This window comes from Vibrio sp. Isolate30 (genome assembly GCF_022397975.1).
Taxonomy (GTDB): Bacteria; Pseudomonadota; Gammaproteobacteria; order Enterobacterales; family Vibrionaceae; genus Vibrio; species Vibrio fortis.
Map to the genome: position 1 here is coordinate 115,343 of NZ_JAKEUS010000001.1, position 57,671 is coordinate 173,013.

General features: G+C 46.2%; 47 protein-coding genes (2 of these 47 running past the window's edge). 26 read left to right on the forward strand and 21 right to left on the reverse strand.

Annotated elements, in window-relative coordinates; translation table 11 throughout:
• The 8 genes from L1D60_RS00560 to L1D60_RS00595 all read left to right on the forward strand — a co-directional run.
• Positions 1–501: the 3' portion of an HD domain-containing protein gene (locus L1D60_RS00560; protein WP_239840418.1), read on the forward strand. The gene continues 126 nt to the left of window position 1, outside the view; 501 of the gene's 627 nt are visible here — the last part of the coding sequence; the start codon falls outside the window, past its left edge; the stop codon is at positions 499–501.
• A 62-nt stretch (positions 502–563) separates the two neighbouring features.
• Positions 564–1,250, forward strand: a complete 687-nt coding sequence (locus L1D60_RS00565) for a DNA-3-methyladenine glycosylase I (RefSeq protein ID WP_239839246.1) — start codon at positions 564–566, stop codon at positions 1,248–1,250.
• Between the two features lie 232 nt (positions 1,251–1,482).
• The gene (locus L1D60_RS00570) at positions 1,483–2,217 is read left to right on the forward strand and encodes a GntR family transcriptional regulator (RefSeq protein WP_239839247.1); all 735 of its coding nucleotides are present in this window, start codon (positions 1,483–1,485) and stop codon (positions 2,215–2,217) included.
• Positions 2,218–2,639: 422 nt separating this feature from the next.
• Entirely contained in the window at positions 2,640–4,085 is a 1,446-nt protein-coding gene (gene xdhA, locus L1D60_RS00575) for a xanthine dehydrogenase small subunit (protein ID WP_275665573.1), read from the forward strand.
• A complete protein-coding gene (gene xdhB, locus L1D60_RS00580; protein WP_239839248.1) occupies positions 4,078–6,468 on the forward strand; it encodes a xanthine dehydrogenase molybdopterin binding subunit in 2,391 nt (796 codons plus the stop codon). The genes xdhA and xdhB overlap by 8 nt, the downstream gene beginning before the upstream one ends.
• A 120-nt stretch (positions 6,469–6,588) precedes the next feature.
• A complete protein-coding gene (xdhC, locus tag L1D60_RS00585; RefSeq protein WP_239839249.1) occupies positions 6,589–7,467 on the forward strand; it encodes a xanthine dehydrogenase accessory protein XdhC in 879 nt (292 codons plus the stop codon).
• A 59-nt stretch (positions 7,468–7,526) separates the two neighbouring features.
• Positions 7,527–8,861: a guanine deaminase gene (gene guaD, locus L1D60_RS00590; RefSeq protein WP_239839250.1), complete on the forward strand. Its 1,335-nt coding sequence runs from the start codon at positions 7,527–7,529 to the stop codon at positions 8,859–8,861.
• A gap of 273 nt (positions 8,862–9,134) precedes the next feature.
• Positions 9,135–10,013, forward strand: coding sequence for an AEC family transporter (locus L1D60_RS00595; RefSeq protein ID WP_239839251.1), 879 nt, complete (start codon positions 9,135–9,137; stop codon positions 10,011–10,013).
• Between the two features lie 71 nt (positions 10,014–10,084).
• On the opposite strand, the gene L1D60_RS00600 is transcribed toward L1D60_RS00595, so the two are convergent.
• From L1D60_RS00600 to puuE, 6 genes are all read right to left on the reverse strand, one after another.
• Positions 10,085–10,741 carry a hypothetical protein gene (locus L1D60_RS00600; protein ID WP_239839252.1) on the reverse strand — a complete coding sequence of 219 codons (657 nt, stop codon included), beginning with the start codon at positions 10,739–10,741 and terminating at the stop codon, positions 10,085–10,087.
• 236 nt (positions 10,742–10,977) lie between these two features.
• Positions 10,978–12,309: a urate hydroxylase PuuD gene (locus L1D60_RS00605; protein WP_239839253.1), complete on the reverse strand. Its 1,332-nt coding sequence runs from the start codon at positions 12,307–12,309 to the stop codon at positions 10,978–10,980.
• Positions 12,310–12,323: 14 nt separating this feature from the next.
• The gene (locus L1D60_RS00610) at positions 12,324–12,884 is read right to left on the reverse strand and encodes an ureidoglycolate lyase (RefSeq protein WP_239839254.1); all 561 of its coding nucleotides are present in this window, start codon (positions 12,882–12,884) and stop codon (positions 12,324–12,326) included.
• 14 nt (positions 12,885–12,898) lie between these two features.
• Positions 12,899–13,885 (reverse strand): allantoicase, encoded by a 987-nt coding sequence (gene alc / locus L1D60_RS00615; RefSeq protein ID WP_239839255.1) that lies wholly within the window; start codon positions 13,883–13,885, stop codon positions 12,899–12,901.
• Between the two features lie 123 nt (positions 13,886–14,008).
• Positions 14,009–14,524 carry a 2-oxo-4-hydroxy-4-carboxy-5-ureidoimidazoline decarboxylase gene (gene uraD / locus L1D60_RS00620; RefSeq protein WP_032553523.1) on the reverse strand — a complete coding sequence of 172 codons (516 nt, stop codon included), beginning with the start codon at positions 14,522–14,524 and terminating at the stop codon, positions 14,009–14,011.
• 74 nt (positions 14,525–14,598) lie between these two features.
• A complete protein-coding gene (gene puuE / locus L1D60_RS00625; protein WP_239839256.1) occupies positions 14,599–15,513 on the reverse strand; it encodes an allantoinase PuuE in 915 nt (304 codons plus the stop codon).
• A gap of 398 nt (positions 15,514–15,911) precedes the next feature.
• Here puuE and uraH point away from each other — a divergent pair, with 398 nt between their 5' ends.
• The 6 genes from uraH (at position 15,912) to L1D60_RS00655 (ending at position 25,518) form a co-directional block, all read left to right on the forward strand.
• Complete coding sequence (uraH, locus tag L1D60_RS00630) at positions 15,912–16,265, forward strand: hydroxyisourate hydrolase (protein WP_239839257.1); 354 nt, start codon at positions 15,912–15,914, stop codon at positions 16,263–16,265.
• Between the two features lie 197 nt (positions 16,266–16,462).
• A complete protein-coding gene (locus L1D60_RS00635; protein WP_032553527.1) occupies positions 16,463–17,806 on the forward strand; it encodes an NCS2 family permease in 1,344 nt (447 codons plus the stop codon).
• Positions 17,807–18,034: 228 nt separating this feature from the next.
• The gene (locus L1D60_RS00640) at positions 18,035–19,471 is read left to right on the forward strand and encodes a solute carrier family 23 protein (protein WP_239839258.1); all 1,437 of its coding nucleotides are present in this window, start codon (positions 18,035–18,037) and stop codon (positions 19,469–19,471) included.
• Between the two features lie 192 nt (positions 19,472–19,663).
• Positions 19,664–21,028 (forward strand): 8-oxoguanine deaminase, encoded by a 1,365-nt coding sequence (locus L1D60_RS00645; protein ID WP_239839259.1) that lies wholly within the window; start codon positions 19,664–19,666, stop codon positions 21,026–21,028.
• Between the two features lie 725 nt (positions 21,029–21,753).
• Positions 21,754–22,992 carry an alpha-xenorhabdolysin family binary toxin subunit A gene (locus L1D60_RS00650; protein WP_239839260.1) on the forward strand — a complete coding sequence of 413 codons (1,239 nt, stop codon included), beginning with the start codon at positions 21,754–21,756 and terminating at the stop codon, positions 22,990–22,992.
• Positions 22,993–23,121: 129 nt separating this feature from the next.
• Positions 23,122–25,518, forward strand: coding sequence for a hypothetical protein (locus L1D60_RS00655; protein ID WP_239839261.1), 2,397 nt, complete (start codon positions 23,122–23,124; stop codon positions 25,516–25,518).
• Positions 25,519–25,626: 108 nt separating this feature from the next.
• On the opposite strand, the gene L1D60_RS00660 is transcribed toward L1D60_RS00655, so the two are convergent.
• From L1D60_RS00660 to gcl, 6 genes are all read right to left on the reverse strand, one after another.
• Entirely contained in the window at positions 25,627–27,063 is a 1,437-nt protein-coding gene (locus tag L1D60_RS00660; RefSeq protein WP_239839262.1) for an amidohydrolase, read from the reverse strand.
• Positions 27,064–27,346: 283 nt separating this feature from the next.
• Positions 27,347–27,955 carry a TetR/AcrR family transcriptional regulator gene (locus L1D60_RS00665; RefSeq protein WP_239839263.1) on the reverse strand — a complete coding sequence of 203 codons (609 nt, stop codon included), beginning with the start codon at positions 27,953–27,955 and terminating at the stop codon, positions 27,347–27,349.
• A 134-nt stretch (positions 27,956–28,089) separates the two neighbouring features.
• Entirely contained in the window at positions 28,090–29,400 is a 1,311-nt protein-coding gene (locus tag L1D60_RS00670; RefSeq protein ID WP_239839264.1) for a glycerate kinase, read from the reverse strand.
• Between the two features lie 274 nt (positions 29,401–29,674).
• Positions 29,675–30,571 (reverse strand): 2-hydroxy-3-oxopropionate reductase, encoded by an 897-nt coding sequence (locus L1D60_RS00675; RefSeq protein ID WP_239839265.1) that lies wholly within the window; start codon positions 30,569–30,571, stop codon positions 29,675–29,677.
• 37 nt (positions 30,572–30,608) lie between these two features.
• Entirely contained in the window at positions 30,609–31,385 is a 777-nt protein-coding gene (gene hyi, locus L1D60_RS00680; RefSeq protein WP_239839266.1) for a hydroxypyruvate isomerase, read from the reverse strand.
• An 89-nt stretch (positions 31,386–31,474) separates the two neighbouring features.
• Positions 31,475–33,247, reverse strand: coding sequence for a glyoxylate carboligase (gcl, locus tag L1D60_RS00685; RefSeq protein ID WP_239839267.1), 1,773 nt, complete (start codon positions 33,245–33,247; stop codon positions 31,475–31,477).
• 314 nt (positions 33,248–33,561) lie between these two features.
• Here gcl and aceB point away from each other — a divergent pair, with 314 nt between their 5' ends.
• Positions 33,562–35,184 (forward strand): malate synthase A, encoded by a 1,623-nt coding sequence (aceB, locus tag L1D60_RS00690; protein WP_239839268.1) that lies wholly within the window; start codon positions 33,562–33,564, stop codon positions 35,182–35,184.
• A 92-nt stretch (positions 35,185–35,276) separates the two neighbouring features.
• Entirely contained in the window at positions 35,277–35,717 is a 441-nt protein-coding gene (locus L1D60_RS00695; RefSeq protein WP_032553543.1) for a heme-binding protein, read from the forward strand.
• A 138-nt stretch (positions 35,718–35,855) separates the two neighbouring features.
• Here the strand turns inward: L1D60_RS00695 and L1D60_RS00700 are convergent, their stop codons facing one another.
• Positions 35,856–36,338 carry a MarR family transcriptional regulator gene (locus L1D60_RS00700; protein WP_239839269.1) on the reverse strand — a complete coding sequence of 161 codons (483 nt, stop codon included), beginning with the start codon at positions 36,336–36,338 and terminating at the stop codon, positions 35,856–35,858.
• 125 nt (positions 36,339–36,463) lie between these two features.
• Between L1D60_RS00700 and L1D60_RS00705 the strand changes: the two genes are divergently transcribed.
• The 5 genes from L1D60_RS00705 (at position 36,464) to L1D60_RS00725 (ending at position 41,920) form a co-directional block, all read left to right on the forward strand.
• Positions 36,464–37,372 carry a DMT family transporter gene (locus L1D60_RS00705; protein WP_239839270.1) on the forward strand — a complete coding sequence of 303 codons (909 nt, stop codon included), beginning with the start codon at positions 36,464–36,466 and terminating at the stop codon, positions 37,370–37,372.
• A 134-nt stretch (positions 37,373–37,506) separates the two neighbouring features.
• The gene (locus tag L1D60_RS00710) at positions 37,507–38,442 is read left to right on the forward strand and encodes a LysR family transcriptional regulator (RefSeq protein WP_239839271.1); all 936 of its coding nucleotides are present in this window, start codon (positions 37,507–37,509) and stop codon (positions 38,440–38,442) included.
• Between the two features lie 179 nt (positions 38,443–38,621).
• Entirely contained in the window at positions 38,622–39,959 is a 1,338-nt protein-coding gene (locus tag L1D60_RS00715; RefSeq protein WP_239839272.1) for a hypothetical protein, read from the forward strand.
• Between the two features lie 75 nt (positions 39,960–40,034).
• Entirely contained in the window at positions 40,035–40,694 is a 660-nt protein-coding gene (locus tag L1D60_RS00720) for a hypothetical protein (RefSeq protein WP_239839273.1), read from the forward strand.
• Between the two features lie 314 nt (positions 40,695–41,008).
• Positions 41,009–41,920: a DMT family transporter gene (locus L1D60_RS00725; RefSeq protein ID WP_239839274.1), complete on the forward strand. Its 912-nt coding sequence runs from the start codon at positions 41,009–41,011 to the stop codon at positions 41,918–41,920.
• Positions 41,921–42,027: 107 nt separating this feature from the next.
• Here the strand turns inward: L1D60_RS00725 and L1D60_RS00730 are convergent, their stop codons facing one another.
• From L1D60_RS00730 to L1D60_RS00740, 3 genes are read right to left on the reverse strand one after another with little or no spacing between them, the layout of a single operon-like run.
• On the reverse strand, positions 42,028–43,209 hold the full coding sequence (locus tag L1D60_RS00730; RefSeq protein WP_239839275.1) for an MFS transporter: 1,182 nt from the start codon (positions 43,207–43,209) through the stop codon (positions 42,028–42,030).
• Positions 43,199–44,266: an aminoglycoside phosphotransferase family protein gene (locus tag L1D60_RS00735; RefSeq protein ID WP_239839276.1), complete on the reverse strand. Its 1,068-nt coding sequence runs from the start codon at positions 44,264–44,266 to the stop codon at positions 43,199–43,201. Before L1D60_RS00735 ends, L1D60_RS00730 begins: the two co-directional genes overlap by 11 nt.
• 10 nt (positions 44,267–44,276) lie before the next feature.
• On the reverse strand, positions 44,277–44,561 hold the full coding sequence (locus tag L1D60_RS00740; RefSeq protein WP_239839277.1) for a GNAT family N-acetyltransferase: 285 nt from the start codon (positions 44,559–44,561) through the stop codon (positions 44,277–44,279).
• Between the two features lie 233 nt (positions 44,562–44,794).
• Here L1D60_RS00740 and L1D60_RS00745 point away from each other — a divergent pair, with 233 nt between their 5' ends.
• Positions 44,795–45,541, forward strand: a complete 747-nt coding sequence (locus L1D60_RS00745) for a flagellar brake protein (protein WP_239839278.1) — start codon at positions 44,795–44,797, stop codon at positions 45,539–45,541.
• A 104-nt stretch (positions 45,542–45,645) separates the two neighbouring features.
• Here L1D60_RS00745 and L1D60_RS00750 read toward each other — a convergent pair whose 3' ends face one another.
• Positions 45,646–48,006, reverse strand: a complete 2,361-nt coding sequence (locus L1D60_RS00750) for an ATP-binding protein (RefSeq protein WP_239839279.1) — start codon at positions 48,004–48,006, stop codon at positions 45,646–45,648.
• 258 nt (positions 48,007–48,264) lie between these two features.
• Here L1D60_RS00750 and L1D60_RS00755 point away from each other — a divergent pair, with 258 nt between their 5' ends.
• Both L1D60_RS00755 and L1D60_RS00760 read left to right on the forward strand, forming a co-directional pair.
• The gene (locus L1D60_RS00755) at positions 48,265–48,759 is read left to right on the forward strand and encodes a hypothetical protein (RefSeq protein ID WP_239839280.1); all 495 of its coding nucleotides are present in this window, start codon (positions 48,265–48,267) and stop codon (positions 48,757–48,759) included.
• 13 nt (positions 48,760–48,772) lie between these two features.
• Entirely contained in the window at positions 48,773–50,401 is a 1,629-nt protein-coding gene (locus tag L1D60_RS00760) for an ABC transporter ATP-binding protein (protein ID WP_239839281.1), read from the forward strand.
• 163 nt (positions 50,402–50,564) lie between these two features.
• Here L1D60_RS00760 and L1D60_RS00765 read toward each other — a convergent pair whose 3' ends face one another.
• A complete protein-coding gene (locus L1D60_RS00765; RefSeq protein WP_239839282.1) occupies positions 50,565–52,613 on the reverse strand; it encodes a prolyl oligopeptidase family serine peptidase in 2,049 nt (682 codons plus the stop codon).
• A gap of 183 nt (positions 52,614–52,796) precedes the next feature.
• The gene (locus tag L1D60_RS00770; protein WP_239839283.1) at positions 52,797–53,705 is read right to left on the reverse strand and encodes a LysR family transcriptional regulator; all 909 of its coding nucleotides are present in this window, start codon (positions 53,703–53,705) and stop codon (positions 52,797–52,799) included.
• A 183-nt stretch (positions 53,706–53,888) separates the two neighbouring features.
• Here L1D60_RS00770 and L1D60_RS00775 point away from each other — a divergent pair, with 183 nt between their 5' ends.
• Complete coding sequence (locus L1D60_RS00775; protein ID WP_239839284.1) at positions 53,889–55,583, forward strand: L-lactate permease; 1,695 nt, start codon at positions 53,889–53,891, stop codon at positions 55,581–55,583.
• Positions 55,584–55,820: 237 nt separating this feature from the next.
• Positions 55,821–56,963, forward strand: a complete 1,143-nt coding sequence (gene lldD, locus L1D60_RS00780) for an FMN-dependent L-lactate dehydrogenase LldD (RefSeq protein WP_239839285.1) — start codon at positions 55,821–55,823, stop codon at positions 56,961–56,963.
• Positions 56,964–57,053: 90 nt separating this feature from the next.
• Here the strand turns inward: lldD and L1D60_RS00785 are convergent, their stop codons facing one another.
• Positions 57,054–57,302: a hypothetical protein gene (locus L1D60_RS00785; protein ID WP_239839286.1), complete on the reverse strand. Its 249-nt coding sequence runs from the start codon at positions 57,300–57,302 to the stop codon at positions 57,054–57,056.
• 22 nt (positions 57,303–57,324) lie between these two features.
• On the reverse strand, positions 57,325–57,671 hold the 3' portion of the coding sequence (locus L1D60_RS00790; protein WP_239839287.1) for a helix-turn-helix domain-containing protein. 523 nt of this gene lie beyond the right edge of the window; only the last 347 of its 870 coding nucleotides appear in the window; the start codon falls outside the window, past its right edge; the stop codon is at positions 57,325–57,327.

A 57,671-nucleotide genomic window follows, 5' to 3' on the forward strand; every position in this document is an offset into this window, starting at 1 on the left:
CAAGCAGAGCTTGAAGTCGTGTTACCTGCAGCCTATCTGCATGACTGTTTCACCTTCCCGAAAAATCATCCAGATCGAGCGACAAGTTCAAAAGTCGCCGCCGATAAAGCGATCGCATTTCTCAAAGCAATCGACTACCCAACTCATCATTTAGATGCGATTCACCATGCGATTGTTACTCATAGTTATAGTGCGAATATCACCCCAGAAACCGTTGAAGCACAGATCGTTCAAGACGCCGATCGTCTAGATTCTCTTGGCGCGATTGGGATTGCTCGCTGCCTTTTTGTCGGTCAAAGCTTTGATGCTGAACTCTATAACCACGAAGATCCGTTCGCCAAAGACCGAGACTTGGATGATAAAAACTTCAGCGTTGACCACTTCTACGTAAAGCTGTTCAAGCTCGCCAAGACTATGAACACCGAATCCGCTAAACAAGAGGCTCAGCGTCGCACAGACTATATGCGAGCCTTCCTCGATCAATTGGCGAGTGAGGTATAACCCTTTTCATCTGTCGATTCGTCCCCATATCATTAAAAACTCGACGTAATTTGGAACCCGTCATGACCCAAGAAAAGTTTGAAACCATTTACCAAAGAGCGGCTCATCGTAAAGGTGGCGAAGCTGAACTTGAGAAAATCGTTCGAAAGCCACTAAGCCGCGATGAACTGATGCAGATCGGAGATGACCGCTGGCTGGCTGCCATCACTGAAAAGGTATTTCAGTGCGGCATTTCTTGGAACGTGGTGAGAAAGAAATGGCCTCAGTTTGAAGAAGTATTCTTTGAGTTTGATGTAGAAAAGATGCTGATGTTACCTAATGAAATGTGGGAGCAAAAAGCGCAAGACCCACGCATTATTCGCCACCTAACCAAAGTCATGACCATTCCCGCCAACGCGATGATGATCCGTAACGCACAGCGTGAATACGGCAGCTTCGCTCAAATGGTTGCAGATTGGCCATCAGAGCGCATTACCGAGTTATGGGATCACCTTAAGAAACACGGTAAACGACTCGGTGGAAACACAGGTGCCTACACTCTACGCCAAATGGGTAAAGATACCTTCATTCTATCGACAGACGTTGAAGCGCACCTTCGGACCACCGGTGTTATCGACAGCGGACGCAACACCAAGCGAGCTCAACAAGCTGCTACGAATGCGTTTAACGAATGGCAGCAACAATCAGGACGAAGCTTGAGTGAAATAAGTCAAATTGTTGCCTACAGTGGCGGCGATAACCGAGTTTAACGCAGCAAGATTATTTGCTTCTACCAATCCATATTGGCAAGCTTTCATACTCTATGACACAGTTTTTCAAACAAGATGAAAACTGTGTCTCAATTGTTATCAGATATGCGCAAACTCTCTAACCTATTGAGTTCTGGCGGTAGCATTGTATAGATAAGTGTATACAATATAGAGTAATACCAGTGCAATATGCTCACACTCCCTACTCGACTAAACAAGGGTTCTTATCTCTATGACAGCTCTCAAAAACTCTGTCTCAAAAGGTGTAAAAACCAAAGTAACGGGTCAAACCCAAGATGACGTTGTTTACTGCCATATCTTCGATGCAATACTAGAACAAAGGCTGCCACCAGCCACCAAATTAAGCGAAGAAGCCTTAGCAGAAATCTTTAGCGTAAGCCGCACCATCATCCGCCGTGCCTTACTGCGCTTATCTTTGGAACAAGTTGTGGTTATTCGTCCAAACCGAGGCGCAGTGATTGCAGCCCCAACGGTGGATGAAGCAAAACAGATTTTCAAAGCACGTGAGGTTATGGAATTGGCCATCACTGAACTTGCGGTTAAGAACGCTACCAAAGCTCAAATCGACGAGTGTAGAAAACTGGTCGCAAAAGAGAATTGCGCCTTCGAACAAGGTGATTACGGTTCGGGTCTGCGCCTCTCTGGTGAATTCCACATCAAACTTGCTGAAATGGCAGAGAATGCGCCACTACTGGCTTTTCAACGTAGCTTAGTCTCGCAAACCTCGCTATTGATCGCTCAATACGAAACAGGCAATCACTCAAACTGCTCTCAAGATGAGCATGAGCGATTACTTGATGCCATTGAATCAGGTGATGAAGAGCAAGCAGTTGACTTAATGCGTGAGCACCTGAGTCATATCCGCTCTAAGCTCAACCTAGATAGCAGCACCGCCTCTAGCGATCTGCATGTGGTTTTCTCAGACCTACTCAAGAGTAAGTCCTAGTTCAGGCGCTTTCTGAACAACTGATGTCCTCTCTAAAAGCGAGTTTCACACTCGCTTTTTTTATATCCAACGCTCAAAAAACACACCTATATCGTGCTCATTTTCTGAAGTTTTTGTCTTCCTTTCTGGTATTTTTCCACAACGACTCGCCCGCTCAATGCTCACCAAAACCACCCTATTATCCAAACATTATTTGTATACATGGAGATAGCTTCATTCACCAACATAAACATTAGCTACCAATAACTACTTTATTAAAAACAACGAATTAAAACCAAATTCTCATTGTATACAATTTCAAGAAAAACCCTTTTGTTGCATTTTTGTAAATAAATAGTTGACCACAGGGTCAGGATGGATAATTATTGACCAAGAAGTCAAAAAAATTACACATGGAATATGTCGATATACAAGGAGGTCTCTTGATTACTTTTTTGCTCAATCAGGAAATAAGACACGAAGACAATCTGTCGCCGAATATGACCGTACTTAATTACCTACGTACTCACGTCAACAAGACAGGGACTAAAGAGGGTTGCGGCTCTGGTGATTGCGGTGCGTGTACTGTGGTGTTAGGTGAAGTGGTAGACGGGCAATTGCAGTATCGCTCGGTCAACTCATGCTTAACATTTGTTTCTGCTCTGCATGGGAAGCAGCTGATTACCGTAGAAGATCTGCAGAACCGAGATCGCTCTTTACACCCTGTACAACAAGCGGTTGTGGATTTTCATGGTTCACAGTGTGGCTACTGTACGCCTGGTTTCATCATGTCGATGTTCGCGCTCGGAAAAAACAAGCCTAACGCTAGCAAAGAAGATGTAATGGAGTCGCTAGCAGGTAACCTATGTCGCTGTACGGGCTACCGACCAATTGTCGATGCTGCAATGTCTTTGTCTACAGACCAACCTCTTATCGACCAATTTGCAGAACTTGAACGCAAAACCATTGAAAAACTTGAGAACATTCAAGGCACTGAAGCAAACCTTCGTTTAGGTCATCTCACTGCATTCTCTCCTAAAAGCATTGATGAGCTGGCGAAACTGTATATCGCTCACCCGAAAGCTAAGCTGGTTGCAGGCGGTACCGATTTAGCGCTAGAAGTCACGCAATTTCACCGTGAGATTGAAACCCTTATCAGCGTCAATCTTGTCGAAGACATGAAACTGTGTGAAGAAACCGACACTGACCTTATCATCGGTGCCAACCTTCCAATCAGCGATGCCTACTCACTTCTGAAAAAACACTACCCAGATTTTGGCGAGCTACTTCACCGTTTTGCGTCACTGCAAGTACGTAACCAAGGCACTATTGGCGGCAACGTAGCTAATGCCTCCCCTATCGGTGATACGCCTCCTCTACTGATTGCGTTAGATGCCAAGATCAAACTGCGCTGTGGCGATGAATCACGCACTATGCCAATCGAAGACTACTTCATCAGCTATAAAGTCACGGCTCAAAAAGAGAGTGAGTTTATCGAGCAGATCATCATACCTAAGCCGAGCAGCGATAGTTTCCGTGCTTACAAGCTCTCAAAACGTCTAGATGATGACATCTCAGCCGTGTGTGGTGCCTTCGACATTCAGGTCGAAGAAGGCAAGGTAACACACGCTCGCATCGCCTTTGGCGGTATGGCTGCAACGCCTAAGCGCGCCGCTCGTTGTGAAAATACGTTATTAGGCAGCCCTTGGACAGACGCTACAATTAAAGAAGCGATGCAAGAGCTGTATCAAGACTTCGAGCCACTCTCTGATTTTCGAGCGAGCCAAGAGTACCGTTCACTGTCGGCCGCCAATATGTTGCGCCGTTACTTCATTGAACAGCAGAACAAGCACAATCAAATCGAAACAAGGGTAACGTCTTATGTCTAACAAAAACAAACAGGCGATGACCCACGAAGAGATGGTGACCATCGCAAAACAAGATCTAAAAACTGGCGTGGGTAAAAGCGTTAAACACGACAGTGCACCAAAGCAAGTAACGGGCGAAGCAGTATACATCGATGACCGTTTAGAGTTCCCAAATCAACTCCACGTTTACGCACGTCTGAGCACACAAGCGCACGCAAAGATTACCAAGATCGACGTGTCGCCATGTTACGAATTTGACGGCGTTGCCATTGCCATTCAAGCCAAAGACGTACCGGGTGAACTGGATATCGGCGCGATTCTTCCGGGTGATCCGTTACTGGCTGACGGCAAAGTGGAATATTACGGTCAACCTGTGATTGCTGTAGCCGCCAACGATTTAGAAACCGCTCGCAAGGCCGCGCACGCCGCCATTATTGAATACGATGAGCTGCCAGCGATTCTGGATGTCAAAGAAGCGTTGGCAAAAGAGCACTTCGTGACAGAGAGCCACACACAACAACGCGGCGACTCAAAAGCGGCGCTAGCCAAAGCGAAACATGTGATATCTGGCGATCTTGAGATCGGCGGACAAGAACACTTCTACCTTGAAACTCAAGTCAGCAGCGTCATGCCAACCGAAGACGGCGGGATGATTGTTTACACCTCGACTCAAAACCCAACTGAAGTTCAAAAGCTGGTCGCAGAAGTGCTTGGCGTGCCAATGCACAAAGTAGTGATTGATATGCGCCGCATGGGTGGTGGCTTTGGTGGTAAAGAAACCCAAGCCGCATCTCCTGCTTGTATTGCTGCAGTAATTGCGAGCCTAACGGGTCGACCAACCAAAATGCGTCTATTGCGCAATGAAGATATGCAGCAAACGGGTAAGCGTCATCCATTCTACAACCAATACACGGTTGGTTTTGACGATAACGGCGTGATTCAAGGTGCCGATATTACCGTAGCAGGTAACTGTGGCTACTCTCCTGACCTTTCGAGCTCGATTGTTGACCGTGCGATGTTCCACTCAGACAACGCCTACTACCTTGGCGATGCAACCGTCGTTGGACACCGCTGTAAAACCAACACTGCATCCAACACCGCTTACCGTGGTTTCGGCGGCCCTCAAGGCATGATGACCATTGAACACATCATGGATGAGATCGCTCGTTACCTGAAAAAAGATCCATTGGAAGTACGTAAGGCGAACTATTACGGCGAAGAAGGCCGCAACGTGACCCATTACTACCAAACCGTTGAAGACAACTTTCTTCCTGAGATAACCGAACAGCTTGAACGCAGCAGTGACTACCACGCTCGCCGTAAAGAAATCGATGAGTTCAACAAGCAGAGCCCTATCTTGAAAAAAGGCTTAGCAATCACTCCGGTGAAATTCGGCATCTCGTTTACCGCAACTTTCTTGAACCAAGCTGGTGCGCTTATCCATATCTACACCGATGGCAGTATTCATTTGAATCACGGTGGTACGGAAATGGGGCAAGGCTTGAACATCAAAGTGGCGCAAATCGTTGCAGAGGAGTTCCAAGTCGATGTCGAACGTATCCAGATCACCGCTACAAACACAGACAAAGTTCCGAACACATCACCAACCGCGGCCTCATCGGGCGCCGACCTCAATGGTAAGGCCGCGCAAAACGCCGCAATAACCATCAAGCAGCGACTGATTGACTTTGCAGCTTCGCACTTCAAAGTCTCGCAAGAAGAGGTAGTGTTCAAGAACGGTATGGTACAGATCCGCGACGAGATCATGACCTTCAACGCGTTTGTCGAACTGGCTTGGTTTAACCAAATCTCGCTCTCCAGCACTGGCTTCTACCGCACTCCAAAGATCTATTACGATCATGAGAAAGCACGCGGCCGCCCTTTTTACTACTACGCCTACGGCGCGTCATGTTCTGAAGTGATCATCGATACGCTGACAGGTGAGAACAAAATTCTGCGCGTCGATATCCTGCACGATGTCGGAGCTTCATTGAACCCTGCTATCGATATCGGCCAAGTGGAAGGTGGCTTTGTGCAAGGCGCAGGCTGGCTGACTACCGAAGAGTTGGTATGGAATGAGCAAGGTCGCCTAATGACCAACGGCCCTGCAAGTTACAAGATCCCAGCAATTGCCGATATGCCGATCGATTTCAGAACGCATCTATTGGAAAACCGCAGTAACCCTGAAGACACTGTATTCAATTCAAAAGCGGTAGGTGAACCTCCGTTTATGCTAGGGATGTCGGTGTGGAGTGCTCTCAAAGACGCCATTAACTCGGTGGCGGTCGATGGCGCCATTCCGAAACTGAATACACCTGCGACACCAGAGCGCATTCTGATGGCCGTTCAAGCCGTTTCAGAGCCCGCAAAGGCGTCGGTCGACAGTGAACAAGAGACTGCGTAGTGATTAACATCATCAAGGTGTGACAAACAGGTAACAAGGACACTCGCCAGTCCGCAGTATTGAGCAAGAAGCTCTTTAGGCTGGCGTAAGAAGCATCAAGTTGGAGCTTTTGGAGGAAGTATGTTTAAGGATAATTGGATTCACGAACTGGCAAAACTGGAAGAGAACTACGAACCTTGCGTCATGGTGACGGTTCTTGAAGACAGAGGCTCTGTGCCTCGTGATGCTGGAACAAAAATGCTGGTCACCCGCGATCGTATCATTGCGACCATTGGCGGCGGCCACCTTGAACATGTTGCCACCAAAATGGCACGCGAGATGCTGATCGCCAGCGAGAAATCTCTTAAAGTCGAGCGTTTCAATCTTGGTGCTCGCCTCGGCCAATGCTGCGGCGGCATGGCGACTCTGAGTTTCGAACCGATTGGCACTCAGCAGAACCATCTGGTGTTATTTGGAGCTGGTCATGTGGCCAAAGCTCTATTACACATTGTTGCCACCCTGCCTTTCCGCGTGACTTGGATTGATGAACGTGAAGAAGTGTTCCCAGATACCTTACCCCAGGGCGTTAAGAAGCTCGTCACTGATGATCCTGTCGGTGAAGTAAAACAGATGCCACCCAACAGTTATTACCTAGTGATGACGCACAACCACCAGCTGGACTTCGATCTGGCCAAGGCCATCATTGATCGTGAAGACAGTCGCTATTTCGGCATGATTGGCTCGCTGACAAAGCGTAAGAAATTCGACTTCCGCTTAGAGCAGCGTGGCTATAACCAAGATCAGATCAACACCATGATTTGCCCGATTGGTATCAGTGCCGTGAATGGAAAACATCCGGCAGAAATCGCGGTATCGGTTGCTGGTGAACTAATCGCACACTATCAGGGGCAAGCGCTTGAACAGAAACGCCCTACCCAACATTATCAAACTGAGGGTCATAACGATCCCAACCAAACAAGCGATGTAGACGAACAGCCTCTGGAAGAGAAGATCGCCTAACACAAATCGCAGACTCCCGTCGCCATAACGTGACTGGAGGGCATTAAAAGGAAGTAGACATGACAACGCAACGCAAAGCTTATCGCGCCAGTATTCTTCATAGCGTGGCCGATCCAAAGGATGTCGGTTTAGAAGAATCATATGAGTATTTCGAAGACGGAATTTTAGTAGTTGAGAATGGCCATGTGGTTGATTTAGGCAATGCCGATGAAGTGCTTGCTCGACAACCGAAAACTCTCAATGTCAAAGAGTACAAAGATAAGCTGATCACCTCGGGCTTTATTGATACGCACATCCACTATCCTCAAACTGGGATGATCGCGTCTTACGGCGAACAGCTTCTCGACTGGTTAGAGAACTACACCTTTCCAGAAGAGAAACGCTTTAAAAACCCCGTCTACGCACACAAAGTGGCCAAACTGTTTCTCGACGAACTGGCGAGCAACGGTACTACCACTGCACTCGTGTTCGGCACAGTGCACAAAGAGTCGGTCAACGTGTTCTTCGAAGAGGCAGAGAAACGTAACCTGCGTATGATTGCGGGCAAGGTTTTGATGGATCGCAATGCGCCAGACTACCTCACCGATACACCAGAGTCTGGCTACATCGATTCAAAAGAGCTGATCGATAAATGGCACAACCGAGGTCGCTTGCTGTATGCAGTGACACCTCGCTTTGCACCAACCAGTACCCCAGAACAACTTGCAACCGTGGGTAAGCTTTTGGAAGAGTATCCAGATGTATACATGCACACACACTTGTCTGAAAACGAGAAAGAGATTGAGTGGGTGAAAGCACTCTTCCCGGAACGCGACAGCTATTTAGATGTGTATGACCACTATGGCTTGCTGCACAAACGCTCGGTTTTTGCACACGGCATTCACTTGTCTGATTGCGAGTGTAAACGACTAGCTGATACCGAATCCGCCATCGCTTTTTGTCCAACGTCAAACCTATTCTTAGGCTCAGGTCTGTTTAGATTACCGGAAATGGAAGAGCATGGAATCCGTGTTGGTATGGGTACCGATGTAGGCGCAGGTACGAGCTTCTCTATCCTCCAGACCATGAGTGAAGCGTATAAGATCATGCAGCTTCAACACAAGAAACTGCACCCAGCTAAATCGTTATTCTTAGCGACTTTAGGCGGCGCTCGCTCTCTGCACCTTGAAGATAAAATTGGCAATCTGGAAATCGGCAAGGAAGCGGACTTTGTTGTACTCGACTTGCACGCAACTCAGTTAATGCGTTTTAGAATGGAGCAAACAACAAATCTTGAAGAGAAGCTGTTTGTGTTAATGAGCTTGGGGGATGACAGAACCGTGAGCGAGACTTATATCTACGGAGAAAAGGCGTACGACGCCAATTTCAAGGAATACAAAAAACTCGTCAGTTAGGCTTAAAAACGAGTAACACCTGCTAGGTAACAACGACAATCGTTGCAAATAATCCGTCCAGATTCGCCTAGCCTTCTAAGACCAGTCGCCCCCAGCTTCTGGTCTTTTTTGCATCCTTATCAAATAACAATAATTAAATCTCTAGTGTGTGCTAAATGCCCACGACGTAAGCGATTTATGTTGGTAACTTAAGATACTTATATAAGCTGCTCACTCTTCCCTGACCATGTTGAGCGCACTCTCACTTTACCCGTCACTTAGAAAAGGAATTCTATGTTCGAGCAGGTTGTTGGCATTCTGTTTCCCGTCTTTGCGCTCGCCGCTGCTGGCTTTGCCGTGGGTCGTTGGCTCAAACCCGACTTCAAGCCTATCAACCGCATTAATATGGATGTGTGCATCCCAGCTTTGGTGTTTGCGTCGCTCACGACCATGCCACTCGATACAGAGCAAGTGCCGCTGATTACCGCCTCATTGGTTGCGGTATTAGTGCCTGCTCTATTAATGATTCCTATCTGTAAAATCTTTAAACTCAACTTCAAAGCTTGGGCCCCTCCGCACATGTTCCGCAATAGTGGCAACCTTGCGATTCCCCTATTCACCTACACCTTTGGTGACACCGCACTCGCTCCAGCGGTACTGCTGTTCGTGGTTTCTGCCTGCATCCACATTAGCTTGGGCTTGGCGCTGTTGAGTGAAGGAAACCCGATAAAACAGATCTTCAAGATGCCGATTTTCCTTGCAGCAGCCGTAGCAATGACTCTCAACTTGTCTGGCGTTGCAGTTTGGAACCCTATCTACGAGGCGACATCGCTACTCGGCCAAGCTGCTGTACCTATCATGCTGTTATCCCTTGGCTCACAAATGGTCAACCTAAGACTCAGTGGACTCAAAGTAGGCTTACTGTGTACGGCTCAATCTCTGTTCACTGGTGCTATCGCATTCGCCATCATCTACTTTTTCATTCCACTGCCAACACTGCATCTACAAATGATGGTTCTGTTCACCATGCTGCCACCCGCAGTGATGAATTACTTGTTTGCTGAACGCTTTAACGTAGAGCCAACTAAAGTGGCGTCTATGGTGCTGTTTGGGAACTTCTTAAGCGTAGTGACCCTGCCTATATTGCTGACGTTTGCACTGTCATTTGGGTAACACCGCAACGTGGGCTAGGTTACATCACGCAATATTGTTTTGACCTAGAGCAAGAAAACGATCACAACTCGCTATGACGACGCTTTTTCCAGTTTGAGCTCGGCAGTGACCTTAGTGAGACGAAGCGCAATCGCAAAGCAGACTAAGTAAGGACTCACATACCAGAAAAGGCTTTCTATCGGCTGTTTAAGCTGCGCTTCCCGTGTTTTGATGTATTGATTTTTCTGCTTCTCGTATTGATTTAGCATCCCACTCACCCACACAGAATCGCTCTCTAACAAAGCAATATCAGGGGCTGGAACCATTAATGTTTTGGCGCTCGGCAGCAGAGAAAAATCAACATCTCTAAAGGTTTTGGCGGTTGTGAGGTACCACATGCATGCTTGATGATAATCAGCTTGATCACTGGCTGAGGGCTTACCCGAACAAACATCACCACGTAATCGTTCAAGAGAAAACTGCTCAATAGACTCCAGAATCACCACGGCTCTTGTCTGTTCTGTTTCCACCCAATCACCGGCAACCTTAGCGCGAATCTCAGAAACCGCGCCAAGCATGCCTATCCCTGCCAGAAACGGCCATAAATAGTCCATGCGCTTCCACTTTCTTCGGCTCAGATTAAACCCACACCAAATCGGAATATGCAGTAGAAGAGTCAACCCAACAGACAATAAAACAAAGTTGAGCGAGCTAGAGAGCATCAACTCACTTTCAAAGAAATGCTTCATAATTAGACTATTGCCTAAATGAATAAGAGAGTTTCGATAGTAAATATGAATTGCTTTAAGAGTGTAAGCAGCACGTCAAAAAAGAGAGAAATGTCTGACTAAGAAGAGAAAACAAAAAGCCCCGGTATAGGAACCGGGGAAACAGGGTGGGACGAGTTTGGCGCGTGCCCGTGTAACCAAACTCTCCCCAAGCCTCACCTAAGACTCACGCTCTTAGGTAAAGGATTCTGGACAAATTATTGAAGTTTCGCTCCTTGTGCGGCCCAATCACCAATCAGTGCACGTTCGTCGTCTGTCATTTGGGTGAGGTTTCCAAGTGGCATGACTTTCGTAGTAACAGTTTGAGCGATGATTCGCGGTACGTTGGCTTTGATCTCTTCAGGTGTATCTAAGATCACTCCAGCTGGTGCCGCAGCAAAGGCAGCATGAGTTGGTGAAGCTGAGTGACACACCGAACAGCGCTCTTGAATAACCTGGTTGATGGTCTCAAAGCGAATGCCTGCGTCCGACGTTGCTGGAGCACTGGTAGCTGCAGTTTGTTGTGCCTGATCGCCGTTATCAGATTCCACCGCTCCTGCCGCGACTTCCTCTACGACTGGCGCTGCTTGAACATTGCTTTGTACCTGCTCAACCACTGGCGCTTTGGCGACTGGGGTCGGGGTCATCTGCTTTTTCGCGTATGGTGAGGTAACGAACGCAAGCGTGATCATACCGAGAGCTGCCACTGGCACTGTCCAAGCAAATTTTTGACTACCATGTCGGGTATTAAAGTAGTGGCGAACCAAGATACTGAATACCGCCAAACCCGCTAGAATCAACCAGTTGTACTCCGAACCATACGTGCTCGGGAAGTGGTTACTGATCATGATGAACAATACTGGTAGCGTCATATAGTTATTGTGACGAGAACGCAGCAAGCCTTTTGCTGGAAGAGCTGGATCAGGCTCGCGCTTCTCTTCAATCGCTTTCACTAGATTGCGCTGCGCCGGCATGATCACTCGGAATACGTTACCTACCATGATGGTACCGATAATCGCACCAACATGGATGTAAGCACCACGTCCACTGAACACTTGAGTCAAACCGTAGGTTGCAGCCACTAGCAGTACGAACAACACGATACCAAGCAGCACTGGCGTTTTACCTAATGGAGAGTCACACAGTAGGTCGTAGATGAACCAGCCAGCAACAAAAGAACCAATACCAATAGCAATTGCGGTTGTCGAATCAAGGCCAGAGCCCGGTGCAATCAGGTAAATCTCGGCGTTGAGGTAGTAAACAACGCCAAGTAGACACACACCTGTGATCCATGTGAAGTAAGCTTCCCACTTAAACCAGTGCAGGTGCTCTGGCATCTCTGGTGGCGCAAGTTTGTACTTCTCTAGGTGATAGATACCACCACCATGAATTGCCCATAAATCACCAGATAGACCAGTTTTTGGGTTTACTCGGTTTAGGTTGTTTTCAAGCCAAACAAAGTAGAATGATGCGCCGATCCATGCGACACCAACGATCATGTGAATCCAGCGAATCGCCAAATTCAACCATTCTGTAATATGCGGATCCATAATAAACTCCTGTATCACAGCGCATTTTCAACGCGCTGCTCTTCCTTATTGTTGTCCGTCGGCAGGTCTTCCAAGTGCAGTGCCACAAGGTCGCTGTCAAAGTAAACTTCATCACAGTTATGGCCTTCGCCGCCTCTGTCTACAATCAAGAACTGGTCTTGATCAGTAAGCGCGAGAACGGGATGATGCCACACTCCTTTGTGGTAGTTCACGCCTTGACGACCGTTACTAAGAAACGCTCGGCAGCTGGCTAATGTCGGATTTTCGCCCTTTGGCGCGACAACAATTAAATAGGGTTGACCAAGTAATGGAACGAATGCCTGAGAGCCAAGTGGATGACGCTCTAGCATCTCGATAGTCAATGGGTAAGTTAGCGGTGTGGCTTGGAAGATGCTAATGATGGCTTCTCCACCTTGGTCTTGCACATCCGTTGCCGCAAGCTTATGGTAGCGGCGGGTTGACCCATTATTGATCATGAAAAAATCACTGTTATCTGATTCGATAACATCACCAAACTCAGCAAAAGCTTGCTTAGTTAATGGCTCAATCACTAAACGACGTATTCCATTACTCATACTCTTTTCCTTACCTATTTCGCTTTAGTACCAAATAGACGTAAACGGCTAATACCACCATCAGGGAAGATGTTGGCACGTACGTGTGTTACAGCGCCAAGGTCGTTCACTTCGGAAATGAATTCATGAATATTGTGTGCCGAAAGCTTTTGTGCAGGCAGAAGCTCTCGCCAGAATAGGCTTTGTGTTTCAACTTGGTCGTCGGTACCGCCTTTCACGTACGCTGCTTGAATTGAACAGCTATCAGGGAAATTGCCTTTAAAGTGTGCAGTATCGACAACAATACGCTCGATGTTACCCGGGTGGCCTAATGCAACAATCACCCAATCATTGCCCGGTGTACGACGACGTGCGGTTTCCCAACCATCACCCATGTTTTCACCGCGGCCTGGGCCAAGAATGTTCGCTTTGTTACCGTAGTGCTCATCGCTACATGCCAGTGCGCGCCCGCCATGTTCAACCGCAGCAAGATCGATTTGCTGTTGCGCATCAATCGCATCCCAATCAACGCTCGGGCGACCGTAAACGCGCAGACGTGCAACACCACCGTCTGGGTAGATGTTTAGACGCAGGTGGGTAAACACTTGGTCACTTTCAATCGCTTCAAGGTGATGATGGTCGCCTTGCAGACCAATAGAAGGCAGGATCTCTTGCCACTCGGTAGAATCTGTTGGCTCGCCTTGTGGTGAATAGCATGCATCAATCGATGCAGAAGGCGGGAAGTTACCCGTAAAGAATGAAGTATCAATATCAACGCCTGCGATAGTGCCAGCCAAACCAAGGCGAATCACACAGTAGTCATAACCTTCGCCACGTTTACGACGGCTTTCCCAACCGTCCATCCACTTACCATTGTCGTCGTATAGATCATCTTTCCATACTGGCGCGGCGTGGCTAAGTAGGCGGCTTTTATCAGCGAAAAAGTCGTCCGTTGCGAAAGTCGCTTCCGCACCGAGTTTTTCATCTGCAAGGTTTATGTACTGTTCAAATTTATGGGTCATGTCCGTGTAATCCTATGAAATTAATAAAGTAATAATAAAATGAGAACTTCATGTTTCAGCGACTGACTACTCAGAGAGCTGAGGCATCAAGTTGATTCTGAGATAGCTGTTAACTCCGTTAACCTACATATCCCAGAGACGAAACATTGCGATCTTGTTGATCTCTTGAATCGCCGTAGCAAACTCAGTTTCACTATCATTTCCTAATCGCATCTCGAACGACTCAAGAATTTGGTAACGATTGGCTCCCTTTACGGCCATGATAAAAGGGAAGTTGAAGCGACTTTTGTAGCTGTTGTTGTAAGAAGTGAATTTTTCAAATTCTTCGGCGCTGCATTTGTCGATGCCCGCCCCCGCTTGTTCCTTAGTAGACGACTCTGTAAGTTCGCCATTTACTGCTGCTCGACCTGCTAAATCTGGGTGAGCATTGATCAAAGCCAACTGCTTGCCATGATCGGCTTGCAAAAGCGTGGATGCCATCTTCAGGTGAAGATTCTCGATATGATCATCTTCTGCATTCAAGCCTTGGTCATACACCGCTTCAGCAACCCAAGGGCTGTGCTCGTACACATCGGCAAAATGGGCGACAAATTCATCGCGAGCCATTTTGGTGGGTTGGCATGATCGAAATACTGTCACTGTTAGCCTCCTTGCTATTGCTCTCTTTGCTTGTGTTGTTTTTATCGTTGTTAGTTACTACTGCTTTTTATTCACTATCCCGCTTTATACGGATGGTGTTCATGCCAGTGATTGGCAATATCGATACGACGGCATAACCACACGCTGTCGTGTTGTTTTACGTAATCTAGAAAACGTCTCAGCGCCATGATTCGCCCCGGACGCCCCACCAATCGACAATGAAGCCCAACCGACATCATTTTCGGTGCGGTTTCACCTTCCATATAAAGAGCATCAAAGGTGTCTTTCAGGTATTGGAAAAACTGCTCACCAGAGTTAAAGCCCTGCGCCGTCGAAAAGCGCATATCATTGACGTCTAGGGTGTAAGGGATCACCAGTTGTGGGCGGCCAGTCTCGGTATGCCAGTATGGTAGATCGTCGTCATAGGCATCAGAGTCGTACAAAAAGCCACCCTCTTCTGCGACAAGTCGACGCGTATTTGGACCTGTTCGGCCTGTGTACCAGCCGAGCGGGCGTTGACCCGTGACTTGTTGGATGATCTCAATCGCTTTCACCATATGGTCGCGCTCTTCAGACTCATCGATATATTGATAGTCAATCCAGCGGTAACCATGGCTACAGATCTCATGACCTGCTTCGATCATGGCTTTAGCGACATCAGGGTGGCGCTCGATCGCCATCGCAACTGCAAAGACGGTTAATGGGATTTCATATTCATCAAACAGGCGAAGTACACGCCAAACCCCAGCTCGACTACCGTACTCGTAGATCGATTCCATGCTGATGTGACGTTCACCTTTGATCGGTTGTGCTGATGGGATCTCTGAAAGAAATGCTTCTGACTCATCATCACCATGCAATAGACAACGCTCACCGCCTTCTTCGTAGTTCAATACAAAGGAGACCGCGACACGCGCATTACCCGGCCATTGAGGATTTGGAGGGGTCGCTCCATACCCGATCAAATCTCTTGAATAATCCTTATTCATCCAAGTACTCCTAACATTAGTGTTTGGTTTAGTCGCTCATTCACAGGTTTTCTCTATGAGTTGAAAACAACGAGCAACCTCACCCCATACATTCATTGTATACAATTATTTATCTTAATGTAAAGATTTCGTTATTAAAGTTAAATATTGCAACCACAATCATTAAAAAACAATAACTTAATAAACAATGGTGCAAGATTTTATTGGTATCGCACAGACTTGGTGCATAAAAAAACCGACTTAAAGTTAACATTTTTTCTACAATTGGCTTTACTAATTGTATACAGTTCGTTCATAGTTAGTGCTGACAAAGTGAGCAGACATTCATTTTGTCAGGCAAAAAATCGCAGATGAAACACAGCATAAGGACAGGACGCGACAACGCGCCGTGAAGGATTATGGGAAGATTAACAACACATGTTTTAGATACCACCCACGGCCTACCTGGAGCAGAGATCAAGGTAGAGCTATACAAGGTAAACGAAGACTCAACGGAAAAACTGGCGACGGTTGTGACCAACTCAGATGGCAGAACCGACGCACCCATTCTTGCTGGTAACGACTTTGTTCCAGGCAAGTATCAGTTGGTGTTCTATGTGGCAGATTACTATAAGAGCAAAGACATCGAACTTGATGGCGTGCCTTTCTTAGATGATGTCGTGATTCGTTTCGGTCTTGACGACCCAGATGCGCATTACCATGTCCCCCTCTTAGTGTCCCCTTACAGCTTCTCGACATATCGCGGAAGTTAACCCCAAAAAAAGACACATAAAGGAAATTTAGCCGCACTTATTTTTTTTGCTAGGCCTTCGCTAACCCATATCGTCAGCGAGCTTGGTCAGGCTTGTTCGTGCCCAAGAAAGAGAAATCACCTTAAACACATGAAACCTTAATATTGAAATCTCGCTGTATTCAATACATGGATCACAACATAAAAGGACTTGCTGACATGAGTGAGAGTAAAACTGAAATACTCAACCAAGATGCGAATAACGGAATTTTAGAGAAGTTTTTTAAAATTAAGGCCCACGGAAGCAGTGTAAAAAATGAATTGGTTGGTGGCGTGACCACTTTCGCAACCATGGCTTACATCATCTTCGTTAATCCACAGATCATGGCGGCATCCGGCATGGATTCTGGCGCGGTGTTCGTCGCAACCTGTATTGGTGCAGCGATTGGCTGTCTGTTAATGGGGTTATTTGCTAACTGGCCGGTTGGCCTTGCGCCGGGTATGGGCCTCAACGCCTTCTTCTCATTCACTGTGGTGAGTGAAATGGGTTATAGCTGGGAAGTGGCGCTCGGAGCGGTGTTTATCTCTGGTGTGCTATTTGTCGGGATGAGTTTCTACAAGGTTCGTCAATGGATCATAGAGAGCATTCCAGAGAGTTTACGCTACTCCATGACCGCAGGTGTCGGTCTATTCTTAGGGCTTATTGGTCTTAAAACTGCAGGTATTGTCGTCGAAAACCCAGCAACTTTGGTCTCACTAGGTGACTTTACCAAGCCAGAAGCTCTTCTTGCTGCTATCGCATTCCTGATCATCGCAGTACTGAGTGAGCGCAAAGTGTTTGGTGCCGTGCTAATTGGTATTTTGAGCGTCACGCTTATCGGCATGATGTTAGGCCTAGTGCAATACAACGGCTTCTTCGCAGCGCCACCAAGTTTAGCGCCAACCTTTATGGCAATGGACATCGCTGGCGCACTGAACGTGTCTATGATCAGCGTTATCTTAGCCTTCCTTTTTGTCAACATGTTCGACACCGCAGGTACATTGATGGGTGTTGCGGAGCGTGCGCATTTAACCAATCCGGAAACGGGTAAAATTGAAGGACTCAGCAAAGCATTAAAGGCCGACAGTATTTCAAGCGTTGCCGGTGCTTGTGTGGGTTGTCCTCCTGTAACCAGTTACGTTGAGAGTGCAGCCGGTGTTGCGGCAGGTGCTCGTACTGGCCTTTCTGCAATCGTGGTTGGCGCGCTATTCCTCGCTGCAATTTTCCTATCACCACTTGCTGGTATGATCCCAGCGTATGCGACTTCAGGTGCGCTGATCTACGTAGCGTTTGTGATGATGAGCAGCATGCAGCACGTTGACTGGAAAGACTTCACCAACGGTGCACCAGCAGCCATCACCGCTTTGATGATGCCGCTCACTTTCTCAATCGCGAATGGTATTGCGCTTGGCTTTATCACATACACGGTATTAAAGCTGGCAACAGGTAAGACGAAAGATGTCTCTATCTCTATGTATTTCTTAGCGGCTATCTTCATCGCTAAATTGGTGTTCATTGGCTAAGTGACTGTTCATTAGTTAACCGCCATTGAGTCACACACCTTGAGCGCTTGGTTTATCCATCAATCAAGCCAGGCGCTCATATCACTTTTTAAGAAAGCTAATTGTACGGCGCCAATAGCGTGTCTATGCGCTTGTCGTGCACCTTTTTTATGACCCTACGCAGTTTGTAGAAGTCATTGTTTGACTGTCATTCGCTTGTGCACATAAACACAAGCAGAGGAATATCAAATGAAACTTCTGTATACCCTAAATGAAAGACCGCCTCATGGGCTTACCCTCCTACTTGCACTACAACATATGCTTGCCTCTATTGGTGGCATTGTTGCAGTACCATTGATTGTTGGCGCATCCATTGGTTTGCCCAACACTGAAATCGTCTCACTTATTAATGCAGCCTTATTGGCATCGGGAATTGTCACCGTCGCGCAGTGTCTCGGTTTCGGCCCAATTGGTATCCGCTTACCGGTAGTGATGGGCTCTAGCTTCGCCTTCCTCGGCGTAGCAATCTCGATTGGTAATGAAGGTGGCGTGAGCGCAATTATGGGCTCAGCATTGATCGGCTCATTCGTGGTGATTGCAGCCAGTTTTTACATGGATAAGGTGAGAAAACTGTTTCCTACCGTAGTAAGTGGTGTCGTGGTCACCTTGATCGGCTTAACCATTTTACCGGTTGCCATGAACTGGGTCGGAGACTCTCCAGCCAATAGTGAACAATTCGCCACACTCCCGAAACTCTTTCTCGCGTTGGTCTCTTTAGGGATTGTGGTTTGTGTCTCTGTCTACTGTAAAGGCGCTGTCGCTGCATCGGCCATCGTGATCGGGCTTGCTGGCGGCTACATAGTGGCGCTGTCACTTGGCATGGTAAACCTCGACCAAATTAGCTCTGCAGCTTGGATTGGCGGCCCCGAGCCATTCAAATATGGCTTCACATTCTCAATGAGTGCCATCATTAGCATGAGCTTGGTGTACATCGTCGTAATTGCTGAAGCGACGGGCGATTTCATGGCGCTCGGCAATAACTGCCAAACCCAAGTCAGCGGTAAAGATCTAAAACGCGGCCTATTGGGCGATGGCCTCGGTAGCACGCTTTCTTCTATTTTAACCGCAATGCCGTTGGCATCATTCAGCCAAAATGTCGGCATTGTCGGTATCACTGGGGTTGCGAGTCGCTATGTGGTTGCGGCAACGGGTGGCTTACTTATCCTCGGTGGCCTATTTCCAAAACTCGCCGCTATTGCCGTTACTATCCCTAAGCCAGTATTAGGTGGTGTCGGCTTTGTAATGTTCGGAATGATTGCTTACGCAGGTATTCGTATGCTGATAAAGGCGGCGGACACCAAACGAAATGCCCTTGTGATTTGTGTTGGCCTTGCTTCTGGGCTAGCGGTCACGTTCGAACCAAGGCTACTACAACACTTACCTCATGATTTAGCCAACTTCCTACACTCTGGCATTACTACTGGCACCATCATGACCGTACTGCTTAATCTAATTTTGCCGAAGTCATCAAAAGCAGAAGAGCAAGAAGCGCTAGCAGAGAGCCAAGCTCAAGTTCAATTAGAAATCCAAGAACAAGCAGAAATGCACGAGCAGGTAGAGCGAGAAGAGCACGCCGAACTGCAGCAAAAAGAACAAACGGAAACAACGGAAGTAAAAGCAAACTAAAGCGCTTAACCTGGCTAGCGACTTAAGGCTGAACGGCTCAAATAGATAATGAGTAAGTGTGCACTAACATTACTTAAACAGAATACTGCAGTGTGTTGAATCAATACACTGCTTTATCACCCTTATCACTAACAATACAAAACCAAAGACCCTCTTCCCTGAAAAGGCTGAGATGGCTAAGGACTATTATGAATGGAAACCATCTGGATTAAGAATCCACTCGCAATCTACACTGGCTCACAAGCTGATGCCGAAGGCGGGATTGTCATTCAAGGCAATAAAATCATTGAATTGGTAGGTAAACACAAAGAGCCTACCTTACCTGTCGATTATAGCGTTGATGCCTCACGTCATGTTGTCACCCCAGGGCTTATTAACGCCCACCATCACTTCTATCAAACCCTTACTCGTGCCTATCCAGGCGCGCTAAACAAAGAACTCTTCCATTGGCTGCAAAGCCTCTACCCAGTCTGGGCAAACCTTGATGCTGAGATGATGAGCCTAGCAACGGAACTCGCACTCGTTGAGCTCATGATGTCGGGCTGCACCACCGCATCCGATCACCATTATCTACTCCCTAATGGGCTTGAACATGCAATTGATCTGCAAGTCGAAGCCGCCGAGAAGCTCGGTGTTCGAGCTATCTTTACCCGAGGTTCGATGAGTCTAGGAGAAGATGAAGGTGGACTTCCGCCAAGACACACCATTCAGACCGAACAAGTCATCATTGACGATAGCGAGCGCCTGATTCGTGACTACCACCAGCGAGATGAAGGCGCAATGATTCAAATCGCTCTCGCCCCTTGTTCACCATTTTCGGTCACCACTGACTTGATGAAAGAGACCGCTAAGATCAGTGAGCGTGAAAACGTAATGATGCACACTCACCTCTGCGAAACCCTCGATGAAGAGGATTTTTGTATTGAGAAGTTTGGTCTACGACCTGTCGATTATCTTGAAGACGTTGGCTGGCTCAATGATCGAACATGGCTAGCTCATGGTATCCACTTCAACCCTGAAGAGATAAAACGCTTAGGGGCGGCTGGCGTTGGTATTAGCCATTGCCCGACGTCGAATATGATGCTCGCTTCTGGCATCTGCAAAAACAACGACCTTGAAGCTGCAGGCGTAAAAGTGGGTCTCGGCGTTGATGGTTCAGCGTCCAATGATGGCTCCAACATGATTGCCGAAGTACGCATGGCGATGTATCTGCAAAGGCTGCAGTACGGCTCTGCCAATGTCTCACATTTTGATGCACTGCGCTGGGCAACATCCGGTTCCGCACGTGCGATGGGACGCTCTGACATCGGAGCTATTGAGGTTGGTAAACAAGCCGATATCGCTATGTTCAAGCTTGATGATATTCGTTTCTCTGGCAGTCATGATCCGCTCGCCGCACTGCTACTTTGTGGTGCCCAGCAAGCAGATAAAGTCATGGTAGCCGGACAATGGAGAGTGAATGATGGCGCGGTCATCGGTGTGGATATGGAACATCTAATGCACCGCCACCATGCTGCCGCAATGAAACTTGGTAAGTTGGCAATGAAAAACCACTAGCGTCCATCTTTGTCTATCACAGTCTGAGTAGATGACCGTGATAGACAAAGCGATACACATTTCATGCAAACATCTTTATCTTCTGCTTTTATTGCTCACCCTTTCCTGATGAAAGCTTCCCTCAACCATATCTTCATTTATATCTTTTTTGAATATTTCCTACTTTGAAAACGAAAACATAATAATAAACTAATCAAAAACAAACTAATTTAATGAATGCTAATTTACCTTTTCATTAATATAAAGCACGCGCATTATTTGGCACAGATCAAATTTAAAACGATCGTTCTAATTATATATTCATAAAATTAACCAACAGATTTGGTAATAATCACCAAACAATCGATAATTATAGATTTATCACTTAAAGCAACAATGCATAGAATAAAATTCTATTGAGGCCTTTATATTCCTAGCCTGAGAAGAAAAACAGAATAAATGACTTAAATATCACTAAAACCCATAGATCAACAAACGATCAATGTGAATTCAAATATGTGATCTGAATAGAACTTTTCATTATAAATCTGCTATAGATTGAGCGAATCTTATAAAAACAAAATTCACATTAAAGGAGGAAAATTTAAAAACCACATAATTACTACAAGTAATAACAAATAAAAACTATTCAATAACACCTTATAAATATTTAAAAATACCAGAAAAATGGTAGGGGTATTATTGTCTTTGAACAAATCTAATAACAGATCAAGCAGGTTTAAAAAATGAAAAAAATCACTAAGACACTTGTATTATCTTCGATTTCCATTGGGCTACTTTCCTCTTTTGCACTCACTTCTCAAGCAGCCTCAATTCAAATAAACCAAGCGTCGGTTGAACAAAATATACCTCAAGTGACCTACGAAACGATCATTGGTGAGAATGGTGTCTTTATCGATTTAGATACCGACAACTTTATTCTCAAGCAACAAGAGTGGTACCAAATCCAAGCCTATGTAGAGGGTGCATTGGCGCTACCTGTAACTGAAGCGAGTATGAAATCTACGCTCGGCATCCCCAATGATATCCCTTTCTCCAACTTCCAAGCACTCGTTGAACAGTACTCTAATATTCACGATACCGCCTTCTATTGGAAAAAAGACCTCTATCCAAGCATTGTTAACCTCTCATTAAGCTTGTCCAATTACGCACAAATCAAAGACTACATGCTTAAACCGTTAAGTAATGCGCTCAATGAAATGTTAGACAAAGCCTTCTCACCACTACCAGAAGACATTGAAGCTGTTGAGCGCAATAGAAAAATGGCGATTGCTTACCTAAAAAGCCTGCAAAATTTCTCTATGAGATACCAGCAAGAGGTGTCTGATGTAGGCGATAATTTACTGGAGTTTTCTGCCACATTAGACACTCAAAAGCTGCAATTGGATGTGTTGGAAGGCACACATAACGGTTATCTGAGTGATGATGGCAGTGCGTTACAACAGAGAGTGAACGACATAAATGCTCGTATTGCTCAGCTGAATAAAGACTACACTCACTACGTTACTGTCGCTTCAACTGCAGTCACTTATGCTTGGTTCCCGATGGTGGCAGTGCCTATTATGGGTGTATATGGCGACAAAGCAGAGAAGGCACGTAAGCTTCGTAATGAGCTACAAAAAGAGGTGGATGATCTTCAAGATCAATTAACTTACACTCAGAAAATATACAACTCTTACCATCGTTCATCAGAAAGCATCGATATAATTTCTCAGCAGATTGAAAACGCAATTCCACATATTAATGAATTGAAGCTCAACTGGCAGAAAATGAATTCGGATTTCACCTCGTTGCTTGCTGCATTAGATGAAGCTCAGAATAATGCTGACATCATGAAAGATGATGCAATGCTTGGCGCAATAGGCGCTCTAGCCAATACATCGGTAGCCGAAATGAACTGGAATAATATCAGTGAAAAAGCCAAGGCATTTGCAAATAACGCCTATATTCAGAAAATGGAATAGTCTACTTCCAGCTCGATAAAATAATAACCCTAATAAATTAAGCCAAATAATAGAGCCACGCCTTATAACAATAAGGTGCGGCTTCTGCTACCCAAAATTTGGTAATACTCATTTCGACAGGATTTTAATATGAGACTTCTACCTATTGTTATTGCTCTTTCATTTTCTCAACAGGCTTTTGCTAGTGATTGGCTAGAGTTGAATAATTTACCAAACTCCACTGAATACCCAACATGGATTCAATCTGCCTATTCAGAGGTGGGCGTATTAACTCGATCTACATCAGACTTACATATCAACCTTAGTGATTGGATTGCACAGCAGAACCTTTACGTTACCAAACCTTCAAAAATCGTCGTTTTTGCAGATACCATAGAGGTACCTGAGAACTTCAACTTAGTCGTCAATAATCAAAACATCCTCATTTTTGCACGCAAGATTGTTGGTCAAGGCACCCCGACATTTGTGCTTGGGCAACAAGGCTCTGCAGCATCCGTGTCTGTTATCGCGGGAGAGATCGAAACACCAATTAATGTATTGGCCTTCCAAAGTGATGGCAGTATCACCCGAGACGCCGTTTCAGGTGAAGAAGGCAATGGGACGTCTGTGGTATTGGCTGGTTCGCATTATCGAAGAACCACTATCGACTCCAACATTACTGGGCAAATGAAACTGGCATCCGACCCGTTTACCGACATTGTTAATCGCTCTTTTGATATGGCCGCCACTCTATTCGATACGAACCCCGAGCTTAGTCTCGACCTCATCAACTGGATTGAGCAAAGCTTGCGCCACGCTGGTTCCGTCGTTGAGGATGACCCGATTCTTTCTGATCTGTACCTGCAAACCGTCGCTTTCAAACAGTTCATTAGCTTCAGTACCAAAGAGAGCAATTACGTCCCATATCTCGACAAAGTTTTATACCAAGACAAGTATGAGGCGTATCTGAACGCCATGATCGCCTATCAAGCACAATGGGACATTATTCAAGACAGAAATACCGTTATTGAAGACAAGATTGAAGCAGCTAAGTTAGCGCTTGCTAACATTGAGGACGTTCTTAGAGCTCAAAGCTCGATCATCACGCAAACTCAGTCCAACATAGATAAAATCGGTGATAGCCTGACCGAAATCGACGCTCAATACAAAGCACAAGAACTGGTTACCCTTGATGCCAGAACCACCTACCTAGTGGGCGTAGAGAACTGGAAAACGCAACAACAGCTCAATGCCGCTTTAGCGATATTCAAGGCGATAGCGGAAATCGGAAGTGCGGTCAGTGGTGTGTTCACAGGCAATCTTTCTGGAGTGAATGACTTAACCGAGCAGCTAGCAAAAACACCTGAAGCACTGGAAAAGGCAAAGAACCTCGTTACCAACATCAAATCTGTCACTGGCATTATTGATAGTGTGACCAAAACGATTTCTGGTATTTCACAGCTGACTAACGATGTTAAGTCTGTCATCAAATTCCAAAAAATATCGGAAGCGATGGACGGCTTTAACTTTAATATCCCAACACTCAATGAGAGTAATCTTGCATGGGATCTGATGATCAAAGAGATTCGCAGCAATCTCAGATATGCTGATAGCTTAGGTATTAAAGGCGCAAGGCAGTATCTGTTAGAGCTTGAGAAACAAGTCCTACTCGGCAAAGCCATCAACATCACTCAGCTTAACTTTGCCCATGAGCAAGCAAAACTGGTTGACCTGCTATTAACCAATAATGTCACTGTCAATCAACAGCAACGACTGAACGCAGCCATTGATGGTTATCAGCTAGACAGTGCTGGCTTTGAATCCGTTGAACGTGAACTTTCTAGAGTTTTAATGCACTTCAAGCGTCCGATGTACGTTGCTCTATCGAACTATGTTCAAGCATACGAATACTGGGCATTGAAACCAAGCGAGATCACCCCTTCTCTGAACAAGAGCTACCTAGACTATCAATTTGACTTGGCCTCTATCGAAAGTGAGTATGTGAATGCTCTATCTTCATTCCAGCCTGCGCCACAAGACTTCACTATTGATAATTACACCATCTCTAGCCCAGAGCAGTTGGAAAGCTTTGCCAATACAGGGGAATTGAACTTCACGATTCCACTTGAGCAAGTTCAACTCTGTTCATTTGACCGTGTTAGGCTCTCTACCGTTCGAGTGTTCCTTGAAGGTGAAAACTTACCTTACGGCAAGCAACTTAACTTGCGAGTTTCCAGTTCTGGTGCCTATGCTGACCGATACGAGAATCAGGACTACCAGTTCAGTTCTAACCCGGTGTCGCGCGCATTCTACTACCGCCTTGATGATCCAACCACCAATGACGTAAGCATCATCACCGATGGCTCTGTGGCGAATAAGTTTGAGTACGCGTATTTCCAACCAACGCCATTCTCTTCTTGGAATGTCACGCTCAACAACTTTGATAAAACCGACCAAGCCAACAACCAGTACCTTAAAGATGTCGAACAGATTCGTGTCGAGTTCCTCGGTAGTGGTATCCCCAATGGCAACAGTTGTTCTCATTAAAGACAGCCTGTTTTTGACCAGAAAAACTTAGGTTCTCACACGAGAGCACACTAAAAAGGCCGACGAATTGTCGGCCTTATTTGTTCAATCTTAGGTTCAGGCTAAGACCTAATCCATCAAACTCTTTGACTTAATGGCCTTCTTCGCCAACTCCTTCGCAAACTCAGCAATGTCGGCTTCGAATTCATCCACGCTTTGGCGGATGTCATCCAGTTGTACCGTCTGCATCACGCGATTTTCCATCACGATTTGACCGTTAACGATCGTCGTATCGATGTTGCTTGGGTTCGCTTGATAAACCAAGGTTGCGTAAGGGTCATAGCTTGGCATCATGTTCGCCGACTGCGTTTCTACAATCACGATATCCGCTTTTTTACCGACTTCCAATGAACCGATTTGGTCTTCCATATGCAGAGCCTTGGCACCGCCTAGAGTCGCCATCTCGATCACTTGTTCAGGGATCATAATGGTACGGTCTGAGTGCTTTAAGCGCTGCATGTTTGCTGCGTAGCTAAGAGTGCGCATGATATCCACTTGGTTAGAGCTCATTGGGCCGTCGGTACCCAAACCTACTCGCATATCCGCGCGGTACATATCCCATGCAGGAGCAATGCCGGTCGCCCCTTTAGCGTTCGCCATTGGATTGTAAGCGATACCAGCGTCAGCCTGTTTTAAAAGCCTCTGATCGTTCTCTGACAAGTGAATACCGTGAGCAATCACGACACGCTCATCGAGTACGCCGATTTCATCCATGTACTCCACTGGTGAACTTGCTGTTGTTTCATCTTTAATGCGTTTTTCTTCATTAGGGAATTCAGCAACATGAATCAACACAGGCACATCGTATTGAGCAGACAATTTATTGATTTCCTGTAGCTTATCTTTGCTCACGGTGTAGACGGCGTGTGGCGCATAAGCTGGCGTGATCAAATCATCATTCTGGTACGCTTCGATGAACCCTTTTGCGTAATCAATGCCACCATAAGGTTCTTTCGCATCAACAACCGGGAACTTAATGACCGTTTCGCCAAGCACAGCACGCAGACCAACCTCTTTGGTTGCCTTGGCCATCTCATCCATGTGGTAATACATATCGGCATACGTTGTGACACCACTTTGTGCCAATTCAATACTGCCTAGTTTGGTCGCATTATAGATAAGCTCTCGACTCAGTTTTTCTGCTTCAAGCGGAAAGAAGTAGGCAAAAAGACGATTCGAGATCCCCTCTTCTCCCAATCCACGAAATGCAATCATAGGAAGGTGGTTGTGAGCGTTGATCATACCAGGCATGACGATACCGTCTTGAGCATCGATCACTTTCTCCGCGCGATATTGAGTCAACAGCTCTTCACTACCAACCGCGATGATCTGGTCGTCTTTCACCACGACAACCCCATCATCAATCACGTCCTTAGTCGCGTTAATCGTCAACACTTGGCCATTAGTAATCAATAAGTCTGCGTTGTAATCGTTGGTCGCCACAGTCGAGCCACAGCCAGTTAACAGAACGGCGCTAATCGTGTATGCCAAGCTTTTGAGAGTCATCAGTGTACCTTAAGTTGTGCGTCCATTTATAGAGAGCGATAGCCCCTTGATAAAACAAAGTAGCTTGCCTGCGAGATTTCACTACTTTCTATTTTTGATGGCGGATATGACCTTGCCATTAAATAAAACGACATACTAAATCGAGTCGAGCGGATAATGAAATCGGTTATTGCACAGCAAATCACAATTATGGAAATACGAGGCGCAATCACTGCAATTGAATATCTTGAGGCCAATATGAAAAAGACCTGCAATTGCAGGCCTTGTATGAAACTGAAACAGCTTAGCTTTTTACGCCACACCCTTTTATCACCAACTGTGTGATGAACTTAGCGGCGTCTTCATAATCTTGGTCATCAAGTTGATCTTTCTTCATCACACTGCAAATCTGCCAACCAAAATCCGCATAGGTTTGCGTGGCCGCCCAGATGGTGAACATTAGGTGATGTGCAGGCACGTCATCCATCAGCCCTTGTGCTGACCAAGTAGCGAACTTATCGATGATCATCTGAGACTGTTTATAAAGCTCATCACCAATCTCTTTTGGCAAAACCTTAGCGCCCGACATCACTTCATTGGCAAAAACCTTAGAAGCGTGTGGGTGATCACGAGAGATGATTAACTTAGTTTGAATGTATTGAGACAGTGCTTCGACAGGATCATCGAGCTCTTCAATTGGGCGCGAGGCTTCCAACAACGGTTGCGTCACTGACTCTAACACTGCGTTATAGAGCTTATCTTTTGAACTGAAGTAATAGAACACGTTAGGCTTGGGAATATCGGCAGCTTTGGCGATATCAACCATCTTTGTCGCTGCATAGCCGTGCGTCGCGAATTGCTCACACGCCACTTGAATGATTAAGTCTTGGTTCTTCTGCCTGATCTTAGACATATCATATCCCTACAACCGATTGATTTAGCTTTAGTGTCCTTCGCGATACAAATAACTTTGGCCGCCCCTTTATTGTGCATGAGACGGCCAATCGATTGGTTCATATATTTTAATAAATGAGAGGGAGGTTAACTTTAAAGTATCAAAATCGCTCGAAAGTCATTCACGTTGGTCAATGTTGGCCCCGTCGTAAGCAACACATCGACCTTATCAAAGAAGGCATAGCTGTTGTTGGCATCTAAATAGGATTCCGCTTTTAAAGACAGTGCCTCACTCTGATGCCACGTGTTTGGTGTGATCCAAGCCCCCGCGTTATCTTCAACTCCATCAATACCGTCGGTATCTGCCGCTAATGCGTAGATGTTGTCATACCCTTTCAGCTCATTAAACAGGCTCAACAAAAACTCACAGTTGCGCCCGCCTCGACCATTCCCTTTTACCGTTACGGTCGTTTCCCCTCCTGAGAGCAATACGCAAGGCGTCTCAAAAGGGTGCTGTCGGCTAGCCACTTGTTTCGCGAGCGCGGCGTGAACCTTGGCCACCTCCCTTGCTTCACCCTCAATACAATCACTCAAAATATACGCGGGAATGCCAAGTCCTTCCGCTTCTGCAGCGGCAGACTCTAACGCAGACATCGGAGTCGCAATAATATGGTGTTCAGCGGTCTTCCAACACGAATCATCGGGTTTGATGGTCTCTGATTCGGGGCTATTAAGCCATTCGAATACTGACGCTGGCAGATCAATTCGATAACGCTCTAAGATAGCGAGCGCATCAAAACGAGTCGTGGTATCTGGAACGGTTGGGCCTGATGCAATCACACTGATGTCGTCACCGGGTACATCTGAGATAGCCAATGAAACCACTTTGGCAGGGTACGCTGCTTTGGCGAGACGCCCACCTTTGATTAGCGATAGGTGTTTACGAACACAGTTCATCTCATCAATTGCTGCGCCAGACTTCAGCAGCGCTTTATTAATCTGCTGCTTCTCGGCAAGGCTAATATCTCCACCAGGCAAACTCAGTAACGCAGAACCACCGCCCGACAACAAACAGATCACGGTGTCATCTGCACTTAAGTTATTCACCAGTTTCAACATTCGCTGGCTCACTTCTAATCCCATTTGATCAGGTACTGGGTGCGCCGCTTCAATCACTTCAATATGCTCACAAGGCGCGGTATGTTCGTAACGAGTCACCACTAAACCTTCGAGCTCTCTTAGTGCTAAGTCTTGTTTTTTCTTGTCACGCCACACGGCTTCTAACTCTGCAGCCATCGACGCCGCCGCTTTTCCGGCGCCAATCACCACAGTACGTCCAGCCTGATTAGAGGAGCGGTAAAAAATCGACTCCGAAAGAAATGGTTCTATGTGGTTTCGCGGCAGCGCTTCATTAACTGCGCTCGAAAAGAGGGTATGTAAAAACTGTTTAGCATCGATGTCCATCAGCCACTCCTTAGTCGACGGAAGAAAAAAGAACCCTAATACAAGGACACAGGTGCCTGCTAAGAAATAAGTTGGAAAGGAACAACTTCAACCTTCACCTTATATTAGGGACGCGCATAAAAGGAGACGAAACTACGCGATTTATAAACAAACTGCTTGAGCCTGTGGGCTTGGCCGCCCACCCTGGAGAAGTGGCAGCCTAAGTTCGTTACTCTGGTTTCATGAACCATGCATTCAATACCAGAGTAACGAATAGATTTACCCAAGATGGGTACTATCGGATTGAGTGATCCGAACGTTTTTCAATGGCTTGGATAAGAGCTGAGTGGTCCCAACCTTCACCACCCATCTCGGCACACTCATCAAATAGCTGCTGAGCAGTGGCCGTGTTCGGTAGCGCGACGCCAAGTTCTTCGGCACCAGTCAGTGCAAGGTTTAGGTCTTTCTGATGCAGCGAGATTCTAAAACCCGGGTCAAATGTGCCTTCAACCATACGCTCGCCATGTACTTCTAAGATCTTAGAGTTTGCGAAGCCCCCTAATAGCGCCTGACGAACGCGAGCAGGATCTGCGCCCGCTTTAGAAGCAAATACTAGCGCCTCGGAGACAGCTTCAATATTCAGCGCCACGATGATTTGGTTGGCAACTTTACAGGTTTGGCCTGCGCCATTATCACCCACTAAGGTGATGTTCTTACCCATCACTTCAAATAGAGGTCGCGCCTTATCAAAAGCCGCCTGTTCACCACCAACCATAATGGTCAGTGTCGCATTGATAGCACCCACTTCACCCCCTGATACCGGAGCATCAAGATAAGCTGCACCACCTTCATTAATTCGGGCAGCAATCGCTTTAGTCGCGATAGGCGAGATCGAGCTCATATCAATCACCAGCTTTCCAGCCGCACCACCTGCAATAAGGCCTTGCTCTACCCCATTGTCACCAAACAGAACATCTTCAACTTGAGGTGTGTTTGGCACCATTAGAATGATCACATCGGCCTGTTCAGCCACTTCTGCTGGCGAGTGATAAACCGCAGCACCAGCAGCGACAAGATCAGCAGGCGCCGGATTGAAATGATCTGAAAGAAGGATTTCATGGCCAGCTTTTTGAAGGTTGCTTGCCATTGGTTTTCCCATGATACCTGTACCAATAAATGCAATTTTAGACATGTTGTTCTCCTTAACGTTTTAAGATAACCAGACGCAATTAACGGTACTGGTGCAGCCAACCAAGGCCTTCTGTTGTTGTCGTTTTCGGTTTGTATTCGCAGCCAACCCAGCCTTGGTAGCCAAGCTCATCAAGGTAGTTGAGAACAAATGGGTAGTTGATCTCCCCAGTTCCTGGTTCATGACGTCCTGGGTTGTCAGCCAACTGAACGTGCGCTATTTGGCCGATGTTCTGTTGCATGGTTGGCGTAAGATCGCCTTCCATAATCTGCATGTGGTAAATGTCATATTGAATCGAAAGGTTATCGCTCCCGACTTCTTTAATAATGGCTTTCGCTTGTTCCGTGGTATTGAGGAAGAAACCCGGGATATCGCGCGTATTGATCGCCTCAATCACTAAACTGATCCCTTCAGCTGCCAATGCGTTTGCCGCGTAGTGAAGGTTAATCACAAACGCAGAATGCGCGTCTTGTGGTGTAACACCTTGAGGCACGATACCCGCTAAGCAGTTCACCTGTTTGCAACCTAAGGCCTTGGCGTAGGCGATGGCTTTTGGCACACCTGCTTGGAACTCTTCCACTCTTGCTGGGTCGACCGCTATCCCGCGATCACCGGCATCCCAATCGCCCGCAGGTAGGTTAAACAACACCTGTTCTAGATTGTTCTCAACCAACTTCTGCTTGATCGCTTGCGCATCAAAGGCATATGGGAATAGATATTCGACCCCTTGAAAGCCTGCGTCGGCCGCTGCTTCAAAACGATCCATAAAATCAACTTCGGTGAATAGCATTGACAAATTAGCCGCAAATTTCGCCATGACTCTGTCCTTCTTATCTGGTTTCTTAGGGCACGAGTTTTGTACCCATTGATGCTCCGCTAAGCTCTTATGGGCTTAACGGAGACATATTATTTGTGTGCAAGCGCTGTCGGTGCGTCTGCGCGAGTCTCCGCTAGTGGCTCAAACTCGTTAATGGCATTGATCTCAACACCCATCGAAATGTTGGTCACTCGCTCAAGGATCAACTCCACAACCACCGGTACCTTATGCTTATTCATGAGCGCTTTAGCTTGCTCAAAAGCAGCTGCAATTTGCTCTGGTTCACGAACTCGAATTGCTTTACAACCCAAGCCTTCGACAACAGCAACATGGTCTACGCCGTAGCCTTCAAGCTCTGGCGCATTCTGATTATCAAATGCCAGCTGTACGCAGTAATCGATATCAAACTGACGCTGCGCTTGACGAATCAAACCTAGGTAAGAGTTGTTCACCAACACATGGATATAAGGAAGATTAAACTGTGCACCTACCGCCAACTCTTCAATCATGAACTGGAAGTCGTAGTCACCAGAGATAGCCACGATGTCACGATTTGGATCCGCTGCACGAACGCCTAGTGCCGCAGGTGTTGTCCAACCCAGCGGGCCCGCCTGACCACAGTTGATCCAGTGACGCGGCTTATACACATGTAGGAACTGAGCAGCAGCAATCTGCGATAGACCTATCGTGCTTACGTAACAGGTGTCGCGACCAAAGGCTTTGTTCATCTCTTCATAGACGCGCATCGGCTTCATTGGCGCTTCTTCGAAATTGGTTTTGCGTAGCATGGTAGCCTTGCGCTGCTGACACTCACCCGCCCAATCACTTCGATTTGGCAGCTTGCCTGCATCGCGCCACTCTCGAGCGACTTCAACCATCAGCTCCAGTGCCGATTTAGCATCAGAGACAATGCCTAAATCCGGGCAGAACACGCGGCCAATTTGGGTTGGTTCAATATCAACATGCACGAATTTTCGACCTTCGGTGTACACATCCACAGAACCGGTGTGACGGTTTGCCCAGCGGTTACCAACACCGAAAACAAAATCCGAGTTCAGCATGGTTTCATTACCATAGCGATGGGAGGTCTGTAGCCCTACCATACCGGCCATTAATTCATGGTCGTCTGGAATCGAACCCCACCCCATTAGCGTTGGAATAACAGGAACGCCTGTGATCTCTGCAAACTGTTGAAGCAATTCAGAAGCACCTGCGTTGATCACGCCGCCACCAGAGACAATCAATGGTTTCTCCGCTTGCGCCATCATAGCGAGGGCTTTTTCAACCTGCTGTCTGGTTGCTGTTGGCTTGTATGGCTCTAGCGGTTCGTAAGAGTCAATATCAAACTCAATTTCTGCCAACTGAACATCTAGCGGCAGATCAATTAGAACTGGGCCAGGTCGGCCAGAACGCATTAAATGAAACGCTTTTTGAAACGCGCGAGGCACTTGCGCTGGTTCGAGTACCGTGGTCGCCCACTTAGTAACAGGCTGAGCGATGGATTCAATATCTACCGCTTGAAAGTCCTCTTTGTGCAGCCTTGCTCGTGGAGCCTGACCTGTAATACATAAGATAGGAATAGAGTCAGCCGATGCTGAATATAGACCGGTGATCATATCCGTTCCCGCAGGGCCAGAAGTACCGATACAGACACCAATATTATCCTGATTGGTTCGCGTGTATCCCTCCGCCATATGCGAAGCGCCTTCTACATGACGAGCCAGAACGTGATCAATACCACCAAGCTTTTTCATCGCCGCATACATTGGGTTAATCGCTGCGCCGGGAACACCAAATGCGATATCGACTCCTTCACGTTTAAGCACTTCAACCGCTGCTTCAATCGCTTTCATAATTGCCATTCGAACCTCCAGTTCAGATTGTATACAATTAAACAAACTTTTGTATACTATGAGTCATTCTCAGCATTTATCAAGTCCGATCTGAAACATTTTCATTACATCAAACGCGCGTTTTAAGTGAGCACTAACCCCTAAAAGCTTACAATTCATTGCTTTACATAAAATATCTTTACATAAAAATAAATTTCAGATTTTTCAAATGATAATTAATTGTTAAATAGGCTTTGATTGTTTACAGTTTTTGCCATATAAATAAACTTAAAAATAGAATTTTGTATACAAAATGACATCGTATTGTTCAAAGGAGACAGACAATGATGAATGACGTAAAAGAGAGAGAAGAGGCTTTGTGTATGCAGGTACTTGGCAATATGGACAACGCTGAGTACAAAAAGATCCTGTCTAAAGATGCTTTGATCTTCTTAGAAGCACTGGTGAAAAAGTTTGGAGAACGCCGTCAGAACCTGCTAACTGACCGCGAGACAAAACAAGCACAATTCGATGCGGGTGCGTTGCCTAACTTCAGAGAGGATACTGCGTCAATTCGTGACGACAAAACGTGGAAGGTTGCGACACCACCGCCAGAACTATTAGACCGCCGCGTTGAGATCACCGGTCCTATTGAACGTAAAATGGTCATCAATGCGCTAAACTCCGGCGCCAAAGTTTTCATGTGTTGCTTTGAAGACGCCTCATCTCCAACCTGGGAGAACATGGTCGACGGTCAAATCAATCTAAGAGATGCCAACCTCGGCACCATCAGTTACTACGATGAAAAGAAACAGAAGAACTACCAGCTGGTGAATAACCCTGCGCTGCTGATCGCGCGACCACGTGGTATTCACCTTCCAGAGCAGTCTATCCAGTTTAATAACCAACCTATAGCGGGCTGCTTAATGGATTTCGCTCTCTACTTTTTCCATAACTATCAATCACGAGCAGAACAAGGCTTGGGTGTGTACTACTACATTCCAAAACTTGAGAGCATGGAAGAAGCACAATGGTGGGACGATATCTTCAGCTTTACCGAACAATACTTCAACGTACCAAAAGGCACGATTCGAGCAACGGTACTGATTGAAACACTGCCTGCTGTATTCCAGATGGATGAGATCCTTTATGCGATGCGTGACCACATTGTTGCAATGAACTGTGGCCGTTGGGACTACATTTTCAGCTACATCAAAACATTAAAGAACCATCAAGATCGTATTCTGCCTGATCGCCACGGCATCGGCATGGATCAAGAGTTTCTTAACGCTTATAGCCAGCTGCTGGTACGTACCTGTCACGCTCGTGGTGCACTGGCAATGGGCGGCATGTCGGCTTTCATCCCCGCGAAAGATCCAGCAGAAATGGAGCGCGTTACAGCCAAGGTTATTGAAGACAAACAACGAGAATCTAAAAACGGTCACGATGGGACTTGGGTAGCACACCCAGCACTGGTTGATCTTGCGATGTCAGAATTCGACAAGCACCTAGACGGTAAGGTCAATCAGATCGATTTCCAAAGCCCACAACACGAGATCAATGCAGAACTACTGTTAAAACCTTGTGAGGGAACGCGCGACGAAGCTGGCGTGCGCAAGAACATTCGCATCGCTCTCTACTACATCGAGGCATGGATTCAGGGTCATGGTTGTGTACCAATTTATGGACTGATGGAAGATGCCGCTACAGCAGAGATTTCAAGAGCCAATATTTGGCAATGGATCCACCACGGCGTCACGCTAGACGATGGCCAAACCTTTACCAAAGAACTCTTCCACTCTTGGCTATACCAAGAATTAGATACCATTAAACAAGAAGTCGGAGAGCCGCGCTATGCTGCAGGTCGATTCGAAGAGACAGCCGATCTCTTCTATCAACTGTCTACAGCAGAAGCGTTCGCCGCCTTCCTAACTTTACCCAGCTATGGGCTGCTACAAGCGTCATGACCTGACGCTTGGCCAACTTGAACTCGTATCGCTTTAATCCTTAAACGAACCGAGAACAAGTTGGTTTAAGCCCCTGAAAAACAGGAGATAACATGGGAAGTTTGACTCTACAACAAGCGCTAACCATCATAGATGGAACCTTTAAAGCAGGCAGAAAGATTCATACCGAGCCTCTGACCGTCGCGGTTTTAGACAGCGGTGGCAAGCTCATCTCTCTGCAGCGTCAAGACGGCTCTAGCATGATGCGACCAGACATCGCGATTGCTAAAGCTTGGGGAGCACTCGCACTGGGTTGCTCATCCAGAAAACTCGCCCAAGATGCAGATAACAGACCAGCATTTATCTCCGCAGTCAATGTGCTCGCACATGGAAATATGGTACCTGTACCTGGGGGGCTGCTCATTCGAGATAAGGATAGAACCGTGCTCGGTGCCATTGGCGTCAGTGGCGATATCTCAGACATTGACGAAAGCTGTGCGATTAATGGCATTGGTTGTGCAGACCTTTACAGCGATGAGATGCTGCAAGCCTAATCGCATACCTATTTGTTGTGTTACCCATAAACAGGTATCTACACACCAACAAAAAAACCGAAGCACTGAGCTTCGGTTTTTCATTTTAACTTGGTGGCAATCATTAGACAGCGATCAATATTGACATGCAACAAGCGCTTATTCGTATGCGCTTAACCATGTTTTGAGCAGTTGATTGGTATTCTTCTTCTGACTCGCTGACAGGGTTTTCACCAATTTCTTCTGCATCTCAACATGCTCAGTCATCATTTCGTCAATGAGCGTTAATCCGCTTTTGGTCAACTTAACACTGACACTGCGACGGTCTTCTTTACTGTGCTCACGGCTGATGAGCCCCTTGGCTTCTAACTTATCTAATCGGTTAGTCATTGCACCAGAGGTCAGCATCATAGAACCAATCAGTTCTGATGGGGTGAGTCGATAAGGCTTGCCCGAACGTCGCAAGGTCGCTAATACATCAAACTCTCCAAGCTTCATATCATACTGTTTATGAAGGTCGGCAACTTGTGTCTCCATGTATTTGGCGATACGCATTACTCGGCCCATAATCGCCATCGGTTCTGTTTCTAGGTCAGGCTTTTCCTTTGCCCATTGCTCTACTACGCGGTCAATAGCATCCATTTGCAATCACGCTCCGTTATTAGTCTTAGTTGCTTCAAACTAGTTTAACATAAAGATACTTTACAACCACTAGTTATGGGTATACTCTTCACACCAAGAGTTATCTTAACGTAAAGATATTTTAGATGAATATATTATTAGCAATGATCCCCGCCTTCTTCTGGGGTACAACTTATGCAGTGACGCAGTTTACGCTACAGGAGTGGCCACCCTTACTACTCGGTGCTCTGCGTGCTTTGCCTGCAGGTTTATTATTGCTTGCTGTAAAACCTACTCTACCGAAAAAAGGTGAGTGGCAAATCATTTTCACACTGGGTTTAATCAATATTGCGACCTTCTTCGGTCTGATTTTTGTTATGGCTCTCACCTTGCCTTCTGCCATATCAGGCGTAGGTATGATCTCAGTACCTGTATTTGCAATGATCTTCCATTGGGTTGTGAAAAAGCAGCGCCCTAACCTGATTCAAGCTTTGTCGGGTGTCGGACTGATTTCACTGGCGTGGATGCTGTTTAATCCAAGTCAAATCTCACTCAGCCCTGTAGGGCTAGGTGCTATGTTTGCCGCTATCATGTGTATCATTGTTGGCAGCAGCATTACTAAGTCACTCGGCGATCGCATGCACTGGTGGAAAGTACTGACTTGGCAGTTAATTCTTGGTGGTGTGATTTTGTCTGTGGCTTCGGCGACTCATGCTTTCATCGACCCGCAACCATACGTAAACGCAGTAACGCACTTCGATTCGCGTAACTTTATGGGTCTATTGTGGGTGATTGGTTTGAATACAGCACTGGGCTACGGCATGTACGTTTGGTTGCTACAACGTATGTCAGTGGTCGACTTTACCTTTGGTGGTATCGCTAACCCTGTAGCAGGGATCGTGATGGGAATGCTGTTGATGGGTGAGTCTTTCACTGCCACTCAGTACTCACTGATGACAGGTATGATTGTGATGTCACTCTTGCCTCAAGTCATCCTTGCGATTCGACAACCTAAGACAGTATCAACACCAAATAAGCCGTTAAAGGCAAGATAACCTCTTCAAACTTAAATAAAACCCGTTTCACACGGGTTTTATTTATTTGGCCGTAACGTCATACGAATTTTCCATTTGTCCTACATGAATCGTCGTCATATGATTAAAGAGTATACGTGACGTTAGGGGGCAAAATGGCAAAAGACTTATTCGCAAATCTCGATCTCAACCTTCTTCGAACTTTCATCATACTGCATCAAGAGCGCAATATGAGAAAAGCATCAGAGCGACTTTTTGTATCCCAACCCGCGGTAAGCAAAGCCCTACAACGTCTGCGTGACCACTTTGGTGATGAGCTATTTGTAAAGACACATCACGGCCTGCGGGCAACAGAACATGCCAATATGCTCGCTGAAAGCATTTCACCGATTCTAGATGAGCTGTCGTGTGCGATAAACACCAGTAATGAATTCAACCCAGCCGAGTTACAAGGCATCATCAAGGTTGCACTCTCCCCTTATCTGCTCAGCTCTCTTTCTAGCAAACTGTTCAAAGCCATTCGTGCACAAGCCCCTCACGTACAGATCCAATTATTGAACTGGTCTGGCACTACTATGACTGACATCATCAATGATGAAGTCCACATTGGGCTTAACTACGAGATCAATCACGCACCAAAAGAGCTGCTTCAGCAACACATAGCTCAAGATACATTCAAGGGTTATGTACGTGAAGATCACCCATATCCGGATGACTACATAGAGGTCAAAGATGGCGTGAATTTCGAATTAGCCTCAGTGATCGCCGTCGATTGGAACTCACATCAATCGCTCGCAGAGAAGATACTCAAAATCAAAGGTCATAAAGCTCGCATTGGATTTCGTTCAGAGCTCCCTTCAGCGGTCATAGACGTGGTGCGCAATTCAGACATGCTCTTCCCCGCCTCAAAATTTCTAGAGATCGAACAGAAAACGTCGTTAAGAGCGATCAATTTGTTGTTCGACAGCACAGATGTACAGCCAATGATGTGCGCCTACTATCACCACAAGAATCGTAACAGCCCAACCACACTATGGCTGAAGAAGATTCTAGAGAACCTTCTAAACAGCGCTTCGAGCAAAACTCAATAATAACCTAGAGTTATCACGCTGTTTCTTTTCTCTCATTAATAACCGAACGTTAAAGCCTCTATTCCATCAAGCAATTAGAGGCTTTTTTGTCCACTCCATATACTTCTCTCATCGGCTAGGAACGCCATCAATACTGCAAGACGCAACACAAGTTCCTTAACTATTTTGAGAGTAGATCAATGAAACTAAAATTACTAAGCACCCTAATCGCCGCTTCTTTCCTAGCTGGCTGTTCTTCTTCTGGTTCAAGCAGCAACCCACCAGCAGCTCAAGATGGGATTGCGGATGTAACTTACATGCAAGGTGAAAACGTGGACGCAGCTCGTGTAGTCGGTGATGAAGGCAACCACAACGCATTAATTATCCGTGATATATCGAGTGACAATGGTGAAACAACCACTTTAGTTTTAATTGATGGCAACCTGTATCACATTGAAGATGGTGTCGTTACTGATAACGATCACAATGAAATTGGTCACATCGAAAATCAAGGCGACCAAATCGTGTTTAACGGCGTGGTAAACGGTGAAAAAGTCGAAGTTACACTTACGGTTGTCGATGGACGTTTGATTGCAGATTCTGTTGTTATTGAAACACCACCAAAATGGGGTGACGAAGGCGCAAGCTCAATTAAGTTAATTCCTGTTGATGGAAAAACACTGATCTTTGTTGGAGATGAACTAATTGGCTCGGTTAGTGATGATGGTTACGTTATCAAAGATGGACAAATTGTAGGTGAATTCAAAGGTAGTTCTGACGAAGGCACCGTGACACTGTACAACGGGACATCCCTAAATTACTCAGTATCGACTGAAACTACCATTGTCACCGTAAACAAAGACGGAATGATCTACACATGGGATAGTGCGACAGGAGACACTAATGTATCTATTGATGGCGATACTGACAACGGCTGGGGTTTAACGGATCCTGACTACGGAATTGGCTTCGAATTCGAAATGGTTGACGATAATAAACTCGTTATCACTTTAGGTGCGAGTGAAGTAACAATTACTGATACAGCTACCGGTGTCATTATCTCAGGAGATGAAGGCCGCAGCACCGTTTCTGTGAAGACAGTGAACGCTTACAAAGAAGCAATGACTCATCTAACAAAAGAAGAACAGAAATTCCTGGCACTTGCGTTTATTGCCAATGAAGGTGCTGGTGCCATCAATGAAGATATGCGAGTGAAAGCTTGGACTGTAACTAAAGAGATGACGAAAGAGTGGTCTCAAGACAACAAGCTAACCATGCTGAAAATCGCGAACATTGAAATGGACCTTCAAGGCAATTCTTTGGGTTACTACCTATTAACTGGTGAAAAGAAAACTGTAGATGAACTTCGCACGGCTGCGAAAGGAGCTATCTCAGACGCAATCCATGATTGGATTCCTGCAAAGCCAAATCTAACTGCTGAGCAAAAAGCAGAACTGAAACAGAAAGTTCAATCACTTTCACAAGAGCAACGTCAGCAAATCAAACAAGCTGTAAAAGACCGTGTTAGCCGCGGCTAAATAAAACAGTGAATAAAAGCAAAGGAGCCGCTTTCTAAGTGGCTCCTTTTTGTTTGAACCAAGGTTGAAAGTGAAATGAGACGAATATCTTTGGCAATGGCTATGCTGGTGACACTCAGTGTTTCCGCTAACGACCACCAGCTACAACAACTGAGCTACCACGAACCTAGCCTCAGCTTCCAAACCGCTAAGGCCGGTGATACTTGGGTCGGCACGGTATCAGGCGTGATTCAAGCGACCGATGCGATCAACATTAATGCAGAGATAGACAGTGAAGGCTACCTTGAGCTTGGAACTGGCTATGGCTTAGTCTTAGGGCAATTTTACACCGAAGCTTTCGTTAGTTATGGCCGCGCTGACCTTATTGATATCTATGACGTTGGTATTTTTAGCGGAACGGCGCTTTCAGAAAATATCATGCTATTTGCCAACACTTCGCATGAATGGCGGAAATTCTCGATAGCCGATCTTCACGATGCGAATCGCGAATGGAAAAACACCATAGGTACGAGCTATTCACCTTCCGAGCACATGAGTTTTTCCTACTCTTTCAGCCATGATCGCCAATTAACGGGCGAGAAAGGCTATTACAACAGCCAAGATGTCACGTTTACTTTAAAACCTAAATGGGTAGAGCCTTATGTGAAATACACCTTTGGACAGAAGCGTGTCAGCCCTGGGGACGTATTTCGCTCTGATGGCAGCGTAGAGCTTGGGTTCAACTTAAGATTCTAGAACCCTGTTGAGATTCACCCCTTTTTACCGTTTCATTTGGTAACTCTCACCCCCTTTATTTTCTGTATCTTCGATAAAGGGGACTTTTCTCCTCCAGTCTCCAAAAACCCTCACAAAGAACCATGATATTATTAAAAATAGTATTAATAGAAATTATTTCTTATATATAACCATTAAACAGAAAAAATTTTCAGCAAAGATAAGAATCAGAGATAAAAAGGAAAACTATTTCTCTTGAGACCTCCTTATACTGTGGCACATCAATTAGGCGGCACAAGCCTATGATTTAAAATAATAAGTATTGGGAAGTCACCATGAATTCGAAGTCTTTTACTATTTTGCTCTTTTTGTCGGTATGCCTTATCTGGGGTACAACTTGGTTTGCGATGGAAGTAGCCTTGCACTCTATCCCACCAATCTTTGCGACTGCGTTGCGATTTCTTCTTGCCGCACCTCTATTGGCCGTACTCGCCAGAGGATTTAACCAACCTTTGATGTTTCCAAAAGGGAAACGCCAGTGGATCTTAATTGTCGCGCTGATGTACTTTGCGATTCCGTTTACCCTAATGATCTATGGTGAGCAGTACATTTCTTCAGGGTTGGCCTCTATTATCTTTGCTAACATGCCGGTTGCCGTGATGCTGATGTCGGGGCTGTTTCTTGGTTTACGCCTTGCCAAACACCAAATTTTCGGTCTTATTACAGCTGTAATTAGCCTGTGTTTGATTCTTGGGAATGAGATGCAAATGGGCGGTGAAGATTACCTGATTGGCACTGTGTCTCTTGGGCTTGCTGTAGCGATTCACGCAGTCATGTATGTTCTGGTTCAAAAGCACTGTAAAGAGATTCAAGTTCTGACCTACAATGCAGTGCCGTGTTTCATTGCTTCTCTTTTCCTATTCGCAGTTTCTGCTGTTGGTGAAAATGTCGATGTGTCTGCATTTACTTGGGACTCTATCTCTGCCGTTGTTTACCTAGGCTTTATCGCAAGTGTTGGTGGCATTGTAGCTTACTTCAAACTGGGACAAGTATCGACGCCTTTCCAAGCTTCTATCTGTTTCCTAATTTTTCCAGTCGTTGCGCTCGTTATCTCAGCCATCATCAACGGTGAAATGCTGGCGGAGCAGTCACTGATTCTTATGTTGCCGTTATTATTTGGTATCTTACTCACCAAGGCGCCGAAGAAAATGTTTAAACTCCGCAACGGTTTAAAGGTAAGTCAGTAATAAACTCGACCTCGTAAACTCAACGAAGTCATGAAAATCGTTCAGAGACAAAAAAGCTCCAATGGCGACATTGGAGCTTTTGTTTTATTCAGTTTGCCTAAGAGTGCTTATCGCCAACTGAAGTAACGCACCTCGTTGCCATCTTCCGGTACTTTAGGAATATTTAGAGAAAGCAATAGGGAAACTGCAGCCATCGCAGCACCGATAAAGAATACGGTGGCAGGAGACGCCAACCAAATCACACCGAAAACCACTGGGATCACCACCGCCGCAATGTGGTTAATGGTGAAAGAAACACCCGCGGTCGAAGCCATATCAGCCGGGTCAGCAATCTTCTGGAAATAGGTTTTGATTGCCAAAGCCAATGCGAAGAAGAGGTGATCAATTACATACAAGGCCGCCGCCCACTCAGCGCTTTGCACGAGACCATAACCCACAAACACACAAATCAAACCCACGTATTCAAATATCAGTGCCTTGCGTTCGCCCACAACGCCAATGAACTTACCAATACGTTTAGCAAACAAGAAGTTAAATAGGTAGTTAATCAAGAAAAGAAGCGTGACATCCGCAGCTGAATACCCGAACTTCTCCACCATCAAGAAACCAGCAAATACAGTGAAGATCTGTCGACGAGCACCACTCATAAAGGTCAGTGCGTAGTAAAGCCAGTAGCGCTTACGCAACACTAGCTTCTTATTCTGCTGCGTCTCGGTTTTGAACTCAGGGAAACCAAATGTCATCACCAGTACGAGTAAGAAGCCTATCCCGCCAGTAATGCCGTAAACCCAGACAAAATCGAGCTTGAGTTGCTCTAGCATTACCCAAATAGAGCCATAGGTGATAAGAGAAGCAAGAGCCCCAACCGAGATCATTTTCCCTAGCATCTCTGGTGCTTCTTCTTTGCTCAGCCATTGCAAAGAAAGCGACTGCTTTAACGTTTCAAAGTAATGGAAGCCCGTCGACATTAGGACTGTAGTGAGCAACAACCCAGTCAATGACGGAAACAAACCTGTGATTGCTGTGCCTATAGTCAGCATCGCCAGCGATACCAGCATGAATCGTTGCTCGCGAATAAAAGCCAACACAAACACAACCGTAAATGCCAGAAAACCAGGGATTTCACGGACACTCTGAAGTAATCCGATATCGGCACCATCAAAGTTAGCGCGCTCAACAACAAAGTTGTTCAACAGCGCCATCCAGCTAGAAAACGCGATCGGGACAATAATCGAAATCAGCAACAAAAAGTTCTGCGGCGTCTTCCAACTTGCAGTTTTATCGAACATCAACAAACTCCTGTTCGTTCATCTCACTGAGCGCTTTTTTTGTTAGCAGCTCTGTGTATGGGTTAATCTTCCAGTGATTCGGGCTCCAACCCTTAACAAAGCGTTGAAAGTCGGCCCATGCCGTTGCAAACATAGGGCGCCAAGCCGCTTCGACTTCTGCCGCTGCTAGGTGTGGCTGATAGATTGCCAACGCATGAGCAAGCTGATCAAAATAGACGTTCAACACCTCGCTCTCTAGCTCTGCACAATCTCTGGGCCTAATCGCACTGCTCATAAACAGCGCCACATCCTTCATCGCACAACCAAGTCCTACGTATTGAAAATCGACCGCGGCCGCATTTTGATTTTCCACATCAAAACAGAAGTTGGCTAATTTAGCATCGCCATGTACAAGCGTCGGATAAAGGCAGTTCTTTAGCTTCTGGTCAATCTGCTCGGCTTTTTGCTTCAGTGCTTGGTCTGCCAATACACTGAGTTCGTCCGGACGTGTTGCCAAATGCCAATAGGTTCCTGTTTCCCACAAACTCGCGACGTCACTAGGATTGATTTGGATATGTTTAGCGTGAAAATGTGCGAGCCAACGTAGACAAGCATGACGTTGATGCAACTCGTCTAGACTATAACCCTCAACGTCATTCGCTAACACATCAAAGTTAGATGTGTTTGGGAAGCCGAGTGTCTTGAGATCTTGCATCACGATTAACCACTCCCCTTCTGTTTGCTGGCATTGCAGGCCAACGGGAACGGGGCAGTTCACATCATACTTTTGAGTAAACTCTTGATACCATGAGGTTTCCACCTGATAAGACTTTACTTTTCTTTGGTGCGAGAGCTGAGTATTCCACCCTTTCGGATGTTCTGTTTTCTCTGGCAGCGCAACGTGTTTGACGATAACGCTGGTCACGCCTTGTGTATCAGGGAAGTACAGGCGAACCAGCTCTCCGTAGCCTCCCCATAGGCGCTGAATGACTTCAACGTGATGACTCTCAGAACCATGAATTGAGCGCGCGATATCATTGTATAGAAGCGTTGTTGAATCTGTGGTTGAACAAGACATACTTTCCTCGTTATGCCTCATCCGCCAGTAGATGAGCCCACTGCTTTTGCCTTGCCATATAGTGCACAACATAGCTGCAGACAGGGACAATTTTGAAGCCTGCCTTCTCGATCTCTGGGAGAATCGCTTCCATCATCACTTTACCCATGCCTTGCCCTTGTAGCTCATCTGGGACGCGAGTTGAGGTAATATGAAGCACTTGTCCTTGCTGCTGATATTTCACCAAGGCGTATTGTTCGGGAGCTAGCTCTACCGTTATTTGCTGGGCTTCCTGATCCCATTTTACTGCCTGCATTCTCAACTCCTATAAATATTCGACATGCTAAACGATAAACGATTGAAGTCTTAGATTGATGTTAATAGACTAACGCACGTGCATATAAATAAAACGATAAAGTGGGAATTACAAATAAATCTGAAATGGACACCGCCACCAGATTCAATATCCAATTCTCTCACTTACCTAAATCTAGCACGTAAGAACCGTCTATTGTCAGACAACGCATGTTGGCGCATGGAGAACACACAATGAACGCACCACTAAAGAAACCTGTGGAGCCAAACCAATCACTGCAAGATCCGCGAAATCGCACCGTATCCACCATCAACAGCACGGATGCATTGGCGATGATTGAGCATGGCAGTGAACTGACTCTCAACATCACCACCCCAGTTGGCAGTAAATTCTTAGCCACCACCAAATTCATTGGCACTCACAGTGAAAATTGCATCTTGATTGAAGTTCCTGAAGTCTCATCAGACGATCTTGGCTTTTTCTTTCAAGAGGGCTTCTGGATGACCGTTCGCGCATACTCTCTTCGAGGTGAAGGTGCACTGATCCACTTTAGAAGTCAGATTCACCACAACATCGGCGAACCATTCCCGCTGCTGATTTTGTCTACACCCAGCACAATGCAAGTAACACAACTGCGTAAAGAGACTCGTTATGAGGTCAACTTAGCGGGCAAGATCAACATCAATGATCAACGCACTGATTGTGAAATCCGTGACCTTTCAAAGAGTGGCTGTCGATTTGTCACATCGCCAACATCAAGAAACCTTCAGGTAGCTGAACGTGTTTCGATTGAGATCTCACCAGACAATTACAATGGTCCTTTGATACCACCTCTGAGAGGCGTGATCTGTAACCTGCAAAAGTCGACCCACTATGCGAGATATGGCGTTGAGTTCGACGAGGTAGGCCGAGCTAATGCTCGCAACCTGCTGAGTAAGTTAAAGTTTGATGGTACTAAATTACGCCTAAGACAAGGCTAAGCGTTACCGAAACATATCCAATAAAAAACAGCCATCGTTTGATGGCTGTTTTCGTTGATTACGATGACACAAACAAAGCCAGTCGTTCGCTTGTGTCTATCTCACTACTTTCTCAATGCATTGAGCTTCGCTTGGGCAATACCAAAGACAGTATCAATTGGATAGCTGCCTTCATCACTTGGTTCACCCGCAGGTTTACCTGTAAACAGCTCAATAGCTTCTGTCACATGCTCGATAGCCCAGATGTTAAACTCACCTTTCTCTACCGCCTTGACGATATCGCTACGCAGCATCAGGTTATGAACGTTAGAGCGCGGGATAATCACCCCTTGAGTACTACTGCGCCCTTTGATTTCGCATACATCGAAGAAGCCTTCAATTTTCTCGTTCACACCACCGATAGGCTGAGATTCACCAAATTGGTTCATCGAACCCGTGATCGCTATGTCTTGTCGGTTAGGCTGTTTTGAGAAGGCAGATACAACGGCACAGAACTCCGCCATACTCGCACTGTCTCCGTCGACCCCACCATAAGACTGTTCGAAGGTAATGTTGGTCGTCAGTGGTACTTTTGCCGTCTTACCAAACACAGAAGAGAGGTAAGCCGACAGAATCATCACCCCTTTTGAGTGAATACTGCCACCCAGATCGACGTTTCGCTCAATATCAATCACCTCACCATCACCGTAAGCGGTGGTCGCTGTAATGCGGTTCGGCGCACCAAACATATGGTCAGTTGTACTGAGTACAGATAATGCGTTGACCTGTCCGATCGCTTCGCCTTCCACGCGCATCAAGGTTGTACCATTGGTAAAGGTCTCCATCACGCTGTCTTGCAATCGACCAACACGCAGCTGCTGATTGGCCAATGCCTGTTCAACATGACCCGCACGAATCAGATTCGAGTTTGAACCTTTGGCTACATAGTTAGATTCACGTAGCAGATTGGCGATATGAGCTGAATGCAGCGACAACTTACCCTGATCACCCGCCTGACGAGAGCTGTGCTCAATGATGCGCGCAATCGCTTTACGGTCACAATGCAGCATGCCGTTGTCGTGAACGATACTCGAAATAAAACGTGCATAATGCAGTTCTGAATCAGGGGTTCGCTTCATCTCGTCTTCGAAATCAGCCGTCACACGGAACAACTCACCAAACTCTGCATCATAATGTTGAAGCAGTTGGTAAGTGCGGTAATCACCAAACAAAATGATCTTCACATCCAGTGGGATCGGCTCTGGATCAAGCGACACTGCGCCCGTTAAGGTGACCTCTTTTTCCAGAGAAGTCAGGCTTAATTGACGAGAACGAAGTGCACGCTTGAGGCCATCCCAAACATATGGCTGCTCTAATACTTTCACCGCGTCCATCAACAACACACCACCATTCGCACGATGTAAGCTACCGGCACGAATCAATGAAAAGTCGGTAAATACCGTGCCTTTAAACGTCGCCGTTTCCACATAACCAAACAGTGAGTGGTAGTTCGGGTTATCTTCAACCACAATGGGTAATTGATGCTCTTTCTGACTCACCAACACGTTAACTTTGTAGCGACGAGGTAGCTTCTTATCTAACGAAGCGGTCGCGATTTCTGCCTGCTCGTTACTCTCTTCCAAGAAGATTTCCGCATTCTCGACAATGTCTTTGCGAAGCGCGGTGAGATACTTTTTGATCTCTGGGTACTGGCTGTAATCCTGCTTCAGCTGCTTGATGAAATGAGTGATTACGTCACGCGTGGTATCATCATTCAGCTTCTGGATCTTCTCAGTGTATGTCTCTTCCAGCTCGGTCAGTTCTCTAGAGATGGTACGCAGCCCGACTTCAAGCGCGTCAATGCTCTTATCGAACTGCTCTTGCTCTTCAGCAGACAGTTGATCAAACGTCTCTTCGGTGTGCAGCTCCTCACCATTCATCGCAACAAACTGATAGTCACCTTTCGAAGTAATCGTTAGGTTAATACCCTTCTCTTTGGCTTCTAAACTGATCGCCTCAAGCGCCACTTGTTGTTTACTCGCCAACTGGTTCTTTAAGGTGTCTGCTCGACCAAAATACATCTCGTTATCAAAAGCCAATGGCATCGCTTTTAGAAGCTTACGCATCAACTTTTCAATGTCTTGTTTTAAGCTAGTACCAACACCACTTGGTAACTTAAGTACCTTTGGGGTCCGAATATCGTCGAAGTTCGCGACATAACACCAGTCGAACAACTGCTCTGGCTCTGCGGTGTGACGATTGAGATAACGCAAGATCATGGTTCGCTTACCAAGACCGTTGCGGCCAATCGCATAAATGTTGTAACCCTTTTCCTTGATCGACATAGCAAACTCGACCGCTTTTTGTGCGCGCTCTTGTCCAACTATCTCATCAATGGGAGCCAGTTCCTTGGTCGACTTACAAGGCAACTTTTCAAGTTCAGCTACCTGATACAGTTGCTCTGGGTTGAGTCTTTGAATCGCCATCGCCGCCTCCTTAATCCTTTAGTTCTGGGTATAGTTCAAATAAGTGTAGATGTAATTTCCCATAAATTTAGTGACTTACGCTACACCACAGCTCAACCGAACAAATAACGAACAATTTCACGCTAAATCCATGAAACTAACAGAAATCGATGACACTAAAATGATTTAACATTTGCAATAAAATCAAATGATTTTAGTTTGCATTTGATAATAAATATCATTAACATTCTTTGGTCTTATAAATTAGAGGCCGAGAAGATGGATTTAGAACGATGCTGGATGCACTACCTTAAAGCGGAACAACTCATGGAGCAGGGCCATTGGCCAGAAGCTCAGCGTCTTTACGGCGATGTTTTGAGTTCACTTCCTCATCATATTCAAAACGCTGCATTCCAGAATGACATCAAGCCTTGTCAGTTTGCTTGCCTGTTAACAGGGTTAAGAGACGCCAGTATTTCTCAGGCAGAGATTCTAAACAAACTCGGCAACCAACAAGATGCGTTCGACACACTGAATCAATCTTATGCCTTAATGCAGTTCATCTCTTTAGAAGATAACTCTCTAATTAAACGCACTCACTCACTGCTAGAGCAACAGAGTGAAGAACTGCTCAGACACTTAATCGCTTTTTGTAGCGCACAACGCAATGCTCAATGGATGATAGAGCTAGAGCAACTTCAAAGAGCGCATCACTATTTTGGACAATTGAAGTCGACACACGACACCTACCCATCACCCAATGTCTTAAACTGAATAAGGACGTATCATGTCAGACAAAGCCATCCTTAAGGTCAACAACCTTTCCGTGAGTTTTAAAACCAATGATGGAATCATTGATGCAGTAAAGGGCATTAATTTCACGCTCAACTCAAGCGAAACCCTCGCTATTGTGGGCGAGTCAGGTTCGGGTAAATCGGTATCGTCTAACGCCCTAATGAGCTTACTGCCAGATAACGCCATTATTCATCCAGAATCGTATATTGAGTTTGAAGGCGAGTCGATTCTCGATAAATCTGAGCGTGAGATGCAGGCAGTGCGTGGCGATCGCATCGGCATGATCTTCCAAGAACCGATGACCTCGCTTAACCCTTACCTACGCGTTGGCATTCAAGTCGCAGAAGCGATCATGTGTCACCGCAATGTGTCGAAAGCACAAGCCAAAGCGCGCGTATTAGAACTATTTGATCTGGTACATCTACCGAATCCAAGTCAAGCCTACACCAAATACCCACACGAATTTTCTGGCGGTCAACTGCAACGCATCATGATCGCAATGGCATTGATTAATGAGCCTGACATTCTTATCGCCGATGAACCAACAACGGCATTGGATGTAACGGTACAAGCCGAGGTCCTGTCTCTGATTAAAGAGATTCAAGCCAAGATGGGGATGGCGATTCTGTTCATTACCCACGATTTAGGCGTAGTAAAACACTTTGCCGATCGTGTACTGGTGATGTGTAAGGGCGAACTGGTTGAAGAGGGCGAGACTGTCCCGCTTTTTGAAGCACCAAGACATGAATACACCCGCATGCTGATCAACTCTGTACCAAAAGGCGCGAAGACCCCAATTGAAGAGTCTGCCCCGCAACTACTGGAAGCGGACGACATTCGCGTGAAGTTCCTGGTTAAGCCTCACTTTATTAAGAGCCGTTGCCAATATTTTGAGGCAGTGAAAGGCATCTCCCTCAAGCTTAAGCAAGGTGAAACCCTAGGTATTGTGGGTGAGTCCGGTTCAGGTAAATCGACTCTGGGTCGTGCTTTAATCGGCCTTCTGCCATCCACTGGCCGTATCGTCTACAAAGGCCAAGATGTCAGCTTGTTAACAGATAAAGAGCGTCACAACCTTAAGAAAGACGTGCAGATGGTGTTCCAAGACCCATACGGTTCGCTATCACCACGTATGACGGTAGGTGAGATCATCACAGAAGGATTAACCGTCCACCAGCCTCATTTGACTAAGAAAGAGCGCTTGGAGCGTGCACGAAAAGCTCTGCTCGAGGTGCGCTTAGAACCAAACTCGATCAACCGCTATCCGCATGAGTTCTCTGGCGGGCAACGTCAACGTATCGCGATCGCTCGTGCGCTGATCCTTGAACCATCATTCATCTTACTAGATGAGCCAACATCGGCGCTTGACCGCTCGGTTCAGCTAACGGTGATCGATCTTCTGAAGGATATTCAAGCTAAGCACAACATCGGCTTCTTGTTCATCAGCCATGACTTATCCGTGGTGAAAGCCTTATCTGATCGCGTACTGGTGATGCAAAAGGGTGAAGTGATGGAGCAAGGCACTGCAGAAGAGATTTTCCAAAATCCACAGCATGAATACACGCAGAAACTCATCGATGCTTCTTTCGATCTTGATGAAAAACCTAAAAAAAGTGCTGCATAAGTGGAACTAATTCACATTAACAACGTCATATAAGTACATTCTGAAAATTTGCATTAATGGATTGCTACAGAGTGGATATAGCAAATTGGTTTGGCCGCCAAAAATGAAAAAAGTCGCACGGATGCGACTTTTTTTGTACCTATAGAATCAGTTAAAGCAAAAACTAAACCGTCAATTCCTTAATACCCATATTCCACAAAGTAAAAGCGTAAGTATCTGCAGATAAGTCAATCGCTTTATTCAGTGGCATACCTGCTCCATGGCCCGCATTCACATCAATACGAATCATCACTGGTTGATCACCTTGGTGCTTAAGCTGAAGCTCGGAGATGAACTTGTAAGAGTGTGCAGGGACAACACGATCGTCATGGTCGGCCGTAGTCACTAATGTCGCAGGGTAAGATTGCCCCTCTTTAACATTGTGCACTGGTGAATAACCCAGTAGGTACTCAAACATCTCTTGGTTTTGCGCAGACGTACCGTAGTCATAAGCCCAACCCTCACCAGAGGTAAAGGTGTGGTAGCGCAGCATATCCAATACGCCAACCGCTGGTAGAGCAACTTGGAACAGGTCTGGACGTTGCGTCAAACACGCTCCAACCAATAATCCACCGTTCGAACCACCACGAATCGCAAGCTTGTTTGAGCTGGTGTAGTTTTTCTCAATCAAAAACTCCGCCGCAGCAATGAAATCATCGAACACGTTCTGCTTCTGAAGTTGTGTTCCCGCTTTATGCCAAGCTTTACCATATTCACCGCCACCACGTAGGTTCGGCACCGCATAAATACCTCCCAGTTCTAACCAGCTAGCTACATTGCCAGAGAATGAAGGAGGAAGGCTAACGTTAAAGCCACCGTAGCCATACAAAATAGTCGGAGCCGAGCCATCTAGCTTTGTGCCTTTCTTGTAAGAGATAAGCATAGGCACTTGAGTGCCATCTTTTGAGCTATAGAATACTTGCTCTGACTGGTACTGCTCACTGTCAAATGGCGCTTGTGATTTCTCAAACACTTTCGACTCGCCCGTCTCGACATCAAACGAGAAGATGGTTGGCGGCGTTACGTAGTTAGTAAACGTGTAATAAAGCTGAGTGTGCTCACGCTTCCCTTCAAGGCCACTTGCCGCTCCTTGTGCTGGCAATTGGATATCGCGCACCTTGTTACCCTGATAATCAAACTGCTCATACTTTGAAAGCACATCCACCATGTAATGTGCTAACAGATAGCCACCACCGGTACTGATATCCAGCGGTTGCTCACGTTCAGGGATAATATCGTTCCACTGCTGAGTGTCTGTATCTAAGCTCACCACACGACCGTTTGGCGCATCAAGGTTAGTATATAGAATGAAACGAGCGCCTTGATTATCAATCAAATAGGTGTCGCTATCGACGTGGTCGACAACCGTATTAATTGGTTGCGACTCGCTGTGTAGGTCGATGTAGAACATACGATTACCCGACGTCGACTCTTGAGCCAAAATGATCAGGTAGTTGTCATCTTCTGTGGTGTAGCCGTGGACGTAACGATGGGCTTGTTCTCGCTCTGCGCCAAATACAACCTTATCACTGCTCTGAGGCTGTCCTAGCTGGTGATAGTAGAGCTTATGCTGCTCAGTTCGCGCAGACAGGTGGCTACCATCAGGTTTATCGTAACTAGAGTAATAAAAACCTTCATTCCCTAACCAAGACACCCCTGTAAATTTGGCATCAATGATCTCTGGCTCTAGCTGCTCCTTAGTTTCGGCATCAATCACAAAAATCTTACGCCAATCACTGCCACCTTCCGAAATGCTGTAAGCCACTAAGGTATTGGATTTGGAAAAAGACACTGAACCCAATGATGTCGTTCCATCTTGCGAAAAGGTATTTGGGTCTAAGAACACTTCCGGCTCACCGCCAGCTTTGCTGCGATAGAGGATGCTGTGATTCTGCAATCCATCATTTTTATAGAAGTAGGTATAGTCACCACGTACAAAAGGTTGCGAGATCTTTTTGTAATCTTGCGCTGTCGCGATGCGTTCGCGAAGGGCATCACGAAACGGAATCTGAGACAGATAATCGAAGGTCAGCGCATTTTGCGACTCTACCCACGCAGCCGTTTCTTCACTGGTGTCGTCTTCTAACCAACGGTACGGGTCAGATATTTGCGTACCAAAGTAGTCATCAGAAACATTCTGTTGCTTTGTATGTGGGTAGACGTTCTTATCCATTCTTATCGCTTCCTTAGATTTTAAATGATAACAATTCGCAAATAAGATGACGAATCGCCGTGTTTAAATCAAGTAACCATTTGCACTAAAACGTAACTTTAGATGTCGCTGTCATCAGTCAACATCATCGCGATCAAACCTTGTTCACGTGATAATTGCTCAACAATAAAGCCGAAATGCATATTAAAAGTAATGCGAAATGGCCAGATAACGAGCACGGATATGCTCAATCAACATCTTGATCTTATTCGGGGGTTGGCGTGTAAACGGATAAACAGCGTAGATACCCAGTTTTTTACCCACGATATCAGGGAACAGATCCACCAGTTGACCGTTACGTATGTCGTGGTAGACCAAACAGCGTGGTACGTAAGCAATGCCATGACCACCCAATGCCGCTTTTCTTAACGCTGTTGCATTGTCAGTTGAGAAAGAACCCGAAACACGCACTATGTATTTGCTATCACCCTGTCCTTCTCGAATAAATTGCCACTCACCCGCCCCGGTTGTCTGGTAGGCATATTGCAGACAGTTATGTTTCACCAAATCGGTGGGAATAAGTGGTTTACCATTACGAGCAATATAAGAGGGGGATGCACACACAACCCATTGAGAGTCCAAAATGTGGCGTGCGATTAAGCTCGAATCTTCCAGATAACCCGTTCTGATCACCAAGTCGAAGCCATCATTAACCAGATCGACAAAGCGATTATCGAGTGACATATCGACAGTAAGGCCGGGGTGCATGTTACAAAACTCAGCAACCGCATCTGCCAGTATCAAATCACCCGAAATACTCGGGACCGACATTTTGATGTGACCGCTGACATTTTCACCAAAGCCTGAAACAGCGTCCATAGCCTCTTGGGTTGCCTGCTTCACATTTTTGGCTCCATGCAAGATTGCCTTACCTGCCTCAGTCAGCGTTAATTTACGCGTTGTACGATATAATAATTGAACACCTATCTCTTCCTCCAGTCGAGCAATTCTTTTGCTAACTACCGAATTTGTAAGGTTATTTTGCTCCGCAACCTTACTAAATGAACCCATTTCTACCACCTGTGAAAACAGGATTAAGTCGTCTGCACGCATGTTATTATGCCAATTTTGGAATTAATTATTTTCATTATTTCCCTATATCAATAAAAAATAAAGAGGTAAATTCACGCCAAATTAACAAACCCATTACAACCACTGCCGTTGTAATAACAAAAAACAATAACGTGTAAGTCACTTCAAACCGACAAGGATTGAGGCAAGGACGAGGAAGTACCCATGAATGAAACTCTATTAGCTCTGTTGGCATTTTCGCCAATAGTTATGGCAGCTATCTTGCTGGTTGGCCTAAATTGGCCAGCGAAGAAAGCGATGCCGGTGGCCTTTGGTCTAACCGTACTTATCGCACTATTTGGTTGGGACATGTCAGGCACTCGTGTGTTGGCATCTGTATTCCAAGGTTTTGGTATCACTGTATCGGTTCTCTGGATTGTGTTCGGCGCTATCTTCTTACTAAACACTTTGAAGCACACCGGAGCCATTACAACGATTCGTAACGGGTTTACTGATATTTCAGCAGACCGTCGTGTACAAGCCATCATCATCGCTTGGTGTTTTGGCTCTTTCATTGAAGGCGCATCAGGCTTTGGTACGCCAGCGGCCATTGCAGCACCGCTACTGGTTGCTATCGGCTTCCCAGCACTTGCTGCGGTACTAATGGGCATGATGATCCAATCTACTCCGGTATCGTTCGGTGCGGTAGGTACGCCTATTATCGTGGGTGTAAACAAAGGTCTGGATACGCACAACATCGGTGAAAGCCTAGTTGCTCATGGTTCAACATGGGACGCTTACCTACAGCAAATCACATCAAGTGTTGCGATGATTCACGCAACTGTAGGTGTGATGATTCCTGTACTAATGGCAATGATGCTGACTCGCTTCTTCGGTAAGAACAAGAGCTGGACTGAAGGCCTAGACATTTTACCGTTCGCACTATTTGCTGGTGCAGCATTCACCATCCCTTACGCACTGACAGGTGTATTCCTGGGCGCTGAGTTCCCATCTCTAATTGGTGGTCTAGTTGGCCTTGCTATCGTCGTGACAGCAGCGAAACGTGGCTTCCTAGTGCCTAAATCAAAATGGGATTTCGAGAGCGAAGATAAGTGGCCTGCAGAGTGGTTAGGTTCTCTAAAAATCGACCTTGATGAGAACAAAGGCCAGCAGAAGATGAGCATGGCTCGCGCTTGGGCTCCATACGTACTGCTTGCTGTAACTCTAGTTGCTAGCCGTGTTAGCCCTGAGTTCAAAGGTTTCCTAAAGAGCGTTAGCCTATCGTTCAGCAACATCCTTGGTGAAACAGGTGTGAGCACTGCGATTCAACCTCTTTACCTGCCGGGCGGTATCCTAGTATTCGTTGCATTGGTTGCTGTATTGATTCAAGGCCGCAGCGCTGCGCCACTTGCGAAAGCGTTCGGTGAATCAAGCAAAACACTAATTGGTGCAGGTTTCGTACTGGTGTTCACTATCCCTATGGTTCGTATCTTCATCAACTCTGGTGTGAACGCCGCTGACCTAGCGAGTATGCCGGTTACAACCGCAAACTTCGCCGCTGACCTTGTCGGCTCTGCTTTCCCTGCACTAAGTGCAACAGTGGGTGCGTTGGGTGCATTCATTGCAGGCTCAAACACAGTATCAAACATGATGTTTAGCCAATTCCAATTCGAGGTCGCACAAACTCTGACTATCTCGAGTGCAGTAGTTGTCGCTCTACAAGCGGTAGGTGCAGCAGCAGGTAACATGATTGCAATTCACAACGTGGTAGCCGCATCTGCAACCGTAGGTCTGCTAGGCCGCGAAGGTGCAACGCTACGTAAGACCGTAATCCCAACGTTCTACTACCTAGTTATGACAGGCATCATCGGTCTTGTGGTTATCTACGGATTCAACGTGACTGACGCTCTGATGCGTTAAGCTTAAATTAGGCGGTGTTCATTGCACCGCCACCCAACTTGGCGTCAGCGTTCATTCCCCGACACCGCGACGTTTGTACTGGTTACTCGTTGACTACGCACCTTCTGGAAGCCAGCAGCCTAGCAATTACTGTGTACGCTGACGCCATTTTATTTCCAAACGCCTGTTCCAACTGGCACCACATTCGACAGAGTAAGCCTTCGAAGAGAGGCGAGCCCTAAACTTAGGATAAAGATTATGATTATCTCCGCATCTACAGACTACCGAGCTGCCGCTAAATCTAAGCTACCTCCGTTCCTTTTCCATTACATTGACGGTGGATCTTATGGCGAGCACACTCTGCACCGCAACACAGCAGACCTAGCTGAAATCGCGCTTAAGCAACGTGTTCTGAATGACATGTCGGAACTGAGTTTAGATACAGAATTGTTTGGTGAAAAGCTGGCGATGCCTATCGCACTGGCTCCAGTTGGTCTTACTGGTATGTACGCTCGCCGCGGTGAAGTTCAAGCAGCGAAAGCAGCCGACAACAAAGGCATCCCGTTTACCATGTCGACGGTATCGGTATGTCCAATTGAGGAAGTTGCACCTAAGATTGAACGTCCAATGTGGTTCCAGCTTTACGTACTGAAAGATCGTGGCTTCATGAAGAACGTTCTAGAGCGTGCGAAAGCGGCAGGCGTAACAACACTTGTGTTCACTGTAGACATGCCTGTTCCGGGTGCACGCTACCGTGATATGCACTCTGGCATGAGCGGCCCGAACGCGGCAGTGCGTCGCATTTTCCAATCAATGCGTCACCCAAGCTGGGCATTCGATGTGGGTGTATTTGGTAAACCACACGACCTTGGAAACATCTCAACGTACCGCGGCACACCAACCAAACTGGAAGATTACATCGGCTGGTTAGGTGATAACTTTGACCCATCTATCTCGTGGAAGGATCTCGAATGGATTCGTGACTTCTGGGATGGCCCAATGGTGATCAAAGGTATCCTTGACGAAGAAGATGCAAAAGACGCAGTTCGCTTTGGTGCCGATGGTATCGTTGTTTCAAACCACGGTGGTCGTCAGCTGGATGGCGTTCTTTCAAGTGTAAGAGCCCTACCTGCGATTGCCGATGCAGTAAAAGGCGATACTAAGATTCTGGTCGATTCTGGTATTCGTACTGGCCTTGATGTGGTTCGTATGATGGCACTGGGTGCAGACTGTACTCTACTAGGTCGTTCATTCGTGTATGCACTTGCAGCACAAGGCCAAGCGGGTGTTGAAAATCTTCTCGACCTGTATGACAAAGAGATGCGTGTAGCGATGACGCTAACAGGCGCTAAAACAATAAAAGATCTTACGCGCGATTCACTGGTTAACTTGCCCAAGTAAGCGACAATAAGTAAGACGGAAGCCTAAGAAAACATTTGGGCCACCTCTACCTCCGGAGTGTGGCCTTTTTTATACTTGATGATTTGGCAGTCACTGACTCTCAGCAAGCTCACCGAGCGCCTTCGCATCCAACGCTTCTGCTTGAGCGCCTTGGGCAATCAAATCAATCACCTTGTAATCACTCATATCACCAAATTCCTTTTTCAAATAGTCTCGAAATGCCTGTTCATTTGGCCACTTACCGCGGACTACGTAACCCTCATCAGGGTCAAAATCTTCTGTTTCAAAGAATGAAAAATCGGTGCTGCCGATGTTGTGACAATAAAGAACAAGGTACATTGCGCTTCCTTAGTAATTAAAATTAGTAAAAACTGACTGGGAGATAGAAGTCCAACACAAAGGCTTCATCATGATTAAGAAAGTGATTTTGATGGTAATGAACGTACGCTGGTGTCGATCGCTGTTTGAAGCCAGAACTTGGCAACCATTGCTCTAGAACCTGACTAATCTGAGGCAACAGTTCACCATAAATACCAGTAAGACGAAACACCGCATGCAAGCCACCTGGTATCACCATCTGATTAACCACACTGCGATACTTGATCGGCTCATCAATCGCGATACAGGCCACATATCGACACTGATCCATTTCCACCCAAGCAGGATTGGAGTGATGCAAACCAAACTGACGGCTAAAGTCTCGCTCTT

What these genes read in the sequence shown, in the direction of transcription:
- L1D60_RS00700 (WP_239839269.1), bottom strand. Translation starts at nt 36,338, where the DNA reads ATGGATGCTATTGACCGCGTAGTAGAGCAATGGGCAAAGGAAAAGCCT.
- L1D60_RS00565 (WP_239839246.1), top strand. Translation starts at nt 564, where the DNA reads ATGACCCAAGAAAAGTTTGAAACCATTTACCAAAGAGCGGCTCATCGT.
- lldD (WP_239839285.1), top strand. Translation starts at nt 55,821, where the DNA reads ATGATTATCTCCGCATCTACAGACTACCGAGCTGCCGCTAAATCTAAG.
- L1D60_RS00595 (WP_239839251.1), top strand. Translation starts at nt 9,135, where the DNA reads ATGTTCGAGCAGGTTGTTGGCATTCTGTTTCCCGTCTTTGCGCTCGCC.
- L1D60_RS00750 (WP_239839279.1), bottom strand. Translation starts at nt 48,006, where the DNA reads ATGGCGATTCAAAGACTCAACCCAGAGCAACTGTATCAGGTAGCTGAA.
- L1D60_RS00730 (WP_239839275.1), bottom strand. Translation starts at nt 43,209, where the DNA reads ATGTTCGATAAAACTGCAAGTTGGAAGACGCCGCAGAACTTTTTGTTG.
- L1D60_RS00695 (WP_032553543.1), top strand. Translation starts at nt 35,277, where the DNA reads ATGGGAAGTTTGACTCTACAACAAGCGCTAACCATCATAGATGGAACC.
- L1D60_RS00785 (WP_239839286.1), bottom strand. Translation starts at nt 57,302, where the DNA reads ATGTACCTTGTTCTTTATTGTCACAACATCGGCAGCACCGATTTTTCA.
- L1D60_RS00735 (WP_239839276.1), bottom strand. Translation starts at nt 44,266, where the DNA reads ATGTCTTGTTCAACCACAGATTCAACAACGCTTCTATACAATGATATC.
- L1D60_RS00600 (WP_239839252.1), bottom strand. Translation starts at nt 10,741, where the DNA reads ATGAAGCATTTCTTTGAAAGTGAGTTGATGCTCTCTAGCTCGCTCAAC.
- L1D60_RS00655 (WP_239839261.1), top strand. Translation starts at nt 23,122, where the DNA reads ATGAGACTTCTACCTATTGTTATTGCTCTTTCATTTTCTCAACAGGCT.
- L1D60_RS00670 (WP_239839264.1), bottom strand. Translation starts at nt 29,400, where the DNA reads ATGGACATCGATGCTAAACAGTTTTTACATACCCTCTTTTCGAGCGCA.
- L1D60_RS00675 (WP_239839265.1), bottom strand. Translation starts at nt 30,571, where the DNA reads ATGTCTAAAATTGCATTTATTGGTACAGGTATCATGGGAAAACCAATG.
- L1D60_RS00755 (WP_239839280.1), top strand. Translation starts at nt 48,265, where the DNA reads ATGGATTTAGAACGATGCTGGATGCACTACCTTAAAGCGGAACAACTC.
- L1D60_RS00570 (WP_239839247.1), top strand. Translation starts at nt 1,483, where the DNA reads ATGACAGCTCTCAAAAACTCTGTCTCAAAAGGTGTAAAAACCAAAGTA.
- L1D60_RS00650 (WP_239839260.1), top strand. Translation starts at nt 21,754, where the DNA reads ATGAAAAAAATCACTAAGACACTTGTATTATCTTCGATTTCCATTGGG.
- L1D60_RS00605 (WP_239839253.1), bottom strand. Translation starts at nt 12,309, where the DNA reads ATGGATCCGCATATTACAGAATGGTTGAATTTGGCGATTCGCTGGATT.
- alc (WP_239839255.1), bottom strand. Translation starts at nt 13,885, where the DNA reads ATGACCCATAAATTTGAACAGTACATAAACCTTGCAGATGAAAAACTC.
- L1D60_RS00645 (WP_239839259.1), top strand. Translation starts at nt 19,664, where the DNA reads ATGGAAACCATCTGGATTAAGAATCCACTCGCAATCTACACTGGCTCA.
- puuE (WP_239839256.1), bottom strand. Translation starts at nt 15,513, where the DNA reads ATGAATAAGGATTATTCAAGAGATTTGATCGGGTATGGAGCGACCCCT.
- L1D60_RS00640 (WP_239839258.1), top strand. Translation starts at nt 18,035, where the DNA reads ATGAAACTTCTGTATACCCTAAATGAAAGACCGCCTCATGGGCTTACC.
- L1D60_RS00665 (WP_239839263.1), bottom strand. Translation starts at nt 27,955, where the DNA reads ATGTCTAAGATCAGGCAGAAGAACCAAGACTTAATCATTCAAGTGGCG.
- L1D60_RS00765 (WP_239839282.1), bottom strand. Translation starts at nt 52,613, where the DNA reads ATGGATAAGAACGTCTACCCACATACAAAGCAACAGAATGTTTCTGAT.
- L1D60_RS00705 (WP_239839270.1), top strand. Translation starts at nt 36,464, where the DNA reads ATGAATATATTATTAGCAATGATCCCCGCCTTCTTCTGGGGTACAACT.
- L1D60_RS00740 (WP_239839277.1), bottom strand. Translation starts at nt 44,561, where the DNA reads ATGCAGGCAGTAAAATGGGATCAGGAAGCCCAGCAAATAACGGTAGAG.
- L1D60_RS00725 (WP_239839274.1), top strand. Translation starts at nt 41,009, where the DNA reads ATGAATTCGAAGTCTTTTACTATTTTGCTCTTTTTGTCGGTATGCCTT.
- aceB (WP_239839268.1), top strand. Translation starts at nt 33,562, where the DNA reads ATGATGAATGACGTAAAAGAGAGAGAAGAGGCTTTGTGTATGCAGGTA.
- L1D60_RS00660 (WP_239839262.1), bottom strand. Translation starts at nt 27,063, where the DNA reads ATGACTCTCAAAAGCTTGGCATACACGATTAGCGCCGTTCTGTTAACT.
- hyi (WP_239839266.1), bottom strand. Translation starts at nt 31,385, where the DNA reads ATGGCGAAATTTGCGGCTAATTTGTCAATGCTATTCACCGAAGTTGAT.
- guaD (WP_239839250.1), top strand. Translation starts at nt 7,527, where the DNA reads ATGACAACGCAACGCAAAGCTTATCGCGCCAGTATTCTTCATAGCGTG.
- L1D60_RS00745 (WP_239839278.1), top strand. Translation starts at nt 44,795, where the DNA reads ATGAACGCACCACTAAAGAAACCTGTGGAGCCAAACCAATCACTGCAA.
- L1D60_RS00635 (WP_032553527.1), top strand. Translation starts at nt 16,463, where the DNA reads ATGAGTGAGAGTAAAACTGAAATACTCAACCAAGATGCGAATAACGGA.
- L1D60_RS00720 (WP_239839273.1), top strand. Translation starts at nt 40,035, where the DNA reads ATGAGACGAATATCTTTGGCAATGGCTATGCTGGTGACACTCAGTGTT.
- L1D60_RS00770 (WP_239839283.1), bottom strand. Translation starts at nt 53,705, where the DNA reads ATGCGTGCAGACGACTTAATCCTGTTTTCACAGGTGGTAGAAATGGGT.
- gcl (WP_239839267.1), bottom strand. Translation starts at nt 33,247, where the DNA reads ATGGCAATTATGAAAGCGATTGAAGCAGCGGTTGAAGTGCTTAAACGT.
- xdhB (WP_239839248.1), top strand. Translation starts at nt 4,078, where the DNA reads ATGTCTAACAAAAACAAACAGGCGATGACCCACGAAGAGATGGTGACC.
- L1D60_RS00775 (WP_239839284.1), top strand. Translation starts at nt 53,889, where the DNA reads ATGAATGAAACTCTATTAGCTCTGTTGGCATTTTCGCCAATAGTTATG.
- L1D60_RS00760 (WP_239839281.1), top strand. Translation starts at nt 48,773, where the DNA reads ATGTCAGACAAAGCCATCCTTAAGGTCAACAACCTTTCCGTGAGTTTT.
- L1D60_RS00715 (WP_239839272.1), top strand. Translation starts at nt 38,622, where the DNA reads ATGAAACTAAAATTACTAAGCACCCTAATCGCCGCTTCTTTCCTAGCT.
- xdhC (WP_239839249.1), top strand. Translation starts at nt 6,589, where the DNA reads ATGTTTAAGGATAATTGGATTCACGAACTGGCAAAACTGGAAGAGAAC.
- L1D60_RS00710 (WP_239839271.1), top strand. Translation starts at nt 37,507, where the DNA reads ATGGCAAAAGACTTATTCGCAAATCTCGATCTCAACCTTCTTCGAACT.
- L1D60_RS00610 (WP_239839254.1), bottom strand. Translation starts at nt 12,884, where the DNA reads ATGAGTAATGGAATACGTCGTTTAGTGATTGAGCCATTAACTAAGCAA.
- uraH (WP_239839257.1), top strand. Translation starts at nt 15,912, where the DNA reads ATGGGAAGATTAACAACACATGTTTTAGATACCACCCACGGCCTACCT.